This is a genomic window from Enterobacter sichuanensis (genome assembly GCF_002939185.1).
GTDB lineage: Bacteria > Pseudomonadota > Gammaproteobacteria > Enterobacterales > Enterobacteriaceae > Enterobacter > Enterobacter sichuanensis.
The window spans coordinates 1-57671 of sequence record NZ_POVL01000031.1 but is presented as its reverse complement, the minus strand read 5'-3'; the positions used below and the strand labels follow the sequence as shown (position 1 = coordinate 57671).

The following is a 57671-nucleotide window of genomic DNA, read 5'->3' as shown; positions in this document are numbered from 1 at the left end:
CTGCGCGTCAGCTCCAGATTTACACTGGATTCCCTTTTCACTCTCATGAGACCGGAAACAGAATGCTACAATTAGACACGTATAGATGTCCAGACAGCTATTAGCCATTAAATCTGGACATCCCCTGAACAATCCCTACAATCCCCGCGTAATTCTTTATCACTCAGGACGCATCATGACCCCCGAACACCTCCCGACCGAACAGTACGACGCGCAGCTGGCAGAGAAAGTTGTCCGCCTGCAAAGTATGATGACGCCGTTTAACGCGCCCGTTCCCGAGGTGTTTCGCTCGCCTGTCAGCCACTATCGTATGCGTGCCGAGTTCCGCATCTGGCATGACGGGGATGACCTGTACCACATTATTTTCGATCAGCAGACCAAATCCCGCATTCGCGTGGACAGCTTCCCGGCCGCGAGTGAGCTTATCAACCAGCTTATGACGCTAATGATCGACGGCGTACGTGATAACCCGGTGCTGCGCCACAAGCTGTTCCAGATCGACTATCTGACCACGCAAAGTAACCAGGCTATCGTCTCCCTGCTGTATCATAAAGCGCTGAATGACGAGTGGCGCGAGCAGGCCGAAGCGCTGCGTGATGCGCTTCGGGCGCAGAACATCAACGTTCATCTGATTGGCCGCGCGACAAAAACCAAAATCATGCTCGATCAGGATTACGTCGACGAGCGTCTGCCGGTGGCGGGTAAAGAGATGATTTATCGTCAGGTGGAGAACAGTTTTACCCAGCCGAACGCCGCGATGAATGTGCAGATGCTGGAGTGGGCGCTGAAGGCAACGGAAGGGTCAACGGGCGATCTGCTTGAACTGTACTGCGGTAACGGCAACTTCTCTCTGGCGCTGGCACGTAACTTCGATCGCGTGCTGGCAACGGAAATTGCCAAGCCGTCAGTTGCCGCCGCGCAGTACAACATTGCCGCCAACCATATTGATAACGTGCAGATCATCCGTATGGCCGCTGAAGAGTTTACCCAGGCCATGAACGGCGTACGCCAGTTTAACCGTCTGGAGGGAATCGATTTGAAGAGCTACCAGTGTGAGACGATTTTTGTCGACCCGCCGCGCAGTGGACTCGACAGCGAAACCGAAAAGATGGTGCAGGCGTACCCGCGTATTTTGTACATCTCCTGCAACCCGGAGACGCTGTGCAAGAACCTTGAAACATTAGGCCAGACGCACAGAGTTGAACGTCTGGCACTGTTCGATCAGTTCCCGTATACCCACCATATGGAGTGCGGCGTTTTACTTACCGCACGGTGATCTGTAGGCCGGATAAGCGTTGCGCCATCCGGCGTTTTTGGCAGGTGGCGCTTCGCTTACCTGCCCTACAAATGATTCATTACTCCGGCAACTGGCTTTTGCGGCTACGCATGCGAGCGCCGATCCAGAATACCAGCGCAACAGACAGTACCGCAGGGAAGAAGTTAGAGCCGATATCCGGATACTCCGCGCGCACCACCGTGCTGTAGAGCAGTACACCCAGAATAAAGCAGGCCGCCGCCAGTCCCGGCAACCCGACCGGCATCGTGCGGTTCAGGTAACGTTGATGCAGACAGTAAACGGTCAGCACCAGCGCAATAAGCGGGAAAATTGAAAACGGAACAATGGAGCTAAAAATAGCGGCAAACGTCCCATTAATGGATAAGCCAGCGATCAATGCCAGCAACAGCGTCCCTTTATCCTGACCTGACTGTTTCATTACTCACCTTCACTCTTCGGTTTGATGTGCCAGTTTCTCTTGTTCACGGCGATACCAGTAGTATGCACCTTTGGAGATCATCCTGAGCTGCAATACCAGTCGCTCTTCAAGCTGCTTACGTTGTTCAATGCTGACATCCAGCGCTTCGGCACCCGCGCTGAACACAATCGTCACCATCGCCTCGGCCTGCGCCTCAGTAAACGCACGCGGCATATGATTTTCGAGTTCAAGATAGTCGGCAAGTTCCGCGATGAAATGCTGAATTTCACGCGCGACGGCGGCACGAAACGCCGCTGATGTCCCCGAACGCTCGCGCAAAAGCAGACGAAACGCGTTGGGGTTATTGCCGATAAATTCCATAAAGGTAGATACGGAGGTGCGGATGACGCTGCCCCCTTTGGCGATACGCTGACGCGCCTGGCGCATCAACTGGCGCAGCATCAGGCCGCTTTCATCGACCATGGTCAGGCCCAGTTCATCCACATCACGGAAATGACGATAAAAGGACGTTGGCGCAATCCCGGCCTCGCGTGCGACTTCGCGCAGGCTCAAACTGGCAAAACTTCGCTCAGCACTCAGTTGACTGAATGCGGCTTCCACCAGCGAACGCCGGGTTTTCTCTTTTTGTTGTGCTCTTACGCCCATCACGATAGTTGAATCCTTCCAAAGGCCTGATGGCACTATACCAGAGAATAAAATTAATCTGTTTGCTCAGCTTTGTGAATGATTGTTTACGTGCGGTTTGTGCTCCACTGCCGGAAAAAAGCACAACGATAATTGGGTTAATCGGGCAATGATGTTATGATTCTGTTGCTTTTATGTATAAGAACAGGTAAGCCTTGCCATGCCACATTCCTACGATTACGACGCAATAGTTATTGGTTCCGGTCCCGGCGGTGAAGGTGCTGCTATGGGTCTGGTGAAACAGGGAGCCAGAGTAGCGGTCATTGAGCGCTACCATAATGTCGGCGGCGGTTGCACCCACTGGGGCACCATCCCTTCCAAAGCCCTCCGCCACGCCGTTAGCCGCATTATCGAATTTAACCAGAACCCTCTTTACAGCGACCACTCCCGACTTCTTCGTTCATCCTTTGCTGACATCCTGAACCACGCGGATACCGTCATTAACCAGCAGACACGTATGCGTCAGGGATTTTATGAGCGTAACCACTGTGAGATTTTGCAGGGCAACGCGCATTTTGTGGATGAACACACGCTGGCACTCGAATGCCACGACGGTTCGGTTGAAACCCTTACCGCCGAAAAATTTGTCATCGCCTGCGGTTCACGCCCTTACCATCCGGCCGACGTGGACTTCTCACATCCGCGCGTCTACGACAGTGACTCCATTCTGAGCCTGCACCATGAACCCCGTCACGTCATTATCTATGGTGCGGGAGTCATTGGCTGTGAATATGCGTCGATCTTCCGCGGAATGGATGTCAAAGTTGACCTGATCAACACCCGCGATCGCCTGCTGGCGTTCCTCGATCAGGAGATGTCAGACTCGCTCTCCTACCACTTCTGGAACAGCGGCGTGGTGATTCGCCACAACGAAGAGTATGAGAAGATTGAAGGCTGTGATGACGGGGTGATCATGCACCTCAAGTCCGGCAAGAAGCTGAAAGCTGACTGTCTGCTGTATGCCAACGGCCGTACCGGTAACACCGATTCGCTGCAGCTGGAAAATATCGGGCTTGAAACCGACAGCCGTGGTCAGCTGAAGGTCAACAGCATGTATCAGACCGCCCTGCCGCATATCTACGCGGTTGGCGACGTGATTGGCTACCCAAGTCTGGCCTCTGCCGCTTATGACCAGGGGCGCATCGCGGCTCAGGCGCTGGTAAAAGGCGAAGCGACGGCGCATCTGATTGAAGATATCCCGACGGGCATCTATACCATCCCGGAAATCAGTTCTGTCGGCAAAACCGAGCAGCAGCTGACCTCAATGAAAGTGCCTTACGAGGTAGGACGCGCGCAGTTTAAACATCTGGCGCGGGCGCAAATCGTGGGGATGAGCGTGGGGACGCTGAAGATCCTGTTCCATCGCGAGACGAAAGAGATCCTCGGGATTCACTGCTTTGGTGAACGCGCCGCGGAAATCATTCATATCGGCCAGGCCATCATGGAGCAGAAAGGTGGTGGCAACACCATTGAGTACTTCGTCAACACCACCTTTAACTACCCGACCATGGCCGAAGCCTATCGGGTCGCTGCCTTAAACGGTTTAAACCGCCTGTTTTAACGCACTGTCGAAATGGCCATCCATCGCACCACGGATGGCCTCTGCCAGTTGCTCATAGCGGCTGCGCAGCGGTGAGCCCGGGCGATAGACCAGACCAATGGTTCGACGCGGCTCTGGCTTAATGCACGGCAAGTAAACCACACCATCGCGTTTGCGTTCGCGCGGTACCGCCAGCGCAGGCAGCAGCGTGATTCCGCTTCCCGCCGCGACCATATTACGCAGCGTTTCCAGGCTGGTTGCGCGGAAATGGGTATCCTCATCAGCGCCCGCTTCGAAGCAGAAGCCCATCGCCTGATCGCGCAGGCAGTGGCCGTCTTCCAGCATCAGCAGCTTTTCACCGGCGAGATCGGCCATCGGCACGCGATCGCGATTCGCCCACGGGTGATCTTCGTAGATCGCCAGCATCATTGGCTCATCGAACAGCGGCACTTCAATAAAAGCTTCACTCTCTTTCACCAGCGCCAGAATGGCGCAGTCGAGCTTGCCACTGTCCAGCTGTGCCAGCAGCTGATGGGTTTGCGCTTCATGCAGGTACATTTCGAGTTTCGGGAACGTCTGGTGCAGCATCGGAATGATGTGCGGCAGTAGGTACGGACCAACGGTTGGGATCAGGCCAATATGCAGTGGGCCAGACATCGCCTCTCCCTGCTGGCTTGCCATTTCCTTGAGCACTTTGACCTCGCGCAGCACGGTGCGCGCCTGATCCACCAGCAGTAAACCTGCCTGTGTGAACAGTACCTTACGACTGGTGCGCTCCAGCAACATCACACCCAGCTCGTCTTCCAGCTTGCGGATCTGACCGCTCAGCGTGGGCTGGCTGACGTGGCAGGAATCTGCCGCGCGGCGAAAGTGACGATGCTCGGCTAACGCTACCAGGTATTCAAGATCACGAATATTCATTATTCATCCTCCGTCGCCACGATAGTTCATGGCGATAGATAGCATAGCAACGAACGATTATCCCTATCAAGCATTCTGTTGAATAATACATCACATAGACGAGGCGGCACGTGTTTGACCCTTGACGTCCCCGCCCCGTCATCGAGTTTCTCTCAAAACTCGAACAACTAAAGCCAACGTGAACTTTTGCGGACCCCGTGGTCCGCTTTTTTTTGCGTAAAAAAGCCTGGCGCTAAGCCAGGCTTTGTTTTTCTCCCTCTCCCTGTGGGAGAGGGCCGGGGTGAGGGCACCAACCCGCACAAATCAAACCAACCGGTTTTTCGCATCCGCTATCGCCTGCGCTACCTGCTTCGGCGACACGCCGCCTTTCGCAGCACGCTTATCCAGGCAGGACTGCAGCGAAAGAATCGGATACACATCATCGCCGATCGCCGCGCTGAATTTCTGCAGGTCAGCAAGGGCCAGTTCTTCCAGCGGTTTCCCCTGACGAATCGCTTCCACCACCGCTTCACCGACAATATGGTGTGCTTCACGGAACGGTACGCCTTTCGCTACCAGATAATCCGCCAGTTCAGTCGCGTTCGCGTAGCCCTGCTGGGCCGCTTCCTGGCAGCGTGGACGCTTCACCTGAATGCCGTCCAGCACCAGCGCGCCCATATGCAGACAGTCCAGCCAGGTGTCGAGTGCGTCGAACAGACCTTCTTTGTCTTCCTGCATATCTTTGTTGTACGCCAGCGGGAGCCCTTTCAGGGTCATCATCATGCCGGTCAGCGCACCCTGTACACGGCCACACTTACCGCGGATCAGCTCCAGCGCATCCGGGTTTTTCTTCTGCGGCATCAGCGAAGAGCCAGACGTCACACGGTCAGACAGCTCGACGAAGCCCGCTTCGCCAGAGTTAAAGAAGATCAGGTCTTCCGCAAAGCGCGACAGGTGCACCATACCGATAGACGCGTCAGAGAGCAGTTCCAGCACGTGGTCACGATCGGAGACGCTATCCAGGCTGTTGCGGGTAGCAGAGGCAAAGCCCAGCCAACCTGCCAGCTGTTCACGGTCGATTTCATACGCCGTACCGGCCAGCGCGCCGCTGCCCAGCGGGCTGACGTCCAGACGTTTCAGGGTATCCTGCAGACGGCTTTCATCGCGCGCCAGCATCTCAACATAGGCCAGACACCAGTGCGCAAAGGTCACCGGCTGCGCGCGCTGCAGATGAGTATAACCCGGCATCACCGCATCCTGGTTGTTCTGTGCGGTCTCCACCAGCGCGCTCTGCAGCTGACGGTTGGCCGCCAGCAGTTCGCCAACGGTATCTTTACACCACAGCTTCAGGTCGGTGGCGACCTGGTCGTTACGGCTCCGGCCAGTGTGAAGCTTTTTACCCAGCTGGCCGACTTTGTCGATCAGCTTGCCTTCCACCCAGCTATGAATATCTTCGGCATCGCTCTGCAGGATTTGCTGCGGATCCAGACGCACTTCTTCCAGCAGATTGTTGAGCGCCTCTTCCAGCTGCAGCTGTTCCTCTGCGCTCAGTACGCCCACCGTTACCAGCGCTTTGGACCAGGCCACAGAGCCGACGATATCCTGTTCGGCCAGGCGGTAGTCGAAGCGCAAAGAGTCGTTGAACTGTTTGAACCGCTGATCCGCTGCCTGTGTAAAACGCCCACCCCAAAGTGCCATAACATCGTTCCTTTATTCGTTAGTTCCGCCGGGTGGCGCTACGCTTACCCGGCCTACGGTCATTCATTAAAAACTTACGCTAAAATACGTGTGCCAATCGGCGTGCCGTTAAACAGTGCCGGAAGCTGCTCCGCATGACGCCAGGAGGCGATATCCACCGGGCGACCGAGCGTACGTGCGGCATCCAGCGCCGCATTGACTTTGACGATCATCCCGTCGGTAATAATGCCCTGGGCGATCAGCTGTTCGGCTTTTGCCGCAGTCATTTCCGCGATGCGCTGGCCTTTGCCGTCCAGAATACCGCTCACGTCGGAGAGCAGGATCAGATCCGCGCCCAGCGTCGCGGCCAGCGCGGTCGCCGCCTGGTCCGCATTCACGTTCATCAGCGCGCCCTCTTCGGTCACGCCGATAGAGCTCACCACCGGCAGAAAACCGCCTTCCAGCAGCGTGTTTATCAGCTTAGGCGAACCTGGCTGCGCCAGTCCAACATGGCCGAGCTCTTCGTCGAGCTGGGTCACTTTTACGCTATCGCCATCGCCCAGATAGAGGCCAACGGACGCAATATGGTGTTTCTTTGCCCAGGAGAGCAGCGTTTTGTTCGCCGTACCCGCCAGCGCACCAGTGATGATGTCAATCTGATCGGCAGGCGTCACCCGCAGACCGTTTTTCTTTTTCACCGGCAGGTTGAGCCCTTTCATCAGCTCATCCACCACGCAGCCGCCGCCGTGCACAATCACCAGCGGACGTTGGTGTGATTCGCGATAGTTAACCAGCGCGGTAAAAAGACGCTCCAGCGCTTCTTCGCTGTCCAGCAGTACACCACCGAGTTTGATAATTAATGGGTTCATCATCACACCTTAAATAAGAGCCTGCGTTTCCGGGAAACCGAAACGAATATTTGCACATTGCATTGCCTGAGCGGCAGCGCCTTTGAGTAAGTTGTCTTCTGCGGCCACCACGATCAGATGCTCGCCCTGAACGGCAAAGCCGATATCGCAGAACGGCAGACCGACCACATTTTTCAGCGCCGGCACGCCTTTGTCATACAGACGCACCAGCGGTTTATCTGCATACGCCTGCGTGAAGACCGCCTTCACCTGTTCGCTGGTCACACCCGGTTTCAGGCGGCAGGTAATGGTTTCGAGGATCCCACGCGGGAAGCTGCCCAGATGCGGCGTGAAAATCACGTCCGCGCCCAAATGCGTGGTGATTTCAGGGTGATGGCGGTGATTAAACACGCCATACGGCTGAAGGCTCACTTCGCAGAAGCTGTTGGAGATAGCGGCCTTGCGCCCGGCTCCGCTCACGCCGCTGGTGGCGTTGATCACCGGCCACTGGTTCAGATCGAGCAGCCCGGCGTCGATCAGCGGTTTCAAAGAGAGCTGCGCCGCCGTCGGGTAGCAACCCGGAACGGCAATCAAATCCGCTTCTTTCAGCTTGTCTGCACTCCACTCCGCCAGGCCATACACCGCTTTTTCAAGCAGATCCGGATGCTGGTGAGTGAAGCCGTAATATTTTTCGTAAAACGCGCCGTCGTTAACACGGAACGCGCCGGAGAGGTCAAACACCACGCAGCCGGCCGCCAGGAACTGCGGCGCCAGGTCGTGGCTGACCTCATGCGCGGTGGCTAAAAACACGACGTCGACGCCGTCGGTGAACTCGCTGATGTCAGACATGGGTTGCAAAGGGAGATCAACCATGCCCTTAAGTTGCGGATGCAAATCGGAAATTAACTTTCCCGCATCATTGCTTTGCGCTGACACAGTCAAAGCGGTTATGGTCATATGAGGGTGACGATTTACGTAGCTTACAAGCTCTGCGCCCGCATAACCGCTAGCGCCTACAATCAGCGTATTCAACATCGGGTTCCTTTATGCTCAACGATAATGTATTTTTATTCACATTTATTGCATGAATATTGATACTATCACGACCTAAGGTGTGTCAACAATGAAAATGAACTTACCACCATTTATCGAGATTTACCGCGCCCTGATTGCCACACCGTCCATCAGCGCAACGGAAGAAGCACTGGATCAGAGCAATGCGTCTTTAATCAATCTGCTGGCGGGTTGGTTCAGCGATCTTGGCTTTAACGTTGAGGTTCAGCCCGTTCCCGGAACCCGCCACAAATTTAACCTGCTCGCCAGCACCGGAACCGGCGCAGGCGGCCTGCTGCTTGCGGGTCATACCGACACCGTGCCGTTTGATGATGGCCGCTGGACCCGCGACCCGTTTACCCTGACCGAGCATGACAACAAACTCTACGGGCTGGGCACGGCCGACATGAAAGGCTTCTTCGCCTTTATCCTCGACGCGCTGCGTGACGTGGACGTGACAAAACTGAAAAAGCCGCTCTACATCCTGGCAACCGCGGATGAAGAGACCAGCATGGCGGGTGCACGCTACTTCTCGGAAAACACGTCGATTCGCCCGGATTGCGCGATCATCGGTGAGCCAACCTCGTTACAGCCAATCCGTGCGCATAAAGGCCATATCTCTACCGCAGTGCGTGTCCTGGGCCAGTCCGGTCACTCCAGCGATCCGGCGCGCGGCGTCAACGCGATTGAGCTGATGCATGACGCCATCGGGCGCATCATGACCCTGCGCGACGATCTTAAAGAGCGCTATCACTACGACGCGTTCACCGTGCCGTATCCGACCCTGAACCTCGGCAGTCTGCACGGCGGCGATGCCTCCAACCGTATCTGTGCCTGCTGTGAACTGCATATGGATATCCGCCCGCTGCCGGGCATGACGCTGAGCGATCTCGACGGCTTGCTGAATGAAGCGCTGGCCCCGGTCAGCGAGCGCTGGCCGGGCCGCCTGACGGTCTCCGAACTGCATCCGCCGATCCCGGGTTATGAGTGCCCTCCGGATCATCAGCTGGTCGAAGTGGTAGAAAAATTACTCGGTGAAAAAACCGACGTGGTGAACTACTGCACCGAAGCGCCGTTTATTCAGACCCTGTGCCCGACGCTGGTACTCGGCCCTGGCTCCATCAACCAGGCGCACCAGCCGGACGAATATCTGGAAACCCGCTTTATCAAGCCTACTCGCGAGCTGATCACCCAGGTTGTACATCACTTCTGCTGGCATTAATGACCTTTCCCCTCTCTTCCGGGAGGGGAAAATCTCGCGATCTCCGTCACATTCCCATAAGCATCTCTTATCTGACGCAATGCGAATTAAATTTCGTAAATTACCCGCATTTATTCGTTTGCTGAACCGTTTTCGCAGCAATTGACGACGGGGGTTTTACGTGGCTTTATAAAGGGAGATGACAAAATAATGCCCGGATGCGTTTCGTCTGGGCATAAACAAAAATGATGGGGTGACTGGGTTTTTATGAACGAACAATATTCCGCGTTGCGTAGTAATGTCAGTATGCTCGGCAAAGTGCTTGGAGATACCATCAAAGATGCGTTGGGGGAGAACATCCTCGACCGCGTTGAAACCATCCGCAAGCTGTCTAAAGCTTCCCGTGCCGGTAACGAAGCCAGTCGTCAGGAGCTGCTAACCACATTGCAGAACCTCTCTAACGATGAGCTACTGCCCGTTGCACGCGCATTCAGCCAGTTCCTGAACCTGGCAAACACCGCTGAGCAATACCACAGCATTTCGCCAAATGGCGAAGCGGCCAGCAACCCGGAAGTCATTGCCCGCACCCTTCGTAAACTGAAAGAGCAGCCAGACCTTAACGAAGCCACCATCAAAAAAGCGGTAGAGTCGCTTTCGCTGGAGCTGGTGCTGACCGCCCACCCAACCGAAATCACCCGTCGCACCCTGATCCACAAAATGGTGGAAGTGAATAACTGCCTCAAGCAGTTGGATAATAAAGACATTGCCGACTACGAACGTAACCAGCTGATGCGCCGTCTGCGCCAGCTGATTGCCCAGTCCTGGCACACCGATGAAATTCGCAAGCACCGCCCAAGCCCGGTCGACGAAGCCAAATGGGGCTTTGCGGTGGTGGAAAACAGCCTGTGGGAAGGGGTACCTAACTATCTGCGCGAGCTGAACGAGCAGCTGGAAGAGAATCTGGGCTACCGCCTGCCGGTCGACTTTGTTCCGGTCCGTTTCACCTCCTGGATGGGCGGTGACCGCGACGGTAACCCGAACGTCACCGCGGAAATTACCCGTCACGTCCTGCTGCTAAGCCGCTGGAAAGCGACCGACCTGTTCCTGAAAGACATTCAGGTGCTGATCTCCGAACTGTCGATGGTTGAAGCGACGCCGGAACTGCGCGCGCTGGCCGGAGAAGAAGGCGCCAGCGAACCGTACCGTTTCCTGATGAAAAAACTGCGCAGTCAGCTGATGGCCACCCAGGCCTGGCTGGAAGCGCGCCTGAAAGGCCAGCGCCTGCCGAAGCCGGAAGGTCTGCTGAGCCAGAACGAGCAGCTCTGGGAGCCTCTCTACGCCTGTTATAAATCACTGCAGGCCTGTGGAATGGGCATCATCGCCAACGGCGAACTGCTCGATACCCTGCGTCGCGTGAAGTGTTTTGGCGTGCCGCTGGTGCGTATCGACGTGCGTCAGGAGAGTACCCGCCATACCGAAGCCCTGGGCGAGCTGACCCGCTATCTCGGTATCGGCGACTATGAAAGCTGGTCCGAAGCCGACAAACAGGCCTTCCTGATCCGCGAACTAAACTCGAAGCGCCCTCTGCTGCCGCGCAACTGGGAGCCAAGCAACGAAACCCGCGAAGTGCTCAACACCTGTAAAGCGATCGTGGATGCGCCGAAAGGATCGGTGGCCGCCTATGTGATCTCCATGGCGAAAACCCCGTCCGACGTGCTGGCCGTTCACCTTCTGCTGAAAGAAGCCGGTATCGACTATGCCCTGCCGGTCGCTCCGCTGTTTGAAACCCTCGACGACCTGAACAATGCCAACGACGTCATGACCCAGTTGCTGAATATCGACTGGTATCGCGGCTTCATTCAGGGCAAACAGATGGTAATGATTGGCTATTCCGACTCCGCAAAAGATGCGGGCGTGATGGCCGCATCCTGGGCGCAGTATCAGGCGCAGGATGCGCTGATCAAAACCTGCGAGAAAGCCGGTATTGAGTTGACCCTGTTCCACGGACGTGGTGGATCCATTGGCCGCGGTGGCGCGCCTGCGCATGCGGCACTGTTATCGCAGCCGCCGGGAAGCCTGAAAGGCGGCCTGCGCGTGACCGAGCAGGGTGAGATGATCCGCTTCAAATACGGCCTGCCGGAAGTGACCATCAGCAGTCTGTCGCTTTATACCAGTGCCATTCTGGAAGCAAACCTGCTGCCACCGCCGGAGCCAAAAGCCTCCTGGTGCCATATCATGGACGAGCTGTCAGACATTTCCTGCGATTTGTACCGCGGCTACGTGCGTGAAAACAAAGATTTCGTCCCTTACTTCCGCTCAGCTACACCAGAGCAGGAGCTGGGTAAACTGCCGTTGGGTTCACGTCCTGCCAAGCGTCGCCCGACCGGTGGCGTAGAGTCCCTGCGTGCGATTCCGTGGATCTTCGCCTGGACGCAGAACCGTCTGATGCTGCCCGCCTGGCTGGGTGCCGGTGCCGCGCTGCAAAAAGTGGTGGAAGATGGCAAACAGAGCGAGCTGGAAACCATGTGCCGCGACTGGCCGTTCTTCTCTACCCGTCTGGGTATGCTGGAGATGGTCTTCTCGAAAGCGGACCTGTGGCTGGCGGAATACTACGATCAGCGTCTGGTGAAACCTGAACTGTGGGCGCTGGGCAAAGAGCTGCGCGAACTGCTGGAAGGCGACATTAAAGTGGTGCTGGATATCGCCAACGACTCACACCTGATGGCGGACCTGCCGTGGATTGCCGAGTCTATTCAGCTGCGTAACATCTACACCGATCCGCTGAACGTCCTGCAGGCAGAACTGCTGCACCGTTCCCGTCTGGCAGAAGAGGAAGGGAAAGAGCCGGATCCACGCGTTGAACAGGCGCTGATGGTGACGATTGCGGGTGTTGCGGCGGGTATGCGTAACACCGGCTAAAGCTTTATGCCGGGCGGCGCTACGTTTGCACGGGCCAACGACACGTAGGCCGGGTAAGCGTTAGCGCCACCCGGCAATATCCCGGTTCCCACCTCATGTACCACGATATCACGCACATCCTGACGGATCTGATTAACGGCACATTACCCCTGTATCAGGTGCACTTTGTCGCGCCTGCCGGGAAGCATATCCGAACATCACCTTGTCTCTCAGTTAGCCTGGAAACCCGCTGCGAGGTATGCTTTTCCGCATCCGGGTACGTTCCGCTTCATTCTTCAAACTCTCTCAGAATAAGCTTCGGTAAACAGCAGCTGACGCTTCAGCTCCACCGGGGTAATGCCCTTTTACAACAGCAGCAGGTTGCCAGACGAGGTCCCAGAACGGGCGCGTTTCTCCTGCAAACGCTCAATGAGCTGCACATGCAACCGACTGAGCAGGACACGGCCAGGCTGGTGGTATTAAGTCTGCTCAGCCACTGCCGCGATCTGCTTGGCAGCGAGATCCACACTGATAGCCGCAGCCGCGCGCTCTTTGAAGCCATTCGTCTCTTTATTGACGAACATCATGCCTCAGCGCTGACCCGAGATTCCGTTGCCGAGGCGTTTTATATTTCCCCCAACTACCTTTCCCATCTTTTTCAGAAGACCGGGAACGTCGGGTTCAATGAATACCTGACACAAACGCGTCTGGAACACGCGCGCCAGCTGCTCAAGGGATACGATTTAAAAATCAAGGATATTGCAGCGCGCTGCGGATTTATGGACAGCAACTATTTCTGCCGTCTCTTTCGCAAACACACAGAACGTTCCCCTTCCGAATATCGCCGTCAGTATCACAGCCAGTTGACGGCCAAAAACTAGCATTGTGATCGGCATCTCACTTCGTTAAGCACATTACATTTGTCCAGTATTTGGCAAAATTGACCTGTATCTCCAGTCTGCAGCCCCGCTTTATCCTGTCATCAACCTTTCTGACTTAAGGAAAAATAATGGAACTGTACCTGGATACCGCCAACGTGGCGGAAGTAGAACGCCTGGCGCGCATTTTTCCCATCGCGGGCGCCACCACCAACCCGAGCATTATTGCCGCCAGCCGTGAATCCCTCTGGGATGTACTGCCACGCCTGCAAAACGCCATCGGGCCGGAAGGCACGCTGTTTGCGCAGACCCTGAGCCGCGAGGCAGAAGGCATGGTGGCGGAAGCCAAACGTCTGAGTAACGCCATTCCGGGTATCGTGGTGAAAATCCCGGTGACCGAACAGGGGCTTATCGCGATTAAGGCGCTGAAAAAAGAGGGCATCACCACCCTGGGCACCGCCGTGTACAGCGCAGCCCAGGGCTTGCTCGCTGCGCTGGCAGGGGCAAAGTATGTCGCGCCGTATGTCAACCGTGTCGACGCGCAGGGCGGTGACGGCATCCGCATGGTCCAGGAGCTGCAAACCCTGGTGGAACTGCACGCGCCGGACAGTAAAGTGCTGGCCGCCAGCTTCAAAACGCCGCGTCAGGCGCTGGACTGTCTGCTCGCGGGATGTGAGGCAATCACGCTTCCTTTAGATGTAGCGCAACACATGCTCGGCACCCCGGCGGTAGAGTCAGCCATAGAGAAGTTCGAGCAGGACTGGAAAAACGCGTTTGGTAACCTCAACCTCTAAGGGAGAATTGTTATGGACCGTATCATTCAATCGCCGGGGAAATATATCCAGGGCGCGGATGTGCTGACCCGTCTCGGCGACTATCTGAAACCTCTGGCACAGCGCTGGCTGGTCGTCGGTGATAAATTTGTACTGGGTTTTGCCGAAGAGACCTTGCGACAAAGCTTTAAAAAAGCAGAGCTGCATGCCGAAATCGCACCCTTTGGCGGCGAATGTTCACAAAATGAAATCGATCGTCTGAAAAAACTCGCTGACAGTGCCGACTGTATGGCGGTGCTGGGTATCGGTGGTGGTAAAACGCTGGATACCGCCAAAGCGCTGGCTCACTTTATGGACGTGCCCGTTGCGATTGCGCCGACTATCGCTTCTACCGATGCGCCGTGCAGCGCCCTCTCCGTCATTTACACCGACAGCGGCGAGTTCGATCGCTACCTGATGCTGCCGCACAACCCGAACATGGTGATTGTCGATACGAAAGTGGTTGCGGGTGCGCCTGCGCGTCTGCTGGCCGCCGGGATTGGCGATGCGCTGGCGACCTGGTTTGAAGCACGCGCCTGCTCACGCAGCGGCGCGACCACGATGGCCGGCGGTAAATGTACCCAGGCGGCACTGGCGCTCGCCGAGCTGTGCTACAACACACTGGTTGAAGAAGGTGAAAAAGCGATGCTGGCCGCAGAACAGCATGTGGTCACACCAGCGCTGGAACGCATTATCGAAGCCAATACCTATCTCAGCGGTGTAGGTTTTGAGAGCGGCGGTCTGGCAGCGGCACATGCTATTCATAACGGTATGACGGCGGTACCGGACGCACATCATTTCTATCACGGTGAAAAAGTGGCGTTTGGGACGTTGACGCAGCTGGTGCTGGAAAACGCGCCGGTAGAAGAAATAGAGACCGTCGCAGCGCTTTGCCACAGCGTTGGGCTGCCCATTACGCTGGCGCAGCTGAATATCAAAGACGACATTCCGGCCAAAATGCGTCTGATTGCCGAAGCGTCTTGTGCGGAAGGAGAAACCATCCACAACATGCCGGGCGGCGTGTCGCCGGATCAGGTTTACGCGGCACTGCTGGTGGCCGACCAGTATGGACAGCGTTTCCTGCAGGAGTGGGAATAAATAGCATGAATAAAAATCCCCGCATCGGCGGGGATTTTTTTGCCCGTAGGCCGGGTAAGGCGTAGCCGCCACCCGGCTCCATGATTACTTCACGTCAAACCGATCCAGATCCATCACCCTCGCCCATGCTGCAACGAAGTCGCGGACAAACTTCTCATGCGCATCGTCACTGGCGTAAACCTCTGCCAGCGCGCGCAGCACGGCGTTAGAACCAAAGACCAGATCGGCGCGGGTGGCGGTATATTTCACTTCACCACTGGCGCGATCGCTTCCGGCAAACAGCTCATTGGATTCATCGGTCGCCTTCCACTGGGTATTCATGTCCAGCAGGTTCACGAAGAAATCATTGCTCAACACGCCCTCACGGTTAGTGAACACGCCGTTCTTGCTGCCATCAAAGTTTGCACCCAACACGCGTAGTCCCCCGATCAGCACCGTCAGTTCTGGCGCGGTCAGCGTCAGCTGCTGGGCCTTATCAATCAACAGTGACTCCGTCGTGGACACATCCACCTGCGCACGGTAGTTGCGGAAGCCATCGGCAATCGGCTCGAGCAGGTTAAACATCTCGATATCCGTCTGGTCCTGACGCGCATCCACGCGGCCCGGCGTGAACGGTACGGTGACATACACGCCCGCAGCTTTGGCAGCCTGCTCAACACCTACCACGCCCGCCAGCACGATAATATCGGCCAGGGAGGCTTTGTTGGTGGTGCGCTGGATAGCTTCCAGCGCCGGCAGTGCGCGAACCGCTGCGGCGTTCACGTCCCAGTCACGCTGAGGGGCCAACGCCAGACGCGCGCCGTTGGCGCCGCCACGCTTATCGCCACCGCGGAAGGTTGAGGCTGACGCCCAGGCAACAGAAACCAGTTCGCTGACAGACAGGCCGGACGCGGCAATTTCCGCCTTCAGGCTTTCAATGTCTTCTTTGGTCGGATTGAATACCGCCTCCGGCAGCGGATCTTGCCAGATCAGATCTTCTTTCGGCACTTCCGGACCAAGGTAACGCGATTTTGGCCCCATATCGCGGTGAGTCAGTTTGAACCACGCGCGCGCGAAGGCTTCGTTGAAAGCCTGCGGATCGTTCAGGAAACGGCGAGAAATCTTTTCGAATTCCGGGTCAAAACGCAGCGTCAGGTCGGTAACCAGCATCGTTGGCTTACGTTTTTTCGACGGGTCGAACGGGTCAGGCATGATTTCCGGTGCATCCACGGCTTCAAACTGAATCGCGCCTGCCGGGCTGCGGGTCTGTACCCATTCGTATTTGAACAGGTTCTCGAAGAAGTAGTTGCTCCACTGGGTCGGCGTTTGGGACCAGATGACTTCCAGACCGGAGGTGATGGCGTCAGCGCCAACACCTGTGCCATGCGTGCTGGCCCAGCCAAGACCCTGCGCTTCAATCGGTGAGGCTTCCGGGTCGGTACCCACGTGGGTGGCTTCACCTGCGCCGTGGGTTTTACCGAGTGTGTGGCCGCCCGCAATCAGCGCGACGGTCTCTTCATCGTTCATCCCCATGTTGCCGAAGGTTGCGCGGATCGCCGCTGCCGCTGACAGCGGTTCGCCACTGGCGTTTGGCCCTTCCGGGTTAACGTAAATCAGCCCCATTTCGGTGGCAGCCAGAGGGCGCTTCGCCAGCGCTTCCGGATCGCGGTGGGTCAGCCAGGCTTTTTCATCACCCCAGTTCACGTCCAGATCCGGTTCCCAGACATCTTCACGCCCGGCACCAAAACCAAAGGTGCGGAAGCCGGAGTTCTCCAGCGCCACGTTACCCGCGAGGATGAACAGGTCAGCCCAGGAAATTTTTTGTCCGTATTTTTTCTTGATGGGCCACAGCAGACGGCGCGCTTTATCCAGGCTAACGTTATCCGGCCAGGAGTTCAGTGGCGCAAAGCGCTGTTGACCGCGTCCTGCCCCACCGCGCCCGTCAACGGAGCGATAGGTACCCGCACCATGCCAGGCCATACGGATAAACAGGCCCGCATAGCTGCCCCAGTCGGCAGGCCACCACGGTTGAGAGTCGGTTAAAAGTGCTTTGAGGTCGCCTTTCAGGGCAGAGTAATCAAGCTTGCTGAATTCTTTGCGGTAGTCGAAGTCTTCACCCAGAGGGTTAGAACGGTTGGAATGTTGGTTAAGAAGATCGATGCGGAGTTGTTTTGGCCACCAGTCACGGCTGCCTGTACCTGCCCCCGCGCTGTGATCGACGCCGCCCTGATGGAACGGGCATTTGCCGACTGATGCCGCTTTATTGGAATCGTCTGACGTGCTCATCGCTATGCTCCCTTTTACAGTGTTACCGTTACGATATACACCACTAGCAATAAGATATAGTTGAATTAATCCACAGATTCGATAGCTAATACCTTTTAACTTTTCACGCGACTAAAAAAGCCCTCATGATATGAGGGCTTTATGTTTATTATGCCGGGCGAACACCGAGCGTATGACAAATGGCGTAGCTCATCTCCGCGCGGTTCAGGGTATAGAAATGGAAGTCTTTCACCCCTTCGCGGCTTAAGATCTTCACCATATCCATCGCGATATTGGCACCCACCAGCTTGCGGGTTTCCGGATCATCGTCCAGCCCTTCGTACATTTTGGACATCCACAGCGGGATGCGCACGTTGGTCATATCGGCAAACTTCTTCGCCTGTTTGAAATTAGAGACCGGCAAAATGCCCGGGATAATTTCAACGTCGATGCCCGCGGAGACGCAGCGGTCGCGAAAGCGCAGGTAGCTTTCCACATCAAAGAAGAACTGCGTAATGGCACGGTTTGCCCCGGCATCCACTTTACGCTTCAGGTTAAGCAGATCGGCCTGGGCGCTTTTCGCTTCCGGGTGTACTTCAGGATAAGCGGCAACGGAGATATCAAAGTCCGCGACATCTTTCAGAAGAGCGACCAGATCCGCCGCATACATTTCCGGCTTACCGCTACCCGGCGGCAGGTCGCCACGCAGGGCGACGATATGACGAATGCCGTTGTTCCAGTAGTCCTGAGCGATGGCACGCAGCTCGTCGCGGGTCGCGTCAATACAGGTGAGGTGCGGCGCCGCCTCCAGACCGGTACGATCTTTAATGCCTTTAATGATGCTGTGCGTGCGGTCACGCTCACCGGAGTTCGCGCCGTAGGTCACCGAGACAAACTTCGGTTTCAGGCTGCTGAGACGATCGATAGAGCTCCACAGGGTTTGCTCCATTTCACTGGTGCGCGGCGGGAAAAATTCAAAAGAGACGTTAATCTGGCCGTTTACTTCGGCCAGGCTCTGATTCAGTGCTTCCCGCTGGTTGGCGTGAAAAAAGCTCATACCTTACCTCTATCAATCGCTTGTCATTGTCTGTTGTGTTGTGAACTTCTATACGTTTAGACGTCCAGATGTAAAAATGACGGAAAAGCGCAGGGACGTCAACATAAATAATCAACAATAACGGTGAGGTTTGCTCAGGGAAGATGAAGGAAATTCACGATGAGGGGGAAAAGACCGCACCGGGCAGTCCCCTCTCCCTTTGGGGAGAGGGTTAGGGTGAGGGGGTTACAGCAGCTTAGCCAGACGATTGATGTCGGACTGGATTGCCCCGGCGGTCACATCACGCCCCGCGCCAGGACCGCGGATCACCAGCGGGTTATCGCGGTACCAGCGGCTTTCGATGGCAAAGACGTTATCGCACGGTAGCAGCGCCGCCAGCGGATGTTCAGGACGCACCGCCTCGACACCGACACGCGCTTTTCCATTCGCCTCGAAACGCGCTACGTAACGCAGCACCAGCCCCATCTCGTTCGCCGCTTCCAGACGCTGTACCATCTGCTCGTTAAGCTCTTCACCATTCTCAAAGAAATGATCCACCGAGCCCTCCTCACAGCCAGCAGGCACCAGTGACTCGACGCGGACGGAATCCGGCTCAATGTCATAACCGGCTTCACGCGCCAGGATCACCAGCTTACGCATGACGTCTTTACCGGAGAGGTCAACGCGCGGATCGGGTTCCGTTAAGCCCTGCTGCCACGCCTGATCCACCAGGTCAGTGAACGGCACGGTGCCGTCAAACTGCAGGAACAGCCAGGAGAGCGTGCCGGAGAAGATACCGCTCAGCGCCAGAATGCTGTCACCGCTTTCAATCAGGTCACGTACCGTGTGGTTAACCGGCAGGCCAGCTCCAACCGTGGCGTTGTAGAGCCAGTGGCGTCCTGTTTTTTCAAACGCGTCGTGGATTTGACGGTATTTATCGGTACTGCTTGCCCCTGCCAGTTTGTTCGCACTGATAACGTGGAAGCCGTGGCTGGCAAAATCAAGATACTGATCGGCAAGCTGTTCACTGGCGGTAACGTCCAGCACCACCAGATCGTCATACGGGTGCGCGCGCATCCACAGGAACAGCGACTCTTCATCCTGCTCGACGGCTTCGTCATTAAAGAAGGCAAGCGCACGGCTGGCATCCAGCCCCTCGTAGTTCAGCAGGCTGCGGCGGCTGTCCACGACGCCTGCGAGAATGAATTCAAAGCCGGTACGCGCCGAGAGCGTGACCTGCTCGCGGGCAAACAGCTCCAGCCAGCGGGAACCGATGTTGCCTTTACCAAACAGCACCAGGCCGATGCGTTTTTCGGCGCGGAACAGAGAGGTATGGAGGCCCTGAATCAGGCTTTCGGTAGGACCTTTGCGCAGGACGGCGACCAGGCTAATGCCCTCTTCCGACTGCCAGGTAAATTCCACCGGCTGGCCTTTCAGCTGCTGCCAGAAGCGGTGGCAGTGCAGCGGGTTACGGGTGACGCCAGCCCCCACCATCGCCACCATTGCCAGTCCCTGACGCAGGCGAAGCTCGCCCGGCAGACCCGCTTCATCGAGGATTTTCAGGGCGCTGTCCGCCACTTCAGCGGTGTAGCAGAACTGCAGCAGCTGGCGGTCATTGTGAACCCCCACGGCCAGCGGGCGTACCTGAGCACGCTTTAACACCAGGTCGATCTCTTTATGCGCCAGTTTGAAGTCCTGACCCGCCGGCACCTGGAACTCAATCAGACAGATGTCGTCATGGCTGGTGACGATACGCGCGCCGGTACCGGACGCCAGCACGCGCTCAATGCGCGTGGAGCCTTGATCTGGGGTGTAACTGCAGCGCAGCTGCAGGTCGATATCGCTACCGGAAACCGGCTGCAGCGTACGGGTGTGCAGCACGGGTGCGGCCAGACGGGCCAGCTCGCTGGCTTCATCCAGACGCAGCAGCGGCAGCAGGCAGGCATCTTTCACTTTACGCGGGTCCGCGCTGTAAACACCCGCCACGTCGCTCCAGATGGTGACGCGAGAGACGCCCGCCAGGGCGCCAATCTGCGTTGCCGAGTAGTCGGAGCCGTTACGGCCAAGCAGTACGGTTTCGCCCGCACTGCTGCGGCTGATAAAGCCAGTCACCACAATCCGTTTGCCCGGGTGCTGCACCAGCAGCTGTTGCAGCAGCGGGTAGGACAAGCCTTCATCCACCTGCGGCTGTGCGGCGCGTTCAGCGCGCAGGAAATCGCGCGCGTCGAGCCAGGCGGCGTCCACCCCCAGATGTTGCAGCACAGCGGCCATCAGACGCGCGGACCACACTTCACCGTGGCCCACCACTTCAGCATACACCGCATCGGTAATACCGCTGTCGAGCAGCGCAGCCAGACGCTCAAGGTCATGGGTAAAGGCGCTGATCAGCCCATCAGCCACGTCCGCAGGCAGCAGGCCGGCAATCAACTCGCTCTGATAACGACGTAAGGACTGTTGCACCTGATGCGCAGAAAGGCGATCGGTCTGGCTCAGTTTCAGCCAGCTAATCAACTGGTTGGTGGTGCTGCCTGCCGCAGAGACAACCATCATGTCCCCCGGCTGCGAATACTCGGTCATGATCCCTGCGACACGCAGATAACATTTCACATCAGCAAGACTACTACCACCAAACTTGTGCAGCTGACGACCCTTCGCCCCTGCCTGCGCTATCACACTCATGATTACCCCTTGGCTGCGACCCGGAAGCCATTTTCCAGATCGGCAATTAAATCTTCAGAATCTTCAATACCGGTTGAGATCCGCAGCAGCGTCTCAGAAATCCCGGCGGCGGCACGTGCTTCGGGTGCCATACCTGCGTGCGTCATGGTCGCGGCGTGGGAGATCAAGCTTTCAACCCCACCTAAGGATTCCGCCAGCGTAAACAATGACAGCCCGCTCAGGAAGCGACGCAGCGTTTGCTCGTCACCGTCCAGTTCAAAACTTAACATCGCGCCAAACCCTTTCTGCTGACGCGCGGCAATCTCATGCCCCTGGTTTTCAGGCAGCGACGGGTGATAGAGCTTCTTCACCAGCGGCTGTGTTTTCAGGAAATCGACAATCGCCTGGGCATTGCGCTGCGCCACCTCCATACGCGGCGACAGCGTGCGAATGCCGCGTAACAGCAGATAACTGTCGAAAGCCCCGGCGGTGACGCCAATGTTATTCGCCCACCATGCCAGTTCGGTGACAACATCAGGATCTTTAGCAATCACCACGCCCGCGACCACGTCAGAATGGCCGTTCAGATATTTTGTGCATGAATGCAATACCAGATCGGCACCCAGTGCGAGTGGGTTCTGAAGGGCCGGACTGAGGAAGGTATTATCCACTACACTTATCGCTCCCGCATCCCTTGCGAGCTGACAAATTTTCGCAATATCGACAACGCGCAACAATGGATTGCTTGGACTTTCCACCAGCACCAGCTTCGGTTTCTCTGCCAGCGCCTGTTTCAGCGCCTGTTCGTCGTTTTGATCGACAAACAGCACGCGATAGCAGCCGCGTTTCGCCAGGCTATCAAACAGACGATAGCTGCCGCCGTAGCAATCGTGCGGCGCCACCAGCAGATCGCCCGGTTTCAGGAACACGGTGGTGACCAGATGAATGGCGGACATCCCGGTATTGGTTAATACTGCCCCTGCGCCACCTTCCAGTTCCGCCAGCGCGCGCTGGGTCACGTCACGCGTAGGGTTGCCACGACGCGAGTAATCATGCGCGCGGGGTTCATTAAATCCGGTGAAATTATAGGTACTGGAAAGATGAATGGGCGGGACAACGCAGCCGTACTGCTCGTCATCATTTAATCCGCTACGCACTGCGATAGTGGCCTGTTTACGCGTCATGGTGAGGGCTTCCTGGCGAATGAGGTGAAAAATCAGGCACCAGAGTAAACACTGAAAGTATGGACGTCAATACATCTGGACATCTAAACTTCTTTGCGTATAGATTGAGCAATGCGCAAATAGCCGTTAAAATTATATGCTTTAGTGCACGCTGCAGCGGCAATATCCGTGCCACGGTATCGTCTCTACGGTAAACTAGGCAAGATTGCGGTTCAAAACGGGTGGTTACAGGTTTTGCACCTTTAGATAAATGACTGAGAGGATTAAAGGTATCTCATGGCTGAATGGAGCGGCGAATATATCAGCCCATACGCTGAGCACGGTAAGAAGAGTGAGCAAGTAAAGAAAATTACGGTTTCCATTCCTCTGAAGGTGTTGAAGATCCTCACCGATGAACGTACGCGTCGTCAGGTGAACAACCTGCGCCACGCAACCAACAGCGAACTGCTGTGCGAAGCGTTTCTGCATGCGTTTACCGGTCAACCGTTGCCGAACGATGACGATCTGCGCAAAGAGCGTAGTGACGAAATCCCGGAAGAGGCGAAGGTGATCATGCGTGAACTGGGTATTGACCCGGAGACGTGGGAATACTGAGAAGCGGATACAAAAAAGGCACCTTGCGGTGCCTTTTTTTCGGGAAACTTATTTAGCGCCCGGGATGCTGAAACGCTTGTTGAAGCGGTCAACACGGCCACCGGTTGCAACATCACGCTGCTTACCAGTGTAGAACGGGTGGCATTTGCCGCACACGTCCAGGTTCAGATCGTGACCCACGGTAGAGCGGATCTGGATAGAGTTACCGCAAGAGCAGTTTGCAGTAATCATTTCGTATTTCGGGTGAATATCTTTTTTCATGGGAGAACCTCAGTTAAGGCCGCGTCGCTCTTCCAGCCCTAACGCCAGACACCACGCGATGTTGATTGTAAGTTCTTTGGCGTAAAGTACACCAAAGGCGGCGAATCATACAGAATTTGACCAACGTATGCAAACTGATCCGCACGCCGCTTTCACTAATGTGTATACTAACGCGCCACTTTTCAAGTCAGGAAGATTCGATGCCCGTCGCTCACGTTGCCCTGCCCGTTCCGCTTCCCCGCACCTTTGACTACCTGCTGCCTGACAGCATGAGCGCAAAAGCGGGCTGTCGCGTGACCGTGCCGTTCGGCAAACAGCAGCGTGTGGGGATCGTCGTCTCCGTCAGCGATAAAAGCGAATTACCGCTTAACGAACTGAAATCGATTGTTGAAGTGCTGGACAACGAGCCGGTTTACTCCATCAGCACCTGGCGACTGCTGCTGTGGGCGGCGGATTATTATCATCACCCGATTGGCGACGTTCTGTTCCACGCCCTGCCGATCATGCTGCGCCAGGGCAAGAGCGCCAGCCATGCGCCAATGTGGTACTGGTTTGCGACCGAGCAGGGCCAGGCGGTGGATATCAACAGCCTGAAGCGCTCGCAGAAACAGCAGCAGGCGCTGGCGGCCCTTCGTCAGGGAAAAATCTGGCGTCACCAGGTTGATGAGCTCGAGGTCAGCGAAACGGCGCTACAGGCCTTAAGAAAGAAAGGGCTGAGCGAACTGGCAAGCGAAGCACCTGCCCTGTACGACTGGCGGGAGCGTTTCTCCGTTTCAGGGGATCGCCTGCGTCTGAATACCGAGCAGGCCACCGCCGTCGGCGCGATCCATAGCGCCTCCGACCATTTCTCTGCCTGGCTGCTGGCGGGGGTCACCGGCTCCGGCAAGACCGAAGTCTACCTGAGCGTGCTGGAAAACGTGCTCGCTCAGGGCAAGCAGGCGCTGGTGATGGTGCCAGAAATTGGCCTGACGCCGCAAACCATCGCCCGCTTTCGCGAACGCTTCAATGCGCCGGTTGAAGTGCTGCACTCCGGTCTGAACGACAGCGAACGGCTCAGCGCCTGGCTGAAAGCGAAGAACGGCGAAGCGGCGATTGTCATCGGCACCCGCTCGTCGCTGTTTACGCCGTTTAAAAACCTTGGCGTTATCGTGATCGACGAAGAGCACGACAGCTCCTATAAACAGCAGGAAGGCTGGCGCTATCACGCCCGCGATCTGGCTGTTTATCGCGCCCACAGCGAGCAAATCCCCATTATTCTCGGCTCCGCCACGCCTGCGCTCGAAACGCTGCACAACGTGTGCCAGCGTAAATACCATATGCTGCGCCTGACGCGCCGCGCGGGGAATGCCCGTCCGGCCATTCAGCATGTGCTGGATCTGAAAGGTCAGCAGGTGCAGGCAGGGTTAGCGCCCGCGCTTATTACCCGCATGCGCCAGCATTTGCAGGCGGGGAACCAGGTCATTCTGTTCCTTAACCGACGCGGGTTTGCCCCCGCCCTGCTGTGCCACGACTGCGGCTGGATTGCCGAGTGCCCGCGCTGTGACCATTACTACACCTTCCACCAGGCCCAGCGTCATTTGCGCTGCCACCACTGCGACAGCCAGCGCCCGGTGCCGCGCCAGTGCCCCTCGTGCGGGTCTACGCATATTGTGCCGGTTGGTCTGGGGACGGAGCAGCTGGAACAGGCTCTGGCCCCCTTCTTCCCGGATGTGCCCATTTCCCGTATCGACAGAGATACCACCAGCCGCAAAGGGGCGCTGGAACAGCAGCTGGCGGAAGTGCATCGCGGAGGCGCACGCATACTGATTGGCACCCAAATGCTAGCCAAAGGCCATCACTTTCCGGACGTGACGCTGGTCGCCCTGCTGGATGTGGACGGCGCGCTGTTCTCTGCCGATTTCCGCTCAGCCGAGCGTTTTGCCCAGCTCTATACCCAGGTGGCGGGACGAGCGGGGCGCGCCGGCAAGCAGGGAGAAGTCGTTCTGCAAACGCACCACCCGGAGCACCCGTTGCTGCAAACCCTGTTGCACAAAGGCTATGACGCCTTCGCCGAGCAGGCGCTGGCCGAACGCCAGACCATGCAGCTTCCCCCGTGGACCAGCCACGTTATCATCCGCGCGGAAGACCATAACAACCAGCAGGCGCCGCTTTTCCTGCAGCAGCTGAGAAACCTCCTGCAGGCCAGCCCGCTGGTGGATAATCAACTGTGGATTTTAGGTCCGGTTCCGGCGCTGGCCCCCAAGCGCGGGGGACGTTTTCGCTGGCAAATTTTGCTCCAGCACCCCTCGCGGGTTCGTCTTCAGCATATCGTCAGCGGCGCGCTGGTGCTGATTAACACCCTGCCCGAAGCGCGAAAAGTGAAGTGGGTTCTGGATGTCGATCCCATCGAAGGCTGAAGGCGGATCGAAAAATTTAACGCTCTCACACTTTTTATGAAAATTCTGTAACCGATTCCATTAACTATCTGTAAAAATGGTGACGTCAGAAGTTCGGTGTTCAGGCGAGGAGAAGACGTTGAAGTCCAGGAAAGAGGTTGCTGCGGCGACCATGAAAGACGTTGCCGAGAAAGCACAAGTCTCAACGGCAACCGTGTCCCGCGCATTAATGAACCCGGATAAAGTCTCCCAGGCGACCCGTAACCGGGTGGAGCAGGCTGCGCTGGAAGTGGGCTATTTTCCGCAGGCAATGGGGCGTAACGTGAAGCGCAACGAGTCGCGTACCATTCTGGTGATTGTGCCGGACATCTGCGACCCCTTCTTCAGCGAGATTATTCGCGGAATTGAAGTCACCGCAGCGGAACAGGGCTACCTGGTGCTGATTGGCGACTGTGCCCACCAGAACCAGCAAGAAAAAACCTTTATCGACCTCATTATCACCAAGCAGATTGACGGTATGCTGCTGCTTGGCTCGCGCCTGCCGTTCGACGCCAGTATTGAAGAACAGCGGAATTTACCGCCGATGGTGATGGCCAACGAGTTTGCGCCCGAGCTGGAGCTGCCGACGGTCCATATCGATAACCTCACCGCCGCGTTCAACGCCGTGAACTATCTCCAGGAACTGGGACATAAACGGATTGGCTGCATTGCCGGGCCGGAAGAGATGCCGCTGTGTCACTACCGTCTGCAGGGCTACGTGCAGGCGCTGCGCCGTACCGGCGCCATCGTCGATCCGCACTACATTGCGCGCGGTGACTTTACCTTCGCAGCCGGTGGACAGGCGCTGGAAAGGCTGCTGGATCTGCCAGAGCCGCCAACCGCCGTATTTTGTCACAGCGATGTGATGGCGCTGGGCGCGCTTTCGTACGCCAAACGTCGCGGTCTGCGGATACCGAAAGATTTATCCATCATCGGATTCGATAATATTTCGCTTTCAGAATTTTGCGATCCGCCGCTCTCAACGGTTTCTCAGCCGCGCTACCAAATCGGCCGCGAAGCAATGCTTCTTCTGCTGGATCAGCTTCACGGTCAAACAGTTAGCAGCGGCTCACGGTTGCTGGACTGCGAACTGATTATCCGTGGCACGACCCAGGCATTGACTTAAAGTAAACGTCTTTAGGACACCCTTATCTGGTCAAAGCCCCGCCGCTTAAGTAACATGGCGGACTGACGAACGAATAAATACAGCGAAACGATAGTGGCACAACGAGATTATGTACGTCGCGGCCAGCCGGCACCTTCGCGACGCAAAAAGAGTAGCTCAAGGAAAAAGCAACGTAACCTGCCTGCTGTCTCGCCAGCAATGGTCGCTATTGCTGCGGCTGTAGTCGTCGCCTTTATTGGTGGCCTGTACTTTATCACGCACCATAAAAAAGAAGAGTCTGAGGCGCTTCAGGCCAGTAAGGTGGCCGGAAATGGCCTTCCTCCGAAGCCTGAAGAGCGCTGGCGCTATATCAAAGAGCTGGAAAGCCGTCAGCCTGGGGTACGTGCGCCAACCGAACCTTCTGCGGGTGGTGAAGTGCAGAATGCGAATCAACTGACGGATGAACAGCGTCAGCTGCTGGCACAAATGCAGGCCGATATGCGCCAGCAGCCAACGCAGCTGAATGAAGTGCCGTGGAATGAGCAGACGCCGGAACAGCGCCAGCAGACGCTGCAGCGACGTCAGGCGCAACAGCAGATTCAGCAGCAGCAACAGCAGTGGGCGCAAACCCAGCCGGTACAGCAGCCTAAAGCGCAGCCGCGAGTCACGGAACAGCCGTACCAGCAGCAAACGCGCACGGCGCAGTCCCAGACTGCTCAGCAACAGCCAAAGGCCCAGCCGCAGAAGCAGACGGCTCAGCCGTATCAGGATCTGCTGCAAACGCCTGCGCATACCACCGCACAGCAGCCGAAAACGCAGCAGGCCGCGCCGATCACCAAAGAGACCGAAGCACCTAAGCAGACGGCAGAGAAAAAAGACGAACGTCGCTGGATGGTTCAGTGTGGTTCGTTCAAAGGCGCCGAGCAGGCGGAAACGGTGCGTGCACAGCTGGCTTTTGAAGGGTTTGACTCGCGAATTACCACCAATAACGGCTGGAATCGCGTGGTGATTGGTCCGGTCAAAGGCAAAGAAAATGCCGATGGCACCATTTCTCGTTTGAAACTCGCCGGTCACACAAACTGCATTCGACTCGCATCCGGGGGTTGAAACCCCCAAATTCCCCCCCATCTATCATTCTATTCAGCCCTGGGCACAGGCTCAGGGCTCCTGTTTCCCGATTCTGTAACCAGGGGGTCTGCTCGTGACAACAATAGTAAGTGTACGCCGTAACGGCCATGTGGTAATCGCCGGTGATGGCCAGGCCACGCTGGGTAATACCGTCATGAAAGGCAACGTGAAGAAAGTGCGTCGTCTCTATAACGACAAAGTGATCGCCGGTTTTGCAGGCGGCACGGCTGATGCCTTCACGCTGTTTGAACTGTTTGAACGTAAACTGGAAATGCACCAGGGTCATCTGGTGAAAGCCGCCGTGGAGCTGGCAAAAGACTGGCGTACCGACCGCATGCTGCGCAAGCTCGAAGCGCTGCTGGCGGTGGCCGATGAAACCGCTTCGCTTATCATCACCGGTAACGGTGACGTGATTCAGCCGGAAAATGACCTGATTGCCATCGGCTCTGGCGGCCCTTATGCCCAGGCTGCAGCCCGCGCGCTGTTGGAGAACACCGACATGAACGCGCGTGATATCGCGGTGAAGGCGTTGGATATTGCAGGTGATATCTGCATCTATACCAACCACAATCACACCATCGAAGAATTGACCTCCAAAGCGTAAGGATCTCCCATGTCTGAAATGACCCCACGCGAAATTGTCAGCGAACTGGACAAACATATTATCGGCCAGGACAACGCGAAGCGTTCCGTGGCGATTGCCCTGCGTAACCGCTGGCGCCGCATGCAGCTCGACGAAGAGCTGCGCCATGAAGTGACGCCAAAAAACATTCTGATGATCGGCCCGACCGGCGTCGGTAAAACCGAGATCGCCCGTCGCCTGGCAAAACTGGCTAATGCGCCGTTCATCAAAGTGGAAGCCACCAAGTTCACCGAAGTGGGCTATGTAGGTAAAGAAGTGGACTCCATCATCCGCGATCTGACCGATTCGGCGATCAAAATGGTGCGCGTCCAGGCGATTGAGAAAAACCGCTATCGCGCAGAAGAGATGGCTGAAGAGCGCATTCTCGACGTGCTGATCCCACCGGCGAAAAATAACTGGGGCCAGGCTGAACAGCAGGCTGAACCGTCTGCGGCACGTCAGGCGTTCCGTAAAAAACTGCGTGAAGGTCAGCTGGACGACAAAGAGATTGAGATCGATCTCGCTGCCGCGCCAATGGGTGTGGAAATCATGGCGCCTCCGGGAATGGAGGAGATGACCAGCCAGCTGCAGTCCATGTTCCAGAACCTGGGCGGTCAGAAGCAAAAAGCGCGTAAGCTGAAAATCAAAGACGCGATGAAGCTGTTGATTGAAGAAGAAGCGGCGAAGCTGGTGAACCCGGAAGAGCTGAAGCAGGACGCTATCGATGCGGTTGAGCAGCACGGTATCGTGTTTATCGACGAAATCGACAAAATTTGTAAGCGCGGCGGCAACAGTTCCGGCCCGGATGTTTCCCGCGAAGGCGTTCAGCGCGACCTCCTGCCGCTGGTGGAAGGCTGCACCGTCTCAACCAAGCACGGCATGGTGAAAACGGACCACATCCTGTTTATCGCTTCAGGTGCGTTCCAGGTCGCCAGCCCGTCGGATCTGATCCCGGAACTGCAGGGACGTCTGCCCATCCGCGTTGAGCTGCAGGCGCTGACCACCGAAGATTTCGAACGTATTCTGACCGAGCCAAACGCTTCTGCTACCGTTCAGTACAAAGCGCTGATGGCGACCGAAGGCGTGAACCTCGAATTCACCGAAGACGGTATCAAGCGTATTGCTCAGGCCGCATGGCAGGTGAACGAAACCACCGAGAACATCGGCGCGCGTCGTCTGCACACCGTGCTGGAACGCCTGGTGGAAGATATCTCTTATGACGCGAGCGACCTCAGCGGTCAAACCGTTACCATTGACGCAGACTATGTGAGTAAACATCTGGATGCGTTAGTGGCAGATGAAGATCTGAGCCGTTTTATCCTATAATCGCGGTTACTGCATTCTCATCACGTTTAATGGGGGCTAATGCCCCCATTTTTATTGGCTAAATACTTATGACTGACATCAGCCGTACTCAGGCGTGGCTCGAAAGTTTGCGCCCTAAAACCCTTCCTCTGGCCTTTGCCGCGATTATTGTCGGTACGGCGCTTGCCTGGTGGCAAGGTTATTTTGATCCCCTGGTGGCCGCACTGGCATTGATTACCGCGGGTCTGCTGCAGATCCTCTCCAACCTTGCCAACGATTATGGCGATGCGGTGAAAGGCAGTGACAAGCCGGACCGTATCGGGCCACTGCGTGGAATGCAAAAAGGGGTGATTACTCAGGCGCAGATGAAACGTGCGCTGATAATCACCGTGGTGCTGATCTGCGTATCCGGCCTGGCACTGGTGACGGTGGCGTCTAATACTACCAGCGATTTTATTGGCTTCCTGGTGCTGGGGCTATTGGCCATTATTGCCGCCATCACCTATACCGTCGGTACGCGCCCCTACGGTTATATTGGTCTCGGGGATATCTCCGTGCTGGTGTTCTTCGGCTGGCTGAGCGTGATGGGAAGCTGGTATCTGCAGGCGCATACGGTGATCCCGGCCCTGTTCCTGCCCGCGACCGCCTGCGGTCTGCTGGCGACAGCAGTGCTCAACATCAACAACCTGCGCGACATCGACAGCGATCGCGAGAACGGCAAAAACACCCTGGCGGTCCGTCTGGGGCCAGTGAATGCGCGTCGCTACCATGCCTGCCTGCTGCTGGGTGCCCTGGTCTGCCTCGCGCTGTTCAACCTGATTTCCCTGCACAGTCTGTGGGGCTGGCTGTTTTTGCTTGCCGCGCCGCTGTTGATTAACCAGGCCCGCTTTGTCATGCGTGAACGCAGCCCGGCTGCCATGCCGCCGATGCTGGAGCGCACGGTAAAAGGCGCGCTGCTGACTAACCTGTTGTTCGTCATCGGGATTGTCTTAAGCCAGACGCTGCGTTAGCTGACAAATATCAATTAACAATTGATGATTTTGCCAACAACGCATTTCGCACGATATACTGAACACATTCGCAGCAACTGAGCGTTAACCCTATGAAATACGATACCTCCGAGCTTTGTGACATCTACCAGGAAGATGTCAACGTCGTTGAACCGTTATTCTCCAACTTTGGTGGGCGGTCGTCGTTTGGCGGTCAAATCGTCACGGTGAAATGTTTCGAGGATAACGGGTTGCTGTACGATCTGCTCGAACAGAACGGCCGCGGCCGCGTTCTGGTGATCGACGGCGGCGGTTCCGTGCGGCGCGCCTTGATTGATGCAGAGCTGGCCGGCATTGCCGTCCAGAATGAGTGGGAAGGCCTTGTGGTGTACGGTTCCGTGCGCCAGGTGGACGATCTGGAGGAGCTGGATATCGGGATTCAGGCCATTGCGGCGATTCCGGTAGGTGCGGCAGGTGACGGCATCGGCGAAAGCGACGTGCGCGTTAACTTCGGCGGCGTGACCTTCTTCTCCGGGGACCATCTCTACGCCGATAATACCGGCATTATCCTGTCCGAAGATCCGCTGGATATTGAGTAGTAAAACAGTCAGCGTGAACCATAAAAAAACCGCCAACAACAATGTGGCGGTTTTTTTGTCCCTCGGGATTCGCGGTCCGTTGGGAGAATTTACAGCTCCACACCAGGGACTTTTATCATACCCCTCAATAAGCGGCAGGCAATCCCTCAGACTCTTTATAAAATCTTAATTTTATTTGCACATCTTAACGGCGAGGCTGATGTTAACTATGATGCAGCGTCCCTTTCCGCCATCTCGCAAATGGGCATCGGTCCAGGGAAAGGTATATTCACAACCGTAAAGCAGCCCACGCCAGGGCTTGTGTCCACCGACTTATCACCGGTGGTGAACGGTGGAGCGGTTAGCTGCAGGGACCGCATAATGAAACGCTATTTATGTATCGCGTTCATTGTCGCCAGCGTACTCGTGGTAAAGAGTGATGAACCTGGTGGGTTTGTTGCTTATGCTATGACAGCGCAGGACAAGTAGCGTTAAGGCCGCCATTGGCGGCCTTTTTTATGGTTTGATGTCAGTGAGCGAAAACTATAAAAAAAGCCGGGTGGCGGCTTCGCCTGACCCGGCCTACTCTGTTCTTCTCTATGGGAATCAGACTTCTTCCATACGTCCCAGCAGCGCCTGCAGGCGATCCTGCCAGCCGTTCTGCTGCTCGCGCAGCTGGTTGTTTTCGCGCTCCAGTTCTTCGCGGCTGTGCTGCGCATTCTGAACTTCCTGCGCCAGGCTGTTGTTCTTCTCTTTCAGCTCTTCAATTTCCATCTGCAGCAGCGTGATGGTGTCAATCGCCTGCTGTACTTTCGATTCCAGTTTCTCAAACACTTCTAAAGACATGATGCTACCTCTCCTGAATTGCAAGGCGACGCTTTAACATAAACGCGCACGACATATTCCATCGATTGTATGGAGCGCGGCGCTCTGTGTCCAGCGACACACCGCGCAGATCGCGGTTTGCAACACTTTTAGGTCTGGTCCTGGTGCGTTCACGTCATATACCCCTAAATTGTTAACTCATTCGTTAATGAAATGATTCAGCTCACATTCCGGCGCTGTTGTAAAAATGTGCTTTATGGCGCGAAAACGCTCATTTTATTGACACAGACCACACATTTTGATTTCGATATTTCTCGTTTTTGCTCGTTAACGATAAATTAACACTATGTCTACAGGACATCGTGGCTGTCACGGGCGGCCATGCTAACAATAAACATCAATTTCTTCAGGATTCCGATTATGAGTCAGACATCAACCTTAAAAGGCCAGTGCATTGCCGAGTTCCTTGGTACCGGGTTGTTGATATTCTTCGGAGTGGGTTGTGTCGCTGCACTGAAAGTGGCGGGTGCCAGTTTTGGTCAGTGGGAAATCAGTATCATCTGGGGTCTGGGCGTGGCGATGGCCATCTACCTGACTGCAGGGGTTTCTGGTGCACATCTTAACCCGGCGGTGACTATCGCACTGTGGCTGTTCGCGTGCTTCGACGGACGCAAAGTTGTTCCTTTCATTCTTTCTCAGTTTGCCGGCGCGTTTTGCGCAGCGGCGTTAGTTTACGGGCTTTATTACAATCTTTTCATCGACTTCGAACAGACGCATCATATGGTGCGCGGCAGCGTCGAAAGTCTGGATCTGGCAGGCATCTTCTCAACCTATCCAAACCCGCATATCAATTTTGTGCAGGCATTCGCAGTTGAAATGGTGATTACCGCTATTCTGATGGGCGTAATCCTGGCGCTGACCGACGACGGAAACGGCATTCCGCGCGGCCCGCTGGCTCCTCTGCTGATTGGTCTGCTGATTGCGGTAATTGGCGCATCCATGGGCCCACTGACCGGATTCGCGATGAACCCGGCGCGTGATATCGGACCGAAAGCGTTCGCCTTTATCGCAGGTTGGGGCGACGTCGCCTTTACCGGTGGCAAAGACATTCCTTACTTCCTGGTACCGCTGTTTGCGCCGGTTGTCGGGGCTGCGCTGGGCGCATTTAGCTACCGCAAATTAATTGGTCGCCACTTACCGTGCGACACCTGTGTGGAAGAGGAGAAGGAGACGACTTCTACCGCACAACAAAAAGCTTCGCTGTAATCTGACTACGGGACACATACCATGACCGAAAAAAAATATATCGTTGCGCTCGACCAGGGCACTACCAGCTCCCGCGCTGTCGTAATGGATCATGACGCGAACATCGTCAGCGTGTCACAGCGCGAATTTGAACAAATTTATCCTCGTCCAGGCTGGGTAGAACACGACCCGATGGAGATTTGGGCATCACAAAGCTCCACGCTGGTCGAAGTGCTGGCGAAAGCCGATATCAGTTCCGACGAGATCGCCGCAATTGGTATCACCAACCAGCGTGAAACAACGATTGTCTGGGAGCGTGAAACCGGAAAACCGATTTACAACGCCATCGTCTGGCAGTGCCGTCGTACTTCTGAGATCTGCGAGCAGCTGAAGCGTGATGGCATGGAAGAGTACGTCCGCAGCGCCACGGGTCTGGTGGTTGACCCGTATTTCTCCGGCACCAAAGTGAAGTGGATCCTCGACCACGTGGAAGGGTCACGCGAGCGTGCAAAACGCGGTGAGCTGCTGTTCGGCACCGTCGATACCTGGCTTATCTGGAAGATGACCCAGGGACGCGTTCATGTCACCGACTACACCAACGCCTCGCGTACCATGCTGTTCAACATCAACACCCTGGAGTGGGATGACAAGATGCTGGACGCGCTGGATATCCCACGCGCGATGCTGCCTGAAGTGCGCAAGTCTTCTGAAGTGTACGGCCAGACCAACATCGGCGGTAAAGGCGGTACGCGTATTCCTATCGCCGGTATCGCCGGTGACCAGCAGGCGGCGCTGTTCGGCCAGCTGTGCGTTAAGGAAGGGATGGCGAAGAACACCTACGGCACCGGCTGCTTTATGCTGATGAACACCGGCGAGAAAGCAGTGAAATCAGAAAACGGCCTGCTGACCACCATCGCCTGCGGCCCACGCGGCGAAGTGAACTATGCCCTGGAAGGTGCGGTGTTCATGGCCGGTGCGTCTATCCAGTGGCTGCGTGACGAGATGAAGCTGATCAGCGATGCATTCGACTCCGAGTACTTCGCGACCAAAGTGAAAGACACCAACGGCGTGTACGTGGTGCCTGCATTCACCGGTCTGGGCGCACCGTACTGGGACCCGTATGCGCGCGGCGCGATTTTCGGCCTGACGCGTGGTGTGAATTCTAACCACATTATTCGCGCCACCCTGGAATCCATCGCCTACCAGACGCGTGACGTGCTGGAAGCGATGCAGGCGGACTCCGGCATTCGTCTGCACGCCCTGCGCGTGGACGGCGGCGCGGTGGCGAACAACTTCCTGATGCAGTTCCAGTCCGACATTCTGGGCACCCGCGTGGAGCGTCCTGAAGTGCGTGAAGTCACTGCGCTGGGTGCGGCGTACCTTGCCGGTCTGGCCGTCGGCTTCTGGCAGAACCTGGACGAGCTGCAGGAAAAAGCGGTTATCGAACGCGAATTCCGCCCTGGCATCGAAACCACCGAACGTAACTTCCGTTACAGCGGCTGGAAAAAAGCGGTGAAACGCGCCCTGGCGTGGGAAGAGCACGACGAGTAATCATATATTCCCTCTCCCCTGGGGAGAGGGTCAGGGTGAGGGGCCCGGCCCGCACCGGTCCCCTCGCCCCTCCCCACTCTGTGATAAACTTCGTGCAATTCCTTTTGATTGCACGAGTACCTCATGAAACGTGAACTTGCTATCGAGTTTTCCCGCGTCACCGAAGCCGCCGCCCTTGCAGGCTATAAATGGCTGGGTCGTGGTGACAAAAATACCGCAGACGGCGCGGCCGTCCATGCCATGCGCATTGTGCTTAACCAGGTCAACATCGACGGTACTATCGTGATCGGCGAAGGCGAGATCGACGAAGCGCCGATGCTCTATATTGGTGAAAAAGTGGGTACCGGCAACGGCGATGCCGTGGATATCGCCGTCGACCCGATCGAAGGCACCCGCATGACGGCGATGGGTCAGGCCAATGCCCTGGCGGTGCTGGCTGTAGGCGATAAAGGCTGCTTCCTCAACGCGCCGGATATGTATATGGAGAAGCTGATTGTCGGTCCTGGCGCGAAGGGCGCTATCGACCTCAGCCTGCCGCTGGAAGAGAACCTGCGCAACATCGCCAAAGCGCTGGCCAAACCCCTTAGCGAACTTACCGTGACTATTCTGGCCAAACCGCGCCACGACGCCACCATCGCGCAGATGCAAAAGCTCGGCGTGCGGGTGTTTGCCATTCCGGATGGCGACGTTGCCGCCTCCATTTTGACCTGCATGCCAGACAGCGAAGTGGATGTGCTGTACGGCATCGGAGGCGCGCCGGAAGGCGTGGTATCAGCGGCAGTGATCCGCGCGCTGGATGGCGATATGCAGGCCCGTCTGCTGCCACGTCATGAGGTGAAAGGCGACAGCGAAGAAAACCGCCGTATCGGGGAAAATGAGCTGGCACGCTGCGAAGGGATGGGTATCGAGGCCAATAAAGTGCTCGCGCTGAACGAGATGGCTCGTAGCGATAATGTTGTCTTCTCGGCAACCGGTATTACTAAAGGCGACCTGCTGGACGGCATTACCCGCAAAGGCAATATGGCGACCACTGAAACGCTGCTGATCCGCGGTAAATCGCGCACCATTCGTCGCATTCAGTCAATCCACTATCTCGACCGCAAAGACCCGGACGTGCAGACGCACATTCTGTAAAACCGTTTGATCGATAGAGCTTTCCGGCCCAAAGGGGCTGGAAATCTCCCCGGTAAGTACGGAAGATAGAACAGAGAAACAGCACAGGAGAAGATCATGGCGGACTGGGTAACAGGTAAAGTCACAAAAATACAGTTCTGGACCGATGCGCTATTTAGTCTCACCCTGCATGCTCCCGTCCACCCGTTTAAAGCCGGGCAATTTGCGAAGCTGGGGCTGGATGTCGACGGCGAGCGCGTACAGCGCGCCTACTCATACGTTAACGCCCCTGATAACCCGGACCTCGAGTTTTATCTGGTCACCGTTCCGGACGGCAAACTCAGCCCGCGCCTTGCCGCCCTTAAGCCCGGAGACGAGGTGCAAATTGTGAGTGAAGCCGCCGGCTTCTTTGTGCTCGAGGAAATCCCTGACTGTGACACCCTCTGGATGCTGGCCACCGGTACGGCCATTGGCCCCTACCTCTCTATTCTGCAGTACGGCAAAGACCTGGAACGCTTTAAAAACATCGTGCTGGTTCACGCTGCGCGCTACGCTGCAGACTTGAGCTATTTGCCGCAGATGCAGGCGCTGGAACAGCAGTATGGCGGAAAGTTAAAGATTCAGACGGTGGTCAGCCGCGAAACCGTAGCAGGAACGCTGACTGGCCGCGTACCAGCGTTAATTGAAAGTGGTGCCCTGGAAGAGGCAGTGGGTTTGCCAATGAGCGCCGAAACCAGCCACGTGATGCTGTGTGGCAACCCGCAGATGGTGCGCGACACACAGCAGCTTCTGAAGGATACCCGGCAGATGACGAAACACCTTCGCCGCCGGCCGGGTCATATGACTGCTGAACACTACTGGTGATCAGCGGTACTTCACCTCACCGGTATATTTACCGTATTTGTTTTCGCTCTGGGTGCCAATAAACGCGCCCAGATCGATAACCATCATCACGAATATGACCGACGGCAGCAGCCTGCCCACCACCCACGGCAGGATGGACGGCAGCATCGCCCAGTTTCCTGCCACCAGCATCCACGCCAGAATAATCAGAAATGCCCACGCGCCGGAACGACCACGATCGTGCAGACGTTTCACCACCACGGCGGCCGTTGGCCATAGCAGGCAGACCAGCGCAAAGGCCGCCGTTTGCGTGCTTAGCCAGGCGTTATAAGCAACAAAAAACAGAAGCAGCATGGCGACAACCCACGTCACCATCCAGATCCAGAAATCACGGCGTCCAATACGCCCTTTGAATGAAAACAGCCACTGCTGTATGGTCATGTAAGGTTCCTTATTATCGTATTGCGCGCATTTTACCCTGGAGTTGTGACCTTTTGACAAGCCGACCAGATATCGTTTTAATCATGAGCACTTACGGCCAGGGGCAATGTTGATGAAAAGTTCGGCACGTTATCTCTTCCTGTGTTTAGCACTGCTCAGCGCGGGTTTTCCCCTGCACGCCGCTGAAACGACGGCCCCGACCACCGCACCGTATCTGCTGGCGGGTGCGCCGTCGTTCGATCAGTCCATCAGCCAGTTTCGTGAAACCTTCAATCAGGCCAACCCAACGCTGCCGCTGGATGAATTTCGCGCCATTGATGGTTCCCGCGATACCCCGACCCTGACCCGTGCAGCCAGCAAGATTAACGAGAATTTGTATGCCTCCACAGCGCTGGAGCGCGGTACGTTAAAAATCAAAAGCATGCAAATCACCTGGCTGCCGATACAGGGGCCGGAGCAGAAAGCCGCTAAGGCAAAGGCGCTGGAGTATATGAGCGCTGTGTTGCAGGCTTTTACCCCTGCGCTGACGAAAAAACAGAGCCAGCAAAAGCTGCAAAAACTCCTCACTGCCGGTAAGAACAAGCGTTACTACGCCGATACCGAAGGCGCGATTCGCTATGTTGTGGCGGATAACGGCGAAAAAGGACTGACCTTCGCAGTTGAACCGATTAAGCTGGCACTATCTGACACCCTCGGCGGGGCGAATTAATGACAAAAAGCAAAGCCTTTCGGGGGAAAATCTCTATACTGATTCACAGACCATGCTGCCCGTCAGGGTGGCCATATTCCTTAATTCGCTTATTTAGCGTGGAGAATTGAAATGCGACATCCTTTAGTGATGGGTAACTGGAAACTGAACGGCAGCCGCCACATGGTAAACGAGCTGGTTGCGAACCTGCGTAAAGAGCTGGCTGGCGTGACGGGCTGTGCGGTTGCTATCGCTCCGCCGGATATGTACCTGGATCTGGCTAAACGTGCCGCTGACGGCAGCCACATCGTACTGGGCGCGCAGAACGTTGACGTTAACCTGTCCGGCGCGTTCACCGGTGAAACGTCCGCTGAAATGCTGAAAGATATCGGCGCGAAATACATCATCATCGGCCACTCTGAGCGTCGCACCTACCACAAAGAATCAGACGAGTTCATCGCGAAGAAATTCGCTGTGCTGAAAGAGCAGGGTCTGATTCCGGTTCTGTGCATCGGTGAAACCGAAGCAGAAAACGAAGCAGGCAAAACCGAAGAAGTCTGCGCACGTCAGATCGACGCGGTGCTGAAAACCCAGGGCGCGGCAGCGTTCGAAGGTGCGGTCATCGCATACGAGCCAGTCTGGGCGATCGGTACCGGTAAATCAGCTACCCCTGCGCAGGCTCAGGCGGTTCACAAATTCATCCGTGATCACATTGCCAAAGCCGACGCGAAAGTGGCTGAGCAAGTGATTATCCAGTACGGCGGTTCCGTTAACGCATCCAACGCTGCTGAGCTGTTCACCCAGCCAGACATCGATGGCGCGCTGGTTGGCGGTGCATCCCTGAAAGCTGACGCTTTCGCGGTGATCGTTAAAGCGGCAGAAGCGGCTAAACAGGCGTAATGCTGTTGTGGCGGGTGGCGCTTGCGCTTACCCGCCCTACAAAATCGCTACAAACGACCTAAAACGCTAAACCACAGATAATCCAGCGGCAGCAGCACCAGATACGTGACAATTGCCAGCGCCAGACAGAGCACCATCCCCGCCTTTGCAGGCACCTTCCCTAACCCCATCGCCACCACAATCGGCGACGCCTGATACGGCAAGAGCGGCGTGGAATAACCCAGTACCTGGATCATGATCACTGACAGCAAAGGGAAACCTGTCGCATCCGAAAAACTCTGCGCCAGGGTGGTATACAGCGCCGGAACGCCGTTGGCGGTCATAATAAAGTTGAGCGCGGTGGTAATACCGGTCAGCGCCAGGAAGCTGGTGAACGGTCTCTCTGCATCCAGCGGCATAATGCGGAGCAACGCCTCGCCCACCGCCGTTCCAATCCCGGTTTGCGTGACGACAATCGCCAGCCCCAGAATACCGGCAACATAGATACAGGTACGCATATTCACACCGGCAGAAAACTCCTCTCCGGTGATAAAGCCCACGCGCGGCAGCATAACGATGACCGAGGCCGCCAGCCCCGTCCACGCGGGCCCCACGCCGTGCCAGCTCTCCGTCACCCACATCCCCAGCACTATCGCCAGCAGCCAGGCAAGACGTTTTTCATCCCGGCCCATGGGTTCAGATAACGTCTGTTCCTTCGGGGGTTTTGGATGACCGGGAAAAAGCCAGCAGATAAGGCCAATCAGGATCAGGCCTTTGAGAATACCCAGCACCGGCGTGTGCAGCAGCAGATACGGGACATAGTTCAGGTGGATACCGTACGAGCCTTCCGCCGCGCCGCTCATCACCAGGTTAGGGACGTTTGCAGGCAGGATCGTCGCCGAAAGCTGAAACGTCCCGAACCCCACCGCCAGCGCCAGACCAAACCAGGCGCGGGAGCCGTCAGCAATACCGGCGCGCTTTGCCATCGCGGCGACAATCGGCATCAGCAGCGCAATACGCCCCATATTCGACGGCATAACAAACGCCAGCGCGTAGCTCAGCAGCACCACGCTCGCCACCATCAATACCCAGGAGTCGGTGAGCTTTGCGGACAGCGCCCGGGCGGCCCTGTCCGCCAGCCCGGTTTTGCGGATCGCCACGCCGAGCACAAAACCGCTGAACACCAGCCAGAAAGCCGACGAGGCAAAACCGCCGAAGATAACCTCAGGTGGAGCAATTTTCGCCGTCATCGCTGCGGTGAAGAACAGCAGCGCGGTGATAAACTCCGGCAAGAGCGACGTCGCCCATAGCACGATGGTGACGCCAACGATCAGCGAGGGCAGCAACAGAGGATACGTTGACCAGAGCGACATACCTGTCTCCTGTAGAATTTTTCAGCAAGTCTACGGCGACAGGCAGGTTGAGTAAACGCTATTTATGGTGGGGTTACTTCAGGATATCGCATTGATGATCCTGCAATTCCTCCGCCGATGCGCGGTTCAGCATCAGCAGGTTGCGCTCCGTCGCCAGCAAAACAAACGAACCATCCGACTGCTGCGCCATCGCCAGCGCGAAGCGCCCCATATGGTCACGCGCTTCGGGCAACTCTTCTGCCAGCATCATAAACGGGCTGCGCTGGACCAGTTCATTCTCCGTCACCCGACGAGCAAGATATTCATGCCCTTCCAGCCCGCCCGGGAGCGGGAGCCACTGGGTGGTGATTTCTCCCTGAGACGCATTGAGCTTTTCGCGCACGTCCGGGCGCAGGCAGGAGATATGAATATGGAAATGATTCTGCGTACGGCCCGTCGGGGCGTTAATCGTCAGCGAAATGGCGCTGTCAGGCACCTCGGATCCGCGCTTCAGGGTCATAAAGCTTCGCGACTGCCAGGCCAGCCAGAAAAAGTTCGGCGTATGAGGTTCGGTCAACAGCGGACTTTCGGTGCCGTTGATGCGGTAGGTTGGCATCAGCAGATACTGCAGCGGCCCGTTGCGGTCTTTAAACACCACGTAGCCTGCATCTGTTTTCACCTGCGCACACGGCGCCGGATTACGGTGCTGGATCTGATTCGGCACACACTGGTCGAGAACGATATGTCGCAACGCATTCGGATTACCCGCTTTCATCCAGTACACGCCACCCGCGGCAAGGGCGATAACAATCAGGATCAGTAAGATAATTTTTTTCACAACGCGTTCCCTGTTTTCGATTGAGGCAAAAGAGTAACGCAAAATGATGACCAAATAAAAAACCCGGCGGATTTCTCACGCCGGGTAACCGTGTCATTGATGGATTTTTAGCGCTGGCTGATCTGGTCGAAGGTGCCGCCGTTAGAGAAGTGCTCTTTCTGCGCTTTCGTCCAGCCACCGAACACGTCATCAATGGTGAAGAGTTTCAGTTTAGGGAAGACAGTTTCGTATTTCTTCGCCACCGCAGGATCGCGTGGGCGATAGAAGTTTTTCGCCGCAATTTCCTGCCCTTCTGGTGAGTAGAGATACTTCAGGTAAGCTTCTGCCACCGCTTTGGTATCTTTTTTCTCAACCACCTTATCGACCACAGAGACGGTCGGCTCTGCCAGAATCGACTCGCTTGGGGTCACAATCTCGAATTTATCTTTGCCCAGTTCGTGGGTGGCCAGCAGGGCTTCGTTTTCCCATGCAATCAGCACGTCGCCAATTCCACGCTCGACGAAGGTGTTGGTGGCGCCACGCGCGCCGGAGTCCAGCACCTCAACGTTTTTATACAGCGCTTTCACGAACTCCTGCGCTTTGGCCTGGTCGCCATTGTTGTGATGCAGTGCGTAGCCCCACGCGCCCAGGTAGTTCCAGCGCGCGCCGCCAGAACTTTTCGGGTTCGGGGTGATCACTGACACGCCAGGTTTGATCAGGTCGTTCCAGTCGTGGATCTGTTTTGGGTTGCCTTTACGCACGAGGAAAACAATGGTCGATGTGTATGGTGCGGAGTTATCCGGCAGGCGTTTGATCCAGTTTTTGTCGATGCGGCCACGCTCGGCAATAGCGTCGACATCGTAGGCCAGCGCGAGAGTCACCACGTCGGCTTCAATACCGTTGATGACGGAGGTCGCCTGTTTACCGGACCCACCGTGAGACTGGCGAACCACCACGTTGTCGCCGGTTTCCTGCTTCCAGTGCGCCGCAAACGCTTTGTTGTATTGCTCGTACAGCTCACGCGTCGGGTCGTATGACACGTTCAGTAACTGGATGTCCTTAGCCAGAACGCTGGTCGATGCCAGCAATAATGTTAAACCCACGCCCCATTTATTCATCGCCCAGCTCTCTTGTGTAGTGTTTTGATGATTGCAGCGTGCCAGAAACGGAATCGAGGATTAAAGAATAAAAAAAGATTGGCTATAACTTTGAGGAATAAATAGTGGACAAGTGGCCTGATGCCCTCACCCAAGCCCTCTCCCACGGGAGAGGGAGCAAACATAAAAAACGGTAACCCAGGGGTTACCGTTTTGCATTTACTCTGGATGCCGATCAGTACAGTTTTTTCGCGCAGTCCAGCCAGTCACCTTTGAACGGACGCTTCATGTTTTCAATGGCGTCGATGATGTCGTGGTGAACCAGTTTTTCGTTCTGAATACCGACGCAGCGGCCGCCGTGACCCTGCAGCAGCAGTTCGATAGCATACGCGCCCATACGTGACGCCAGAATACGGTCATAAGGACCCGGGGAACCACCGCGCTGGATGTGACCCAGTACGGTTGCGCGCGTTTCACGTTTGGTTTCGGTTTCGATGTACTTCGCCAGCTCGTCAACGTCACAGATATGCTCGGTGATGGCCACGATCGCGTGTTTTTTCCCTTTCGCGATGCCCGCTTTAATTTCAGCCACCAGATCTTCACGGCTGAATTCCACTTCCGGAACCACCACGAATTCACAACCCCCCGCAATCGCCGCGGCCAGGGTCAGGTCACCACAGTAACGCCCCATCACTTCAACGATAGAGATACGCTGGTGAGAAGAAGAGGTGTCACGCAGACGGTCAATCGCTTCCACAACAGTACCCAGCGCGGTAAAGTAACCGATGGTGTAGTCAGTGCCTTTGATATCGTTGTCGATGGTGCCTGGCAGACCGATGCATGGGAAGCCCATTTCTGTCAGACGTTTTGCACCCATGTACGAGCCGTCACCACCGATAACTACCAGGGCGTCCAGGCCACGTTTTTTCATGTTTTCGATAGCCACTTCACGCACGTGTTCGTCACGGAATTCCGGGAAGCGCGCAGACCCAAGGAAGGTACCGCCACGGTTGATCATGTCAGACACGCTGTAACGGTCGAGCTGTACCATACGGTCTTCATACAGACCCAGGTAACCATCATAGATACCAAAAACTTCCAGACCTTCCGTCAGCGCTGAACGGACAACCCCACGAATTGCCGCGTTCATGCCCGGCGCATCACCGCCGCTTGTCAACACACCGATTTTCTTAATCATGACTACCTCTGAACTTAGGAATGCAAAATTGAAATCTGTTGCCGGAAGAAACTTATCGACCAACGAATACTGCAAATAGTATATCAATCCCTTCCAGCTGAATTGATTCAGGTCAGACCAAATGGCGGTAATTTATACACAAAATGCCGGCCTGGCTCACTTTTTTACAACGAATTACGAAAGCCCAACATGTCCGGGTATAACCGAGCAGGGATCCTGGTGAATGATGACGTCTGAACCAGGAAAACGCTGCAATATCGCCTGCTCGACCTGCTCAGCAATAACGTGAGCCTGAACCAGTGGCAGGTTGTCTTCCATTTCAATATGAATCTGAATAAAGCGGGTCGGCCCTGACTGCCGCGTTCGCAGATCGTGTGCACCGCTGACGCCAGGCCAGGAGGTTACGATTGAAAAAATTTCATTGCGTTCTGAGTCCGGGAGGGCGCGGTCAAGCAGTGATTGCACCGCTTCATACCCCATCCGCAAGGCGCTATATAAAATATAGATGCCAATCCCTAACGCAAACAACGCATCGGCCCGATGCCAGCCATACCAGGCCAGACCGAGCGCAATAAGAATAGCCCCATTCATCATAACATCAGATTGATAATGAAGCATATCTGCCCGTACAGCCTGGCTTTGCGTTTTGCGAACCACCCAGCGCTGGAACGTTACCAGAACAAGTGTGCATATAAGTGCAACGACCGTCACCACCACCCCTACACCGGGATCGTTCATCGGCGTCGGCGAGACGAGGTGCTGAATACCGGTTAAAAAGAGGAACAGCGCAGACCCGGAAATGAACATACTTTGCGCCAGCGCGGCCAGCGACTCCGCTTTACCGTGCCCAAAGGTGTGCTCTTCATCCGCCGGCTGCAGCGAGTAGCGCACCACCAGCAGGTTGGTCAACGAGGCGGCAATGTCCATCAGCGAGTCGACCAGCGCCGCCAGAATACTGACCGAGCCGGTATACCACCAGGCAAAGATTTTAATCAGTAACAGGCTGGATGCCATGACGGTCGCCGCGATGGCGGCCCGGCTGACCAGTCTTCCATAGGATTGATTCATAAACGCTCCTGTCATGTCATGCCGCTAGTATAACGGAAGCAGGAGGGGTCTAAGGATGAATAAACGGTTAACAAATCAGAATGCGGGGCAAAAAAAACCCCCACATCATGTGGGGGAAGACAGGGATGGTGTCTATGGCAAGGAAAACAGGGTTTACTGGTTACTTCGGGTACTGCTATTGCTACTGAAAAACGTCGTTTCTGAGCTTCGCTGCATCCGTGCAACCTTACGCAGCTGGTCCATTCGCTGCTGATGTCTGGTGTTCAAAACCGCTTGCTGCTCGGGCGTTAGCAGATGGAACATCTGGTTGCGGACCTTCGCCATTTCAACCTGGCGAGCAACCTGTTCCTGTGCCATTTTTTCGGCCTGAGCGCGTACAGCGCTTTCGTCAAAATTTTCTGCGGTGACAAGGCGATGCATTGTCTCCATTTCGCTAACATTAACAGGGGGCTGGTCATGTCGTGCCCTCTGCATCAGATCTCGCATCTGTTGACGCTGATGTTCGGTTAAACTTATGCCGTCAAACATATGGCTCTGGCTACTGTGCTGCGTTGTGTCCTCTTGTGAGGAACCGTTATCGCTGATGATAGCTACAGCAGCCTGGCTAAACGCACTGAACGCCAGCGTTGAGGCCATGACGGCAGCGGTAACTTTGCGCATCACTTGCTCCCAAAATCTTTCGTGTCGCGATTCAACGAGAGACAGTCTACGATTCAGGCTGCAAACATGCGTCAGGGGGTGTAAAACAACGTAAAGTCATGGATTAGACAGCCTTGATGTCGTAATTTCTGCCTCGGAGGTATTTAAACAATGAATAAAATCCTGTTAGTTGATGATGACCGAGAGCTCACATCCCTTTTAAAGGAGTTGCTCGACATGGAAGGTTTCAACGTCCTGGTTGCCCATGATGGCGAGCAGGCGCTGAGTCTCCTTGACGACAGCATCGATTTACTTTTGCTCGACGTCATGATGCCGAAGAAAAACGGTATCGATACGTTGAAAGAGCTTCGCCAGACACACCAGACCCCCGTTATTATGCTGACCGCGCGCGGCAGTGAACTTGACCGCGTACTCGGCCTGGAGCTGGGCGCGGATGACTATTTACCCAAGCCGTTTAACGACCGTGAACTGGTTGCCCGTATTCGCGCTATCCTGCGTCGTTCCCACTGGAGCGAGCAGCAGCAAAATACCGAGAACAGCTCACCGACCCTGGAAGTGGACTCCCTGAGCCTGAACCCGGGCCGTCAGGAAGCGAGCTTCGATGGCCAGACGCTGGAATTGACCGGTACGGAGTTCACCCTGCTGTATCTGCTGGCGCAGCACCTCGGCCAGGTGGTATCACGTGAACATTTGAGTCAGGAAGTGCTGGGCAAACGCCTCACCCCGTTTGACCGCGCCATTGATATGCACATCTCTAACCTGCGCCGTAAGCTGCCGGAGCGTAAAGACGGTCACCCGTGGTTTAAAACCCTGCGTGGTCGCGGTTATCTGATGGTTTCCGCTTCATGATTGGAAGCTTAACCGCCCGCATCTTCGCCATCTTCTGGCTGACGCTGGCACTGGTTTTAATGCTCGTACTGATGTTGCCAAAACTCGACTCACGCCAGATGACGGAGCTTCTCGACAGCGAGCAACGTCAGGGCGTGATGATCGAGCAGCACGTGGAAGCCGAGCTGGCAAACGATCCGCCAAACGATTTGATGTGGTGGCGCAGGCTGTTTCGCGCTATCGATAAGTGGGCTCCGCCCGGACAACGCCTTTTGCTGGTCACCAGCGAAGGCCGCGTGATTGGGGCCGATCGCAACGAAATGCAGATCATCCGCAACTTCATTGGTCAGGCGGATAACGCCGATCACCCCCAGAAGAAGAAATATGGCCGCGTAGAGATGGTGGGGCCTTTCTCCGTCAGAGACGGGGAAGACAATTATCAGCTCTACCTGATCCGTCCGGCGAGCAACTCCCAGTCCGATTTTATCAACCTGCTGTTTGACCGTCCTCTCCTGCTGCTGATTGTGACGATGCTCGTCAGCTCGCCGCTGCTGTTATGGCTGGCGTGGAGCCTGGCAAAACCGGCCCGTAAGCTGAAAAATGCCGCCGATGAAGTGGCGCAGGGTAACCTGCGACAACACCCCGAACTGGAAGCCGGACCGCAGGAGTTTCTTGCCGCCGGGACCAGTTTTAACCAGATGGTCAGCGCCCTCGATCGCATGATGACGGCCCAGCAACGTCTGCTGTCAGATATCTCGCACGAACTGCGAACCCCGCTTACGCGCCTGCAGCTTGGCACCGCGCTGCTGCGTCGCCGCAGCGGTGAGAGTAAAGAGCTGGAGCGCATCGAGACGGAAGCCCAGCGTCTGGACAGTATGATCAACGACCTGCTGGTCATGTCGCGCAATCAGCAGAAAAACGCGCTGGTGAGCGAAACGGTGAAAGCCAATCACCTGTGGCATGAAGTGCTGGATAACGCGGCGTTTGAAGCGGAACAGATGGGCAAATCCTTCACCGTCAACTTCCCGCCGGGGCCATGGCCGCTGTACGGAAACCCCAACACGCTGGAAAGCGCGCTGGAGAATATCGTGCGTAACGCCCTGCGCTACTCGCACACGAAGATTGAGGTCGCCTTCTCGGTGGATAAAGACGGGATTACCGTTATTGTGGATGACGACGGTCCTGGCGTCAGCCCGGAAGACCGCGAGCAGATCTTCCGTCCGTTCTACCGCACCGACGAGGCGCGCGACCGTGAATCCGGCGGTACGGGATTAGGCCTCGCGATTGTGGAAACCGCCATGCAGCAACACCGTGGCTGGGTGAAAGCCGACGACAGCCCGCTGGGCGGGTTGCGGTTAACGCTGTGGCTGCCGTTGTATAAGCGTTCGTAGACGTATGTGCCGGGTGGCGGCTTCGCCTTACCCGGCCTACTTTCCACGGGCACTATTTCCCCCACAATCTCCGCGAATTATCTTCGATCTTGCCGTGTAAACGCCGCTTCTGCATCGTTCTCGTCCAGCTGGTCGATAATCCCGCCGCCGACAGCAGGCGATGATATTGCTCGTCATCAAACGGCATATGCCAGGCAATGGCGCAGGCGTCATAAACAGACACCTCACTCAGACGTGATGCCAGTTCCAGCGGCGCATCCGCTGACACCTGCCCCGCCAGCACCACCCGGTACAGCCAGCCGGTTTTACCCGTGTTTTGCAGTTGAGCGGACATGTCATGAATGCCGAAATGGTAGTTGAGCTTGAAGCACGGCGAGCGCGGTTGGGTGACCTGGATCAGGGCATCGCCCCAGCGGTAGATATCGCCAATAAACACGTTCTTTTCGGTCAGCCCTTCGGTGGAGAGGTTCTCGCCAAATGCGGGGGCGACAAAGAGGTCCGCCAGCTCGGGGAACTCGGTTCTCCAGTGCTGATAGTGTTCGCGCGGGTAGTGACACAGCGCGCGATCGGGTCCGCCGTGGATTTTCTTTTCGGCCTGCTCGTCACCCGCAAGTCCGAGGTCGGTTAACATTAGCTCGCCGTCGACCTGAATTTTGGCGATGGCGCTCGGGCGGCTGCCGTCGTACTCCCTTACCTTGCCTGTAAATACATTCACCGGATAATGCATCGCTGCTCCTTTCTGCAGATACAAAAAAAGCGAGTCATCAGACTCGCTTCTCACAGGCGTCAATGCAACCTTATTTTTTCGCGGCGAAACGCGCTGCTGCTTCGTCCCAGTTCACCACGTCCCAGAACGCTTTGATGTAGTCGGGGCGACGGTTCTGGAATTTCAGGTAGTAAGCGTGTTCCCACACGTCCAGGCCCAGGATTGGGAAACCGGATGCGCCAGAGATCGCTTCACCCATCAGCGGGGAGTCCTGGTTAGCGGTAGAAACCACGGCCAGTTTGTCACCTTTCAGTACCAGCCACGCCCAGCCAGAGCCGAAACGGGTGGCCGCGGCTTTTTCGAATTCCGCTTTGAAGTTGTCAACGGAACCAAAATCGCGCTCGATAGCCGCTTTCAGGTCGCCCTGCAGAGTGGTACCGGTTTTCAGGCCTTTCCAGAACAGGCTGTGGTTCGCGTGACCGCCAGCGTTGTTGCGCAGAACGGTTTTCTTGTCTGCTGGCAGCTGGTCCAGCTTGGTGATCAGCTCTTCAACAGGCAGGTTAGCGAACTCTGGCAGGCTTTCCAGCGCAGCATTCGCGTTGTTCACATAGGTCTGGTGGTGTTTAGTGTGATGGATTTCCATCGTCTGCTTGTCGAAATGCGGTTCCAGTGCGTCGTAGGCATACGGCAGGGATGGCAGTGTATAACTCATAATCCTCTCCATTATTGTCGGGCGGCACAGCTGTTAATGCCGCGTAAGCAGTTGGTTCATTATAGTTAATTAAATGATATTGAAAATGATTATCAATGCCGTAGTTTTTATAAGGTTATTCATTTTCTGACCAAAGCTAAAAGGGTGAATGGGATCAGGACGTTAATGGACTTCTACCGCCTTATTGCCTGCCGCAATCTCACGCCTGCTGCTCAGCGTAAAGGCTGACACCACCGTAATCGCCAGCACGAAACAGCCCAGCATCAGGTACGTCTCCTGGAAGCCGATTCGGTCGTACATATTACCGGCAAAGGCAGAAAGGAAAATCGCCGCCGACTGCTTGGCAAACTGGAAGCCAATCAGGTAGATAGTGGCCGACAGACGGGTGTCAAACACCCCGGTGATGTATTTGAACGCCCCCACCAGCAGGAACGGCACCTCCAGCGCATGCAGCATCTTCAGGGCAATCACTTCTACAGCGGTGGTGGCAAATGACGAGCCGATAATGCGCGTCGCCATTATCACCCCGGCGATCAGCAGCGTGTTTTTCGCGCCGATGCGGTTAATGATCCACGGCGAGCAGAACATGATGATGGCGTTACAAATTTCCCCGGCCGTCGTCGCAAAACCAAAAGCGCGGGTCCCCTCCTGAGGCGTCGCGAAGAAGGTTTTGAAGAAGGTGGCAAACTGCTGGTCGAAGACGTCATAGACGCAGGCCACGCCAATTACGTACAGGATAAACATCCACATTCTGCGCTGGCGAAACAGGTTAAAAACGGTTCTGGCTGTAATCTGCGGCTGGTTGGCGCCCAGGGCGTTCATTACCTGCGCCGTCTGGTTGGGCTTCGGCTTCGCGACCACCAGCAATAGCATCAACAGCAGCGCCGCCCCCGACCCCATCCAGAAGACATACGACGGATCGATGCCGAACAGGATGCCCCCCGTTGAGGCGCACAGCCCCCAGCCAAGACAGCCGAACATGCGCGCCTTGCCGTATTCAAAGAAGCTGTTGCGGCTTACGCGTTCGATATAGGCCTCAATCGCCCCCGATCCCGCCGAGAAAACAAAACCGATGTACAGCCCGCCGCTCAGCGCCCCCAGCCAGATATTGGTTTTCAGCAGCGGTGCGAAAACGTACAGGAAGAAGGGGGCAAACAGAAACAGCAGCACGGAGATAATCCACAACAGATGTTTTTTTAACCCCAGCTTGTCCGAAATCACCCCCAGTACCGGCTGGAAGGCGATAGCTGATAGCGAGATGCAGGAGAAAACAATCCCGGTATGGGTTTTGTTTAGCCCGATGATGTCCGACAGCCAGATGGGCAGGAACGGAAAGCAGGTGGCCATGATGAAGAAGTAGAGAAAGAAGAACAGCCCGAAAATCCAGAAGTTAGGGTTGTCTTTGTGGGTACAGGTTGTTGTGTTCATTATTTTTATCCTCAACGGAGGGCCGGGTCTCCGGCCCGTCACCCTTACACGCGTTCCACGCCAATCAGAATGGCGGTTTCCGGATCCAGAATCGGCAGCGCAATCCCTGCCTGCATCAGCCACTCACCGCTCACCGTTTGCGGCGCGTCCATCCACGCCGGCAGCATGCGCATGGTGTGCCCACCCTCACCCGTAATCTGAATATTCGGGTTATCGAGCAGCGTGATGCGGTACTGCGCGCTGGCTTCTAACCCCGGCATGCGCAGCGGCATCATCAGGGTGTAATCCGGCATCGCGAGCTGGCTGACCATAAACAGTCCGTACGTCTTATCTTCGCTCACGATGCCCTGCGCCATCGTGGTGGCGTCCGGCATATCCACGCGCCACTGGGTACCGCGATGGATCACCTCACGCCACTGCTTGTGCAAGGCGGCATAGTGACGATATCCCTCGCGCTCTTTCTCATCCACGGTGAGTGGATCCAGCTCCAGCCCCATATGGCCAAACAGCGCAGTCAAACCGCGGAATTCAATGCTGTGCTGGCGGAAGGTGGCATGACATTTATGATGACCGATATGCGCGCCCATCACTTCCGGCGGGAAAAAATAGCTCATACCGCGCTGGATAGTGTTTCGCTCCAGCGCATCGTTATTGTCGGACGCCCAGAAGCGGTGGCAGCGGGTCAGGACCTCATAATCGATTCGTCCACCACCAGAGGAGCAGGATTCGAATTCGATGTGCGGGAAGCGTTCGCCCAGCACGTCTAATAGACGATAAAACTGACGGGTTTGAGCGTCGGCCGCGGCTTTGCCGTTATGTCCCGGCTGCACCAGCTCGCGATTCATGTCCCATTTCACGTAGTCGACCGCATGCTCGCCCAGCAGCCAGCTCATGCGCGTCAGCAGGTAATCAAACGCGTCCGGAATGTTCAGGTTAAGCACCAGCTGGTGTCGCCCGGTCACCTGGGGGTAGCCTGGCAGCGCCAGAACCCAGTCAGGGTGCGCGCGATACAAATCAGAATCGGGGTTAATCATCTCCGGCTCAACCCAGATACCAAACTCCATGCCAAGCTGTTTGACGTGGTTTATCACCGGCGTCAGGCCATCAGGGTATTTTTTCTCGTCCAGATACCAGTCACCCAGCGCGGCACGATCGTCGTTGCGGCCTTTAAACCAGCCGTCGTCAATGATAAAACGTTCCACGCCCAGCGCTGCGGCCTCGTCGGCCATACGCATGATGTAGTCCGGGTCGTGACTGAAGTAGATCCCCTCCCAGGTGTTGAGGTGGACCGGACGCGGTTTGTTTTCCGGAAAGCGGATGACGTTGTCGCGCAGGTAACGGTGGAACTGCTGGCTCATGCCGTTCAGTCCCTGCGCGGAGTAGCTGGCATACAGGCGCGGCGTCCAGAGCGTGTCGCCCTCTTCAATCGCCACCTCACCCGGCAGGTAGAGCGCTTCGGCCTGAATATAACGGCGACCATCGGTTTTCGCTTCCGCGCGCAGGCGGTGGTTGCCGCTCCAGCCCAGATGCACACCCCAGACGTCGCCGTGCATTTCACTGAACGATGGCGTACCCGAAATCAGCGCCGGGAAGTGTTCGTGGGACGTTTTACCCCGGCGATTTTCAATCACGAAACTGTCGTGCTCAAGCATGACGCGGTGCGGCTGAAATTCACGGATCCAGCGGCCGTGGAAGGCCAGCACCTCCCGCGCTCGCTCGGCGACCGGCAGCGTGACGGCGAAACGGTCCACCTGCCACGCCTGGGATTTCAGGTTGGTTAAGCCATGACGCACCGCCAGCACGCCGCTGGCATCCAGCGCCATTTCGCTGGTCAGGCGCAGGCCCGCATGTTCATCTTCTGCCGTAATTGTCAGGGTTTGTCCCTGCTGCTGTACGTCCGTGGTGGTGAAAACCGGGGAACCGTCCAGCCCCTGTCGGTGCCCCTCAATGCCGGGCGATCCAAACAGGCCGTGCCCCAGTTCAGCCATCAGCGTGACAGGTGAATCAACATCCAGCCTGCCGTTGGCCACCGGACGTGCGAGCGTAGCGACATCCTGCGGCGAAAAGTGGTGAAGGTGCGGCCCCCAGTAGAGAATTTCTGCAAACGGGTGCGTTTTAATCACCACGTCTACCGTGTCGCTTACAAGTCGTAAAATGGGATCGTGCATCAGGCATCTCCTGTCATCGGAATGACCTGAGTGTTGATCCGAAACGTTTCGGATACAAACCAAAACGTTTCGGATCTGTGATCGGGTTTGGAATTTTACGAGATTTAAGCCGTCTGGCCCGGGAAGAACTCCGGCTGCCAGAGTACCTGAAGCGTGTCGATATCGTCGCCATTAATCAGCTGGCGCACCATATCGGCAATCTGCTTTCCGACGCCCTGACGGGTAGACTGGATCACTGCCGCCACGTCGATATCAACAATGCTGTCCTGGGGTAAGCCGTCGTAGACCACCAGCGAGACGGCATTTTCGCCAGTAAGGCGTCCCATCTGCGCCAGCGCCATTGCCGCGCCGTCGCCGTGGGTGTTGCAGTCGGTAATGATGGCCGTGGGAGGCTGCGGCAGAGCGAGCAGCGCTTTCGTGGTGGCATACCCCACGCGGCGCGAAGGGGGCATGGCGCGCAGCCACTCGCTGGACAGCCCGGCTTCCCGTAACGCGTCCAGATAGCCCTGGCGACGCTGGGTGATAAATGCCTGATTGTTGCTTTCGCCCAGTAGCGCAATGCGTTGATGCCCTTTCTCGATCAGCCAGCGGGTGGCGTGATACGTGCCGGCATAGTTGTCGAAATCGAACCACGCATACGGCTGCGGCAGCTGGCTGCGCCCGAGCGCCAGAAAAGGGAACCCGGCGGCCTGAAGTTGCTCAAGACGCGGATCATGATCCAGCGTATGCGCCACAATCAGCGCATCCACGCGCCGGCTTTGAACCATGCGCATATAGCTGTGCTTGTCCGCCAGATCATCATCGGCGATGAGCAGTAAGTCGATTTCATGTCGCGCCAGTTCGTGGCTAATTTCGCCGACCATGTCCATAAAAACGCTGTTATTGAGCGGAACAGGATGCACTGGAAAAACGAGCCCGACGGCATCAATTTTGCCCATCTTCAGGCGGCGGGCAAACGTATTTGGTCGATAGCCACGGCGCTGGGCCTCCGCTTCCACGCGGGCACGCGTCTCGGCGGAGACGTCATCATACCCGTTAAGCGCACGGCTGACGGTGGTGACAGACAGCCCCAGTTCTTTAGCAATTGCTTTAAGCGACATGATTTTCCGTATCTTCGTTAATTTTGTTCCGCCACCAGCAGCGCGTAGGTGTCTGGCTCCAGGGCTTTAAAGATATGCGGCTGGTCTGCGGGGTAGCAAATGTAGTCCCCTGCCCCAAGCTCTTCCGCGGCGTCGAGCAGCCCGACCAGCGCGCGTCCCTGCGTCACAATAATATGTTCAACCGAGCCAGGTGAATGTGGTTGAGAGAGACGATCGGCACCCGGTTGGGTCATCAGAAGGTAGATATCACGGCGTGCACCCGGGGGGCATGCCGCCAGCAAAATGGCTTCGTAGTTCGCCTGCCCGGCGACCACTTTCGTCCCCTCGCCACGGCGGATCACCTGCGTGGTCGGAAGTTGTGGCTCAAGCAAGCGGGCAAAAGGAATATCCAGCGCCACGCAGAGCGACCACAACGTTTCCAGGCTAGGGTTACCGTTGCCGGACTCCAGCTGGGAAAGAGTGGATTTAGCGATCCCGGCACGACGGGCAATTTCCGCCAGTGAAAGTCCGGTTCGCAGGCGTTCTCGCACCAGACTTTTGGCGATCACGCTGATTGGCTGCGTCATAAAACGGCCTCTTGTTCTATAAATCGAACGAATCGTTCATCTTGAAAAACAGTTCAGTTGCGTTCATTATAATGGATAAACGTTCGATATGGCTAAAATTGTATGAAGCATCATCTCTCTTGTCTGAAAGGCGACACCATTAAAGCGATCATCCTGGTTTGCCTCGCGGTCGGCGTGGTCGGGATGTCATACGGCTCCCTGGCAATGGCCTACGGTTTTCCGGTCTGGGTCCCGTTTGTGCTCTCCATTACCGTGCTCGCGGGCGCGTCCGAATTTATGTTTATTGGTATTGTGGCGAGCGGCGGGAACCCGCTGGCAGCGGCGGCGGCGGGGTTGCTGGTCAACGCGCGCCATGTGCCGTTTGGCGTGACGGTGCGTGAACTGGTGGGCAAACGGGGGTTGAGCCTTCTTGGATGCCACATCATGAACGACGAAAGCGTGGTGTTTGGTCTGTCGCAAAAAACGCCCGAACAGCGCAAGGCGGCCTACTGGCTATGCGGTTTAGGGGTGGCCATTATCTGGCCACTGGGGGCCCTGCTGGGCGCCATGGTCGGCAAATTGCTCCCGGATCCGGAAACCATCGGCCTGGATGCGGTCTTCCCGGCCATATTGCTGGCACTTGTGGTTCCCGCGTTTAAAAACCGTACCACGCTCATCCGCGCCTGCAGCGGTGCAGTTCTGTCGCTGGCCGCCGTGCCGTTTGCCCCGGTGGGCTTACCGGTTCTGCTCTCTTTACTGGGTCTCGCGGCGAGGAAAAAATAATGGGAAATATGACGTTTTTTATTCTTGGTATCGCAATTTTGTCTGCGGGAACCTATCTGATGCGTCTTGGCGGGGCAAAACTCGGCAGCAGGCTGGCATTATCGGAGCGTTCACAGGCGCTGCTGTCAGATGCGGCAACGGTGTTGCTGTTTTCCGTGGCGCTGGCGACCACCTTTTATGAAGGTGACCATTTTGCCGGCATGGCACGCGTATTGGGCGTCGCGTTTGCGGTGTTTCTTGCCTGGCGAAAAATGCCGTTAATTGTGGTCATCATAGCGGCGGCAGTAGTCACCGCACTGCTGCGTGTGGCGGGGATCCACTAAGAATGATGCCCGGCATACTACTCTGCCGGGTATCAAAAGGGTTATTACGCAGGAAGGGTATCGACGCTCAGCGTCAGCGTCTCGGTAAGATCGGTGGCATTGGTCACGCTGAAGGCTTTCTCTGACAGGTAGGTCGTCACCATCATGGTTGCGGTGAACTGCTCTCCCGCCACTTCCATCCCGTTAACGGCAGCCAGCGCTTTTTCTGGCGGCAACGTCACTTCTGGCGCCCCACCCTGAACCACCACCGCACCAATATCGACAGCGGCCAGTTGCACACTCTTCCCGTCCATTCGGCCATCCTTGAATGCGATCTTCATCGCGCCGTTATCGGTGTATCGCCAGGCCCTGTTTTGTCGGGCAGCGCCGTTGATTGAGATCCGCATTTTACGCGCATCCGGACACATCACCGACACCCGCAGTTCCCGCGTTACCGAGGCATAACCGTTATAAACTTTGCCCACATGCTCAGCGGAACCCTTTCGCATATCGTCTTTACGATAACGACCGTAGTCGATTGTCTTCACGGCGGACATCATTTTGCATTCGCCATCATCAGCCTGCGCGGCTGCCGGTCCGCAGAGCAACGCGGCCAACATCACGTACTTATGAATGTTATTCAAAGACACTTCCCTGTCACCTCTTCGTAGAATGTATTCGGTTTTTCCTCCGGAAGGGTATACGTCAGCTTGCAACGCTCTCCCTCCACCGTCGCGTAGAGCTGCTGGTTGGCAGAGATATCGTTCAGGAAGATCACGCCGTCTTCGGGTGCCGTAGTGATGTATTCACCCGCTTCGTCCACAATCGGGATACCTTCCGGCAGCGGCGTACCGTCCGCGCGGCTGATAGCCAGCAGCACGCGGCGCTGGCTTAGCATCTCAAACTCCCACTTCGCCACGGCGCCATGAGAGGCCTTGATCGCCGTTCTGCCGTTTCTGACATCCAGGTTGCCTGGCAGCTTTTCGGTGTTGATCTCAATCGTGCTTTCCTGGAATGGTGACAGCACAGGGATCACCGCCTGACCCCATTTATCCGTCCATACCGGGCCACGCGCGGTGCCAATCTCGACGCCTGCCGCTGGTTTATCCAGCTTAGCGATGGCATAGGTGTCAGCCACCTGATAAGGCGAGAAGGTCACGCCGTCGCCGTGCACCACCATCCCGCCGCTCAGCGACGCGGAATAGTTGGTGTTGCTGTTGTTATCGCCCCCAGCCGCCAGCGCCAGGCTGGTGTAATGCAGATTGCTGTTCAGTGAGCTGTCCCAGCTGGTGCTGTTCTCATCATGATCCTGAGAGACGCCAACGGCATACTGGCTCGCCTCATTGAACGATCCCATCGCGCGCGTACCGTAGGAACGCTTGCCTTCGCTATCACGATACCAGGAGCTGGTGCTGACGCCCGTACGGCCGAGCGGGATCGACACGTTCACGTAAAACTGATCGTTATCACTGTCGTCGTTGCGGCTGACATCCGATTCCCAGTTCACACTCAGGTTGAAATATTTGAAGGTTTGCGACCATGAAGAGACGAAACGGCGGCTATTGTTCTCGCTGTTCCATCTCTCGTTGCGGTAGTAGCTAAGGGAGAAGCGGCCAAGCGTGGTGTTGGACCAGTTAATACCTATGTTGGTGTCGTATTTGGTTTGCGACATATCGTCGTCTTCATCGTAAAGCTCCGTCATTTCACGGTAATCCGGCGTACCGTAGCTGCCGCCCATCGAAATGCCGATGCCCCACGGCAGCGCATAGCCTACATCCAGCGTCGTTTTGTTGCCCTTCGTTTGCGTCTGGTTGTCTAACGACGCCAGAAAACCGAGCGAGGCATACAGGTTCTGCGTCGGCGTGGTATCGAGGTTGCCGGAGAAACCGTAATAGCGGTTATCCGCCATCACCATACCGGCGACGACATTCATGCGCCTGTTGATAGACCAGCCGTTATTGGCCGAGACCACCCACGGTTTTTCGAGGCGCGATTCCATGTCGCTTTCAACACGGCCTACCGCCATGCTAAAGCCCGGTGCGCCCCCCACGTGGCTGCTGCGAAAGGTACTCGCCGCCACGGTAAAGCGGTTTTCGCTGCCGTCGGTCTCGGTCACCGTGACGTTCAGGTCGGTGTTGAGGTTAGCCAGCGGTACGTCGTCCAGGCTAAACGGCCCGGCAGGCACCAGCGTCGAATAAATCAGCTGTCCGCCCTGGCGAATATCGACACGCGCCTGAGGATTTCGGGCGATCCCGTTCACTTCCACGCCCGTCCCCGTCTGAGGCGAAAGCGCGTTATCTGGCATCATCTGTACACCGTAAATAACCGGAATACTGAAGCGACTATTGGCCACGTTAATCTGACCGCCCTGCACCATCACGCCATAATCGGTAAAGGTACGCTGGGCGTAGGTATTGAGTGAGGAAAAGTCAAAGCGCTGATCGCTGCCGTCGCTAATAAACTGCGTGCTGCGTACAATCCAGTCCCCGGCGTTAAAGCCCAGTTCTAA

52 protein-coding genes and 1 riboswitch (1 of these 53 running past the window's edge) are annotated in these 57671 nt (G+C 56.3%); of the genes, 25 read left to right on the top strand and 27 right to left on the bottom strand.

The genetic code is table 11. The annotated features are described in order from the left end of the window. Nucleotides 1-71, bottom strand: a riboswitch (cobalamin riboswitch) (it extends 105 nt beyond the left edge of the window). A 104-nt stretch (nucleotides 72-175) separates the two neighbouring features. After that, the gene (gene trmA / locus C5687_RS14715; protein ID WP_104557204.1) at nucleotides 176-1276 is read left to right on the top strand and encodes a tRNA (uridine(54)-C5)-methyltransferase TrmA; all 1101 of its coding nucleotides are present in this window, start codon (nucleotides 176-178) and stop codon (nucleotides 1274-1276) included. A gap of 79 nt (nucleotides 1277-1355) precedes the next feature. Here trmA and C5687_RS14710 read toward each other — a convergent pair whose 3' ends face one another. Then, a complete protein-coding gene (locus C5687_RS14710) occupies nucleotides 1356-1715 on the bottom strand; it encodes a YijD family membrane protein (RefSeq protein ID WP_025758852.1) in 360 nt (119 codons plus the stop codon). Between the two features lie 9 nt (nucleotides 1716-1724). Beyond that, nucleotides 1725-2363, bottom strand: a complete 639-nt coding sequence (gene fabR / locus C5687_RS14705) for an HTH-type transcriptional repressor FabR (protein WP_008501784.1) — start codon at nucleotides 2361-2363, stop codon at nucleotides 1725-1727. A gap of 196 nt (nucleotides 2364-2559) precedes the next feature. Between fabR and sthA the strand changes: the two genes are divergently transcribed. Then, nucleotides 2560-3960 (top strand): Si-specific NAD(P)(+) transhydrogenase, encoded by a 1401-nt coding sequence (gene sthA, locus C5687_RS14700; protein WP_025758849.1) that lies wholly within the window; start codon nucleotides 2560-2562, stop codon nucleotides 3958-3960. Here sthA and oxyR read toward each other — a convergent pair. The 4 genes from oxyR to argC form a co-directional block, all read right to left on the bottom strand. Then, the gene (gene oxyR, locus C5687_RS14695; RefSeq protein ID WP_025758848.1) at nucleotides 3943-4860 is read right to left on the bottom strand and encodes a DNA-binding transcriptional regulator OxyR; all 918 of its coding nucleotides are present in this window, start codon (nucleotides 4858-4860) and stop codon (nucleotides 3943-3945) included. The genes sthA and oxyR overlap by 18 nt on opposite strands. 303 nt (nucleotides 4861-5163) lie before the next feature. Continuing rightward, the gene (gene argH / locus C5687_RS14690) at nucleotides 5164-6537 is read right to left on the bottom strand and encodes an argininosuccinate lyase (protein WP_047959709.1); all 1374 of its coding nucleotides are present in this window, start codon (nucleotides 6535-6537) and stop codon (nucleotides 5164-5166) included. Between the two features lie 74 nt (nucleotides 6538-6611). Beyond that, a complete protein-coding gene (gene argB, locus C5687_RS14685; RefSeq protein WP_094919457.1) occupies nucleotides 6612-7388 on the bottom strand; it encodes an acetylglutamate kinase in 777 nt (258 codons plus the stop codon). A gap of 6 nt (nucleotides 7389-7394) precedes the next feature. Beyond that, nucleotides 7395-8399 carry an N-acetyl-gamma-glutamyl-phosphate reductase gene (argC, locus tag C5687_RS14680; protein WP_095450646.1) on the bottom strand — a complete coding sequence of 335 codons (1005 nt, stop codon included), beginning with the start codon at nucleotides 8397-8399 and terminating at the stop codon, nucleotides 7395-7397. Between the two features lie 88 nt (nucleotides 8400-8487). Between argC and argE the strand changes: the two genes are divergently transcribed. The 5 genes from argE to gldA all read left to right on the top strand — a co-directional run bounded on the left by argE (nucleotide 8488) and on the right by gldA (nucleotide 15304). Then, complete coding sequence (gene argE, locus C5687_RS14675; RefSeq protein ID WP_025758843.1) at nucleotides 8488-9639, top strand: acetylornithine deacetylase; 1152 nt, start codon at nucleotides 8488-8490, stop codon at nucleotides 9637-9639. A gap of 246 nt (nucleotides 9640-9885) precedes the next feature. Next, nucleotides 9886-12537 (top strand): phosphoenolpyruvate carboxylase, encoded by a 2652-nt coding sequence (gene ppc / locus C5687_RS14670; protein ID WP_025758842.1) that lies wholly within the window; start codon nucleotides 9886-9888, stop codon nucleotides 12535-12537. A gap of 95 nt (nucleotides 12538-12632) precedes the next feature. After that, the gene (locus C5687_RS14665; protein ID WP_094919454.1) at nucleotides 12633-13397 is read left to right on the top strand and encodes a helix-turn-helix transcriptional regulator; all 765 of its coding nucleotides are present in this window, start codon (nucleotides 12633-12635) and stop codon (nucleotides 13395-13397) included. A gap of 128 nt (nucleotides 13398-13525) precedes the next feature. Then, a complete protein-coding gene (gene fsa / locus C5687_RS14660; RefSeq protein ID WP_104557203.1) occupies nucleotides 13526-14188 on the top strand; it encodes a fructose-6-phosphate aldolase in 663 nt (220 codons plus the stop codon). A gap of 12 nt (nucleotides 14189-14200) precedes the next feature. Next, a complete protein-coding gene (gene gldA / locus C5687_RS14655) occupies nucleotides 14201-15304 on the top strand; it encodes a bifunctional L-1,2-propanediol dehydrogenase/glycerol dehydrogenase (RefSeq protein ID WP_104557202.1) in 1104 nt (367 codons plus the stop codon). An 84-nt stretch (nucleotides 15305-15388) separates the two neighbouring features. Here gldA and katG read toward each other — a convergent pair whose 3' ends face one another. The 4 genes from katG to metB form a co-directional block, all read right to left on the bottom strand. After that, entirely contained in the window at nucleotides 15389-17569 is a 2181-nt protein-coding gene (gene katG, locus C5687_RS14650) for a catalase/peroxidase HPI (RefSeq protein WP_025758836.1), read from the bottom strand. 148 nt (nucleotides 17570-17717) lie between these two features. Then, nucleotides 17718-18605, bottom strand: a complete 888-nt coding sequence (metF, locus tag C5687_RS14645) for a methylenetetrahydrofolate reductase (RefSeq protein WP_023331596.1) — start codon at nucleotides 18603-18605, stop codon at nucleotides 17718-17720. A 225-nt stretch (nucleotides 18606-18830) separates the two neighbouring features. Next, entirely contained in the window at nucleotides 18831-21263 is a 2433-nt protein-coding gene (locus C5687_RS14640; protein ID WP_047959715.1) for a bifunctional aspartate kinase/homoserine dehydrogenase II, read from the bottom strand. A 2-nt stretch (nucleotides 21264-21265) separates the two neighbouring features. Next, nucleotides 21266-22426, bottom strand: coding sequence for a cystathionine gamma-synthase (gene metB / locus C5687_RS14635; protein ID WP_014885697.1), 1161 nt, complete (start codon nucleotides 22424-22426; stop codon nucleotides 21266-21268). 276 nt (nucleotides 22427-22702) lie between these two features. Here metB and metJ point away from each other — a divergent pair, with 276 nt between their 5' ends. Next, a complete protein-coding gene (gene metJ, locus C5687_RS14630; protein WP_003862042.1) occupies nucleotides 22703-23020 on the top strand; it encodes a met regulon transcriptional regulator MetJ in 318 nt (105 codons plus the stop codon). 48 nt (nucleotides 23021-23068) lie between these two features. On the opposite strand, the gene rpmE is transcribed toward metJ, so the two are convergent. Beyond that, nucleotides 23069-23281, bottom strand: a complete 213-nt coding sequence (gene rpmE / locus C5687_RS14625; RefSeq protein ID WP_003862040.1) for a 50S ribosomal protein L31 — start codon at nucleotides 23279-23281, stop codon at nucleotides 23069-23071. Nucleotides 23282-23481: 200 nt separating this feature from the next. Here rpmE and priA point away from each other — a divergent pair, with 200 nt between their 5' ends. The 7 genes from priA to rraA all read left to right on the top strand — a co-directional run bounded on the left by priA (nucleotide 23482) and on the right by rraA (nucleotide 31443). After that, the gene (priA, locus tag C5687_RS14620) at nucleotides 23482-25677 is read left to right on the top strand and encodes a primosomal protein N' (protein ID WP_104557201.1); all 2196 of its coding nucleotides are present in this window, start codon (nucleotides 23482-23484) and stop codon (nucleotides 25675-25677) included. A 118-nt stretch (nucleotides 25678-25795) separates the two neighbouring features. Continuing rightward, nucleotides 25796-26821, top strand: coding sequence for a DNA-binding transcriptional regulator CytR (cytR, locus tag C5687_RS14615; protein WP_104557200.1), 1026 nt, complete (start codon nucleotides 25796-25798; stop codon nucleotides 26819-26821). A 93-nt stretch (nucleotides 26822-26914) separates the two neighbouring features. After that, nucleotides 26915-27907 (top strand): cell division protein FtsN, encoded by a 993-nt coding sequence (ftsN, locus tag C5687_RS14610; RefSeq protein WP_104557199.1) that lies wholly within the window; start codon nucleotides 26915-26917, stop codon nucleotides 27905-27907. A gap of 94 nt (nucleotides 27908-28001) precedes the next feature. After that, complete coding sequence (gene hslV, locus C5687_RS14605; RefSeq protein WP_008501802.1) at nucleotides 28002-28532, top strand: ATP-dependent protease subunit HslV; 531 nt, start codon at nucleotides 28002-28004, stop codon at nucleotides 28530-28532. Nucleotides 28533-28541: 9 nt separating this feature from the next. Then, entirely contained in the window at nucleotides 28542-29876 is a 1335-nt protein-coding gene (hslU, locus tag C5687_RS14600) for an HslU--HslV peptidase ATPase subunit (RefSeq protein WP_025758829.1), read from the top strand. A gap of 68 nt (nucleotides 29877-29944) precedes the next feature. Continuing rightward, nucleotides 29945-30865, top strand: coding sequence for a 1,4-dihydroxy-2-naphthoate polyprenyltransferase (gene menA / locus C5687_RS14595; RefSeq protein WP_047959719.1), 921 nt, complete (start codon nucleotides 29945-29947; stop codon nucleotides 30863-30865). 92 nt (nucleotides 30866-30957) lie between these two features. Further along, nucleotides 30958-31443, top strand: a complete 486-nt coding sequence (rraA, locus tag C5687_RS14590; protein ID WP_045285714.1) for a ribonuclease E activity regulator RraA — start codon at nucleotides 30958-30960, stop codon at nucleotides 31441-31443. 585 nt (nucleotides 31444-32028) lie between these two features. Here rraA and zapB read toward each other — a convergent pair. After that, nucleotides 32029-32268, bottom strand: a complete 240-nt coding sequence (zapB, locus tag C5687_RS14585; protein WP_008501806.1) for a septal ring assembly protein ZapB — start codon at nucleotides 32266-32268, stop codon at nucleotides 32029-32031. Between the two features lie 399 nt (nucleotides 32269-32667). Between zapB and C5687_RS14580 the strand changes: the two genes are divergently transcribed. From C5687_RS14580 to fpr, 4 genes are all read left to right on the top strand, one after another. Next, nucleotides 32668-33513: an MIP/aquaporin family protein gene (locus C5687_RS14580; RefSeq protein ID WP_014885705.1), complete on the top strand. Its 846-nt coding sequence runs from the start codon at nucleotides 32668-32670 to the stop codon at nucleotides 33511-33513. Between the two features lie 21 nt (nucleotides 33514-33534). Next, entirely contained in the window at nucleotides 33535-35043 is a 1509-nt protein-coding gene (glpK, locus tag C5687_RS14575; protein ID WP_014885706.1) for a glycerol kinase GlpK, read from the top strand. Nucleotides 35044-35166: 123 nt separating this feature from the next. Continuing rightward, on the top strand, nucleotides 35167-36177 hold the full coding sequence (glpX, locus tag C5687_RS14570; RefSeq protein ID WP_047959720.1) for a class II fructose-bisphosphatase: 1011 nt from the start codon (nucleotides 35167-35169) through the stop codon (nucleotides 36175-36177). A 96-nt stretch (nucleotides 36178-36273) separates the two neighbouring features. Beyond that, nucleotides 36274-37020, top strand: coding sequence for a ferredoxin--NADP(+) reductase (gene fpr, locus C5687_RS14565; RefSeq protein ID WP_025758821.1), 747 nt, complete (start codon nucleotides 36274-36276; stop codon nucleotides 37018-37020). Here fpr and C5687_RS14560 read toward each other — a convergent pair whose 3' ends face one another. Further along, nucleotides 37021-37440 carry a DUF805 domain-containing protein gene (locus tag C5687_RS14560; protein WP_104557198.1) on the bottom strand — a complete coding sequence of 140 codons (420 nt, stop codon included), beginning with the start codon at nucleotides 37438-37440 and terminating at the stop codon, nucleotides 37021-37023. 112 nt (nucleotides 37441-37552) lie between these two features. Here C5687_RS14560 and C5687_RS14555 point away from each other — a divergent pair, with 112 nt between their 5' ends. Both C5687_RS14555 and tpiA read left to right on the top strand, forming a co-directional pair. After that, nucleotides 37553-38149: a DUF1454 family protein gene (locus C5687_RS14555; RefSeq protein WP_094919447.1), complete on the top strand. Its 597-nt coding sequence runs from the start codon at nucleotides 37553-37555 to the stop codon at nucleotides 38147-38149. A 111-nt stretch (nucleotides 38150-38260) separates the two neighbouring features. Next, nucleotides 38261-39028: a triose-phosphate isomerase gene (tpiA, locus tag C5687_RS14550; RefSeq protein ID WP_006808674.1), complete on the top strand. Its 768-nt coding sequence runs from the start codon at nucleotides 38261-38263 to the stop codon at nucleotides 39026-39028. Between the two features lie 47 nt (nucleotides 39029-39075). Here the strand turns inward: tpiA and C5687_RS14545 are convergent, their stop codons facing one another. The 6 genes from C5687_RS14545 to cpxP all read right to left on the bottom strand — a co-directional run bounded on the left by C5687_RS14545 (nucleotide 39076) and on the right by cpxP (nucleotide 45199). Further along, complete coding sequence (locus C5687_RS14545; protein WP_047959722.1) at nucleotides 39076-40380, bottom strand: SLC13 family permease; 1305 nt, start codon at nucleotides 40378-40380, stop codon at nucleotides 39076-39078. Between the two features lie 73 nt (nucleotides 40381-40453). Continuing rightward, complete coding sequence (locus tag C5687_RS14540; RefSeq protein ID WP_104557197.1) at nucleotides 40454-41197, bottom strand: CDP-diacylglycerol diphosphatase; 744 nt, start codon at nucleotides 41195-41197, stop codon at nucleotides 40454-40456. 107 nt (nucleotides 41198-41304) lie between these two features. Continuing rightward, nucleotides 41305-42294 (bottom strand): sulfate ABC transporter substrate-binding protein, encoded by a 990-nt coding sequence (locus C5687_RS14535; protein ID WP_025758814.1) that lies wholly within the window; start codon nucleotides 42292-42294, stop codon nucleotides 41305-41307. 214 nt (nucleotides 42295-42508) lie between these two features. Continuing rightward, a complete protein-coding gene (pfkA, locus tag C5687_RS14530; protein WP_014172210.1) occupies nucleotides 42509-43471 on the bottom strand; it encodes a 6-phosphofructokinase in 963 nt (320 codons plus the stop codon). A 174-nt stretch (nucleotides 43472-43645) separates the two neighbouring features. Further along, nucleotides 43646-44539 carry a CDF family cation-efflux transporter FieF gene (fieF, locus tag C5687_RS14525; protein ID WP_104557196.1) on the bottom strand — a complete coding sequence of 298 codons (894 nt, stop codon included), beginning with the start codon at nucleotides 44537-44539 and terminating at the stop codon, nucleotides 43646-43648. 153 nt (nucleotides 44540-44692) lie between these two features. Beyond that, nucleotides 44693-45199 carry a cell-envelope stress modulator CpxP gene (cpxP, locus tag C5687_RS14520; protein ID WP_025758810.1) on the bottom strand — a complete coding sequence of 169 codons (507 nt, stop codon included), beginning with the start codon at nucleotides 45197-45199 and terminating at the stop codon, nucleotides 44693-44695. Nucleotides 45200-45349: 150 nt separating this feature from the next. Here cpxP and cpxR point away from each other — a divergent pair, with 150 nt between their 5' ends. After that, entirely contained in the window at nucleotides 45350-46048 is a 699-nt protein-coding gene (gene cpxR / locus C5687_RS14515; RefSeq protein ID WP_025758808.1) for an envelope stress response regulator transcription factor CpxR, read from the top strand. Next, a complete protein-coding gene (gene cpxA, locus C5687_RS14510) occupies nucleotides 46045-47418 on the top strand; it encodes an envelope stress sensor histidine kinase CpxA (RefSeq protein ID WP_025758806.1) in 1374 nt (457 codons plus the stop codon). The genes cpxR and cpxA overlap by 4 nt, the downstream gene beginning before the upstream one ends. Before the next feature lie 52 nt (nucleotides 47419-47470). On the opposite strand, the gene yiiM is transcribed toward cpxA, so the two are convergent. The 6 genes from yiiM to C5687_RS14480 form a co-directional block, all read right to left on the bottom strand. Next, nucleotides 47471-48145, bottom strand: coding sequence for a 6-hydroxyaminopurine reductase (yiiM, locus tag C5687_RS14505; RefSeq protein WP_373467660.1), 675 nt, complete (start codon nucleotides 48143-48145; stop codon nucleotides 47471-47473). A gap of 70 nt (nucleotides 48146-48215) precedes the next feature. Then, nucleotides 48216-48836, bottom strand: coding sequence for a superoxide dismutase [Mn] (sodA, locus tag C5687_RS14500; protein WP_003861999.1), 621 nt, complete (start codon nucleotides 48834-48836; stop codon nucleotides 48216-48218). 162 nt (nucleotides 48837-48998) lie between these two features. Next, entirely contained in the window at nucleotides 48999-50264 is a 1266-nt protein-coding gene (locus tag C5687_RS14495; RefSeq protein ID WP_025760219.1) for an MFS transporter, read from the bottom strand. Nucleotides 50265-50308: 44 nt separating this feature from the next. Further along, on the bottom strand, nucleotides 50309-52432 hold the full coding sequence (locus tag C5687_RS14490) for an alpha-galactosidase (RefSeq protein ID WP_104557194.1): 2124 nt from the start codon (nucleotides 52430-52432) through the stop codon (nucleotides 50309-50311). A 104-nt stretch (nucleotides 52433-52536) separates the two neighbouring features. Further along, nucleotides 52537-53532, bottom strand: coding sequence for a LacI family DNA-binding transcriptional regulator (locus C5687_RS14485; protein ID WP_059386309.1), 996 nt, complete (start codon nucleotides 53530-53532; stop codon nucleotides 52537-52539). A gap of 17 nt (nucleotides 53533-53549) precedes the next feature. Beyond that, nucleotides 53550-54098, bottom strand: coding sequence for a helix-turn-helix domain-containing protein (locus C5687_RS14480; RefSeq protein WP_025760217.1), 549 nt, complete (start codon nucleotides 54096-54098; stop codon nucleotides 53550-53552). Between the two features lie 102 nt (nucleotides 54099-54200). On the opposite strand from C5687_RS14480, the gene C5687_RS14475 reads away from it, so the two are divergent. After that, nucleotides 54201-54860, top strand: coding sequence for an AzlC family ABC transporter permease (locus C5687_RS14475; RefSeq protein ID WP_032644337.1), 660 nt, complete (start codon nucleotides 54201-54203; stop codon nucleotides 54858-54860). Next, nucleotides 54860-55183, top strand: a complete 324-nt coding sequence (locus C5687_RS14470; protein ID WP_025760215.1) for an AzlD domain-containing protein — start codon at nucleotides 54860-54862, stop codon at nucleotides 55181-55183. The genes C5687_RS14475 and C5687_RS14470 overlap by 1 nt, the downstream gene beginning before the upstream one ends. 44 nt (nucleotides 55184-55227) lie before the next feature. Here the strand turns inward: C5687_RS14470 and C5687_RS14465 are convergent, their stop codons facing one another. Together C5687_RS14465 and C5687_RS14460 are read right to left on the bottom strand one after the other, a co-directional pair. After that, entirely contained in the window at nucleotides 55228-55812 is a 585-nt protein-coding gene (locus C5687_RS14465; protein ID WP_059386310.1) for a DUF1120 domain-containing protein, read from the bottom strand. Next, on the bottom strand, nucleotides 55803-57671 hold a 1869-nt coding region (locus C5687_RS14460), incomplete at its 5' end, for a fimbrial biogenesis usher protein (protein ID WP_104557193.1). The genes C5687_RS14460 and C5687_RS14465, both read right to left, overlap by 10 nt.

Bases quoted from the DNA above. Each gene is read 5' to 3' on its own strand.
- C5687_RS14665 (WP_094919454.1), top strand. From the start codon at position 12,633: ATGTACCACGATATCACGCACATCCTGACGGATCTGATTAACGGCACA.
- glpX (WP_047959720.1), top strand. From the start codon at position 35,167: ATGAAACGTGAACTTGCTATCGAGTTTTCCCGCGTCACCGAAGCCGCC.
- trmA (WP_104557204.1), top strand. From the start codon at position 176: ATGACCCCCGAACACCTCCCGACCGAACAGTACGACGCGCAGCTGGCA.
- cpxA (WP_025758806.1), top strand. From the start codon at position 46,045: ATGATTGGAAGCTTAACCGCCCGCATCTTCGCCATCTTCTGGCTGACG.
- hslU (WP_025758829.1), top strand. From the start codon at position 28,542: ATGTCTGAAATGACCCCACGCGAAATTGTCAGCGAACTGGACAAACAT.
- priA (WP_104557201.1), top strand. From the start codon at position 23,482: ATGCCCGTCGCTCACGTTGCCCTGCCCGTTCCGCTTCCCCGCACCTTT.
- fpr (WP_025758821.1), top strand. From the start codon at position 36,274: ATGGCGGACTGGGTAACAGGTAAAGTCACAAAAATACAGTTCTGGACC.
- argH (WP_047959709.1), bottom strand. From the start codon at position 6,537: ATGGCACTTTGGGGTGGGCGTTTTACACAGGCAGCGGATCAGCGGTTC.
- argC (WP_095450646.1), bottom strand. From the start codon at position 8,399: ATGTTGAATACGCTGATTGTAGGCGCTAGCGGTTATGCGGGCGCAGAG.
- rpmE (WP_003862040.1), bottom strand. From the start codon at position 23,281: ATGAAAAAAGATATTCACCCGAAATACGAAATGATTACTGCAAACTGC.
- gldA (WP_104557202.1), top strand. From the start codon at position 14,201: ATGGACCGTATCATTCAATCGCCGGGGAAATATATCCAGGGCGCGGAT.
- C5687_RS14545 (WP_047959722.1), bottom strand. From the start codon at position 40,380: ATGTCGCTCTGGTCAACGTATCCTCTGTTGCTGCCCTCGCTGATCGTT.
- rraA (WP_045285714.1), top strand. From the start codon at position 30,958: ATGAAATACGATACCTCCGAGCTTTGTGACATCTACCAGGAAGATGTC.
- C5687_RS14490 (WP_104557194.1), bottom strand. From the start codon at position 52,432: ATGCACGATCCCATTTTACGACTTGTAAGCGACACGGTAGACGTGGTG.
- C5687_RS14580 (WP_014885705.1), top strand. From the start codon at position 32,668: ATGAGTCAGACATCAACCTTAAAAGGCCAGTGCATTGCCGAGTTCCTT.
- oxyR (WP_025758848.1), bottom strand. From the start codon at position 4,860: ATGAATATTCGTGATCTTGAATACCTGGTAGCGTTAGCCGAGCATCGT.
- C5687_RS14640 (WP_047959715.1), bottom strand. From the start codon at position 21,263: ATGAGTGTGATAGCGCAGGCAGGGGCGAAGGGTCGTCAGCTGCACAAG.
- metB (WP_014885697.1), bottom strand. From the start codon at position 22,426: ATGACGCGTAAACAGGCCACTATCGCAGTGCGTAGCGGATTAAATGAT.
- fieF (WP_104557196.1), bottom strand. From the start codon at position 44,539: ATGAATCAATCCTATGGAAGACTGGTCAGCCGGGCCGCCATCGCGGCG.
- ppc (WP_025758842.1), top strand. From the start codon at position 9,886: ATGAACGAACAATATTCCGCGTTGCGTAGTAATGTCAGTATGCTCGGC.
- pfkA (WP_014172210.1), bottom strand. From the start codon at position 43,471: ATGATTAAGAAAATCGGTGTGTTGACAAGCGGCGGTGATGCGCCGGGC.
- C5687_RS14485 (WP_059386309.1), bottom strand. From the start codon at position 53,532: ATGTCGCTTAAAGCAATTGCTAAAGAACTGGGGCTGTCTGTCACCACC.
- C5687_RS14535 (WP_025758814.1), bottom strand. From the start codon at position 42,294: ATGAATAAATGGGGCGTGGGTTTAACATTATTGCTGGCATCGACCAGC.
- glpK (WP_014885706.1), top strand. From the start codon at position 33,535: ATGACCGAAAAAAAATATATCGTTGCGCTCGACCAGGGCACTACCAGC.
- C5687_RS14495 (WP_025760219.1), bottom strand. From the start codon at position 50,264: ATGAACACAACAACCTGTACCCACAAAGACAACCCTAACTTCTGGATT.
- argE (WP_025758843.1), top strand. From the start codon at position 8,488: ATGAAAATGAACTTACCACCATTTATCGAGATTTACCGCGCCCTGATT.
- menA (WP_047959719.1), top strand. From the start codon at position 29,945: ATGACTGACATCAGCCGTACTCAGGCGTGGCTCGAAAGTTTGCGCCCT.
- C5687_RS14470 (WP_025760215.1), top strand. From the start codon at position 54,860: ATGGGAAATATGACGTTTTTTATTCTTGGTATCGCAATTTTGTCTGCG.
- C5687_RS14555 (WP_094919447.1), top strand. From the start codon at position 37,553: ATGAAAAGTTCGGCACGTTATCTCTTCCTGTGTTTAGCACTGCTCAGC.
- C5687_RS14480 (WP_025760217.1), bottom strand. From the start codon at position 54,098: ATGACGCAGCCAATCAGCGTGATCGCCAAAAGTCTGGTGCGAGAACGC.
- fsa (WP_104557203.1), top strand. From the start codon at position 13,526: ATGGAACTGTACCTGGATACCGCCAACGTGGCGGAAGTAGAACGCCTG.
- cpxR (WP_025758808.1), top strand. From the start codon at position 45,350: ATGAATAAAATCCTGTTAGTTGATGATGACCGAGAGCTCACATCCCTT.
- C5687_RS14475 (WP_032644337.1), top strand. From the start codon at position 54,201: ATGAAGCATCATCTCTCTTGTCTGAAAGGCGACACCATTAAAGCGATC.
- metJ (WP_003862042.1), top strand. From the start codon at position 22,703: ATGGCTGAATGGAGCGGCGAATATATCAGCCCATACGCTGAGCACGGT.
- sthA (WP_025758849.1), top strand. From the start codon at position 2,560: ATGCCACATTCCTACGATTACGACGCAATAGTTATTGGTTCCGGTCCC.
- tpiA (WP_006808674.1), top strand. From the start codon at position 38,261: ATGCGACATCCTTTAGTGATGGGTAACTGGAAACTGAACGGCAGCCGC.
- sodA (WP_003861999.1), bottom strand. From the start codon at position 48,836: ATGAGTTATACACTGCCATCCCTGCCGTATGCCTACGACGCACTGGAA.
- yiiM (WP_373467660.1), bottom strand. From the start codon at position 48,145: ATGCATTATCCGGTGAATGTATTTACAGGCAAGGTAAGGGAGTACGAC.
- zapB (WP_008501806.1), bottom strand. From the start codon at position 32,268: ATGTCTTTAGAAGTGTTTGAGAAACTGGAATCGAAAGTACAGCAGGCG.
- C5687_RS14560 (WP_104557198.1), bottom strand. From the start codon at position 37,440: ATGACCATACAGCAGTGGCTGTTTTCATTCAAAGGGCGTATTGGACGC.
- C5687_RS14710 (WP_025758852.1), bottom strand. From the start codon at position 1,715: ATGAAACAGTCAGGTCAGGATAAAGGGACGCTGTTGCTGGCATTGATC.
- katG (WP_025758836.1), bottom strand. From the start codon at position 17,569: ATGAGCACGTCAGACGATTCCAATAAAGCGGCATCAGTCGGCAAATGC.
- metF (WP_023331596.1), bottom strand. From the start codon at position 18,605: ATGAGCTTTTTTCACGCCAACCAGCGGGAAGCACTGAATCAGAGCCTG.
- cpxP (WP_025758810.1), bottom strand. From the start codon at position 45,199: ATGCGCAAAGTTACCGCTGCCGTCATGGCCTCAACGCTGGCGTTCAGT.
- argB (WP_094919457.1), bottom strand. From the start codon at position 7,388: ATGATGAACCCATTAATTATCAAACTCGGTGGTGTACTGCTGGACAGC.